The organism is Devosia sp. P3_B2 (assembly GCF_056402875.1).
This window is the reverse complement of the sequence record NZ_JBFUGO010000010.1, coordinates 328,098-375,708: the sequence shown is the minus strand read 5'-3', so window position 1 is coordinate 375,708 and position 47,611 is coordinate 328,098. Positions and strand designations below refer to the sequence as shown.

Sequence of the window (47,611 nt, the reverse complement as noted above, 5' to 3'; positions counted from 1 at the left end):
GACCGGGTGGGCTGCGGGTCGCTGCAGTTCAGGCGGAAACCATCACGGCAAGGACCGGTTCGCCGGTCAAGCCGCTATCACGCGAGGGTYGCTCGATGCGGAGTGGCCCAAGGGACGAAGCCTGGCACGCATGAGCCGGGCGGGAGCAACGAAGGCGGTGCTGGCACTCCGGCCGCCGACCGCGTTTCCCATCGTTCTCGCGATGCGGCAGGGGATGCGCCCCGGCACTGGTGGCATAGGCCCAAAACCCCGGCCGGCCGGCGAGGCGTGAGCCTCATTCACCTGCGGACTACCGCTACGGGGCAAACGCCTCGCCGGTCCCGCTTCGTTCTGTCCGAAACCGACGGCGCGAGCCGGTCGGAGGCCCCGCCATGCCTGCTTCCTGAACGCCGGATGAATCGCACGTGACGTTTTTGCAACAGCAACTTTGAATCCCGTTCACCGCGCATCGGGATCAACGTTTTGCTGAGGAACCCCGCCACAATGTGACCCTAAAAGAAGCAGAGGACAAAACTCGGACGGGCTGCACGAATGTGGAAGCCATTAGCTTTCACACCGAACCATTCGTGCGCTTCCCGCCCTTGTGCCTTGTCAGGCCGAACCCCATAAACGGCGCCTTCTGAGGGGCGCCGGACAACACCGGCCGGACAAGCAGGACGAAGAAATGACATCGAACTACGTCGACAAATCGCGTCTTCCCAGCAGGCATGTGACCGAAGGCCCGGAGCGCGCTCCGCACCGGTCCTATCTCTACGCCATGGGCTTGACCAGCGAGCAGATCCACCAGCCGCTCATCGGCGTGGCGACGGCGTGGAACGAGGCCGCTCCCTGCAATATTTCGCTCGGCCGCCAGGCGCAGGCCGTCAAGAAGGGCGTTGCCGCCAATCACGGCACCCCGCGCGAATTCACCACCATCACCGTCACCGACGGCATCGCCATGGGCCATGCCGGCATGAAGTCCTCGCTGGCCTCCCGCGACGTCATCGCCGACTCGGTCGAGCTCACCATGCGCGGCCATTCCTATGACGCGCTGGTTGCGATGGCCGGCTGCGACAAGTCGCTGCCCGGCATGATGATGGCGATGATCCGCCTCAACGTGCCGTCGATCTTCATCTATGGCGGCTCCATCCTCCCGGGCCGCTTCCGCGGCCGCGATGTCGTCGTCCAGGACCTGTTCGAGGCCGTCGGCCTCCACTCGGTCGGCAAGATGGACGACGAGACTCTCGACGAGCTCGAGCGCGTTGCCTGCCCGTCGGCCGGCTCCTGCGGCGGCCAGTACACGGCCAACACCATGGCCATGGTGGCCGAAGCCATCGGCCTCGCGCTGCCCTATAGCTGTGGCGCCCCGGCGCCTTACGAAATCCGTGACGCGCTCTGCGCCAAGGCCGGCGAGCAGGTGATGGAGCTGCTCAAAGTGCAGCTCCGCCCGCGCGACATCGTTACCCGCAAGGCGTTTGAGAACGCCGCGATGACCGTCGCCGCCACTGGTGGCTCGACCAATGCTGCGCTGCACCTGCCGGCGATGGCGCATGAGGCGGGCATCGACTTCGACCTGTTCGACGTCGGCGAGATCTTCAAGAAGACCCCGTATATCGGCGACTTGAAGCCGGGTGGGAAGTATGTCGCCAAGGACCTGTTCGAGGCCGGCGGCATCCCGCTGGTGATGAAGGCGCTGCTCGAGGGCGGTTTCCTCCACGGCGACTGCATGACCGTCACCGGCAAGACCGTCGCCGAGAACCTCGAGAAGGTGAAGTTCAACACCGAGCAGGACGTCATCCGCTCGACCTCGAACCCGATCTCGCCCACCGGCGGTGTCGTGGCGCTGCGTGGCAATCTGGCACCAGACGGCGCCATCGTTAAGGTTGCTGGCCTCAAGAACTTGCGTTTCGTCGGCCCGGCGCGCGTATTCGACAACGAAGAGGCGTGCTTCGAGGCGGTTGAGAAGCGGACCTACAAGGAAGGCGACGTGCTCGTCATCCGCTACGAAGGCCCCAAGGGCGGCCCCGGCATGCGCGAGATGCTGTCGACCACGGCGGCACTCTACGGCCAGGGAATGGGCGACAAGGTTGCGCTCATCACCGACGGCCGCTTCTCCGGCGCCACCCGCGGCTTCTGCATCGGCCATGTCGGCCCCGAAGCCGCAATCGGCGGCCCCATCGCCCATATTCAGGACGGCGACATCATCACGCTCGACGCCACGGCCGGCGAGATCTCGGTCAACGTGTCCGACGAAGAGTTTGCCCGGCGCTCGAAGAGCTGGGCCCCGCGCGAGACCGAGTACGGCTCGGGCGCAATCTGGAAGTATGCCCAGCTGGTGGGACCGGCGCGTTACGGCGCGCTGACCAACCCCGGCGCCAAGGGCGAGAAGGAGCAGTATGCGGACATTTAGGGCAGGAGCCCTTGTCTCCGTTGCGTTTTGGGCTGCGCTCGCGATTGCGGGCGTAGTCACCCCGGCCGCCGCTCAGGTGAGCGGCGTGCTGCCGTCCATGCCGGCTGCGCCGGAGACGGCTGCCGATGCGGCGCTCGCCATGGCCAACCAGCTCGATGGCGCCGGCGGCGGCATCTCCAGCGCCGACCTGGTCGCTGCGCTGGAGGATGCGGCGCTCGCGGGCCAGCCGATGGCCTTGTTCCAGCTCGGCCTGATGTACGAGAGCGGCGAGGGCGTCGCCAAGGACCCGGTCAAGGCCTTCGGCTATTTCAGCCAGATCGCCGACGAGCACGCCGATACCGCCCCCAAGGGCGTCGAGGCCGATATCGTCGCGCAGTCGTTCCTCAAGATCGGCGAGTACTATCGCACCGGCCTGCCGGAAGCCGGTATTCCCAAGAACGAAGCCTATTCCAACAAGCTGATCATGCACGCCGCGTCCTACTTCGGCGACGCCGATGCGCAGTACAAGGTGGGCGAACTCTATCTCGATGACGCCGAACTCGGCGACAGCCCGCTGCAGAGCGCCCGCTGGCTCAACCTCGCGGCCCGCAAGGGCCATGCCGGGGCCCAGGCCAAGCTTGGCAGCATGCTGTTCAACGGGCAGGGGATAGAAGCCGATCCGATCGAAGGCCTGATGTGGCTCACCGTCGCCTCGCGCCGTGCCGCCGGGACCGCCGACGACGGCTGGATCCACGACCTGCTCACCAACGCGATGTCCGTAGCTACCCCCGAGCAGCGCAAGCAAGCCGTCGAGCTCGCCGACTCGCTTGGCACCCGCTTCGGCGGACTCTGACAGCCGCGTTCAGGATCAATTCAGCCGCACTGGTGCAACCATCGGGCCATTCTCCCGTTGGATTTCCATCATGCGCCTGCCGATCATTCTCGCTCTCATCGTCGTCATCACGCTCCCCAAGGATGTCCGCGGGTTCGTCAACGACGTCTCGGACCAGGCCCGCATCGCAACGGCCTCGATCGCGCATTTCCTCGATCGCGACGACACCGTTCAGGTGGCCGACGCCAGCAATGTGCTGAAAGCCAAGAACACGGCCGGCAATATCCGCTAGAACGCGAAATCACTCTCGACCGGCACGTGGTCGCTCGGCTTGTCCATGCCGCGCACTTCCCGGTGCACGGTCACGTCGTTGAGCCGATCCGCCGCCTGTGGTGACAGCAGCAGGTGGTCGATCCGTATCCCGTCATCGCGATCCCACCCGAAGGTCTTGAAGTCCCAGAACGTGTAGGACGGCTCATCGGTCACCGCCCGCACCGCATCGGTGAGCCCCAGGTTCAGCAGCGCCCGCCACTTCTCGGCACTCTCCGGCCGGAATAGCGCGTCCCCCACCCACTGCTTCGGATTCTTCGCATCCACAGCCGCCGGGATGATGTTGTAATCGCCCAGCAATATGAACGGCTCTTCCAAAGCCAGCCTACCCTCGACGAACGTGTGCAGCCGGTCCATCCAGCTCAGCTTGTAGGTGAACTTGTCGGTGCCCACCGGATTTCCGTTCGGCAGGTAGATGCCGCACACCCGCACCACACCGCCTTCGACCGAGAATACTCCCTCGATCAGCCGCGATTGCTCGTCGCTATCGTCACCGGGTAATCCCCGCGTCACTTCGTCGAACTTATGCTTGGACAGGATCGCGACGCCGTTCCAGCTCTTCTGGCCGTGCGTCTCGACATTGTAGCCGAGGGCCTCGATCTCCATGCGCGGGAACGCATCATCGACCGACTTGATCTCCTGCAGGCACACGATGTCGGGCGAGACATCCTCCAGCCACTTGAGCAGCAGTCCCTGCCGGGCTTTGACGCCGTTGATGTTCCAGGTGGCGATGCGCATGCGGCCGACTCCAGTTGCGCGGAGCAGCCTACTGGCCGCCCGTCCTGCCGTAAACCGCGTCGCGGATGTCGAACCGGTACTGGCCGCTGCAGCCCTCATAGGGCGTATTGGTCATCGACAGGATGGTGATGCCGCTGGCCGGATCGACCGTCCACTCGTGGCCGTAGACCCCGCCCCAGCGCAGCGTACCCCGCGCCACCGGGCTGTTTGCCGCGACCGGATCGTCGACGATCGCCGAGAGGAAGCCGAAGCGCTGGCCCGCATCCTGCGGCCGGCGCGGCAGGTCGCCGATCTGGTTCTGCGCCGCCATCTCGACGGTTTCGGTCCGCAGCACATCGCCGCCGCCGGCGCGGATGGTCTCGAAGAAGGTCATCAGGTCATCGGCCGAGCCGACCATGCCGGCGCCGCCGGATTGAAATGCCTTCCTGTTGAAAATGCGCGAGGGCGAAAAGTCCGTCCGCTCGCCCAGCGGATTGATCAGCACATCCGGGTCGCCCATCCGTCGCAGCCCCGGGGGGCCATCCGCATAGGGCACTGCCAGCCGCCTTTGGTCGCTGACGGAGAACCCGGTGTCCTTCATCCCGAGTGGCCCGACGATGTAGTGCTCCACTGCCTCACCCAGTGTGCCGCCCTGGATCTTGGCGACGATGGCGCCCAGCACGTCGATATTGACGCCATACTCCCAGCCGGTGCCCGGCTCGAACAGCAGCGGCTCCTGCGCAATCAGCGTCAGGTTGGCCTCGTGGTCGAGTTCGGTCTGCTGCAGCCCCGTGGTAATTGCCGGGTTGCTGAAGCCATAGCCCAACCCCGAGGAATGGCTCAGCAGGTGCCGGATCAGGATGCGCGCCTCGCTGCCGTCCTTCAGCTTCGGCCGGAAGTAGGGCAGGTGATCGCTGACTGCGTTGTCGAGCCCGATCAGCCGGCGCTCGATCATTGCCAGTGCCGTCGCCGCGACGATCGGCTTGGTCACCGAGGCCAGCCGGAAGATCGCGTCGCGCCGCATCGGCACCCTGGCCTCCCGGTCAAACCAGCCCGCCGCCCGTGCGTAGACCAACTCGCCGTGCCGCTTTACCAGCGTCACCGATCCGACGATCTTCTCATTCGCGATTGCGCCGTCGACAACAGCGTCGATCCGCCCAGCCAAGTCCATTTGCCTACTCCGGTCTCACGCGGGCCTTCGCCCAATTCCAACGTCCGTTCGACGCTCAGGGATCGCTGCCTAAGCGTACACGGCCTGCAATATGTCGTCGCGGAACTTGCCGTCCGATCCCTCGAGCCCGGTATTGCTCATGGAAACGACCGACAGCCCCGCACTGGGGTCGATGAACCAGTTATGCCCGTAGATGCCGCCCCAGCGCACTGTGCCGCGCGGCGCCGGCGAGCCCGCCGCGACCGGATCGTCGAGCCAGGCGCCGAACAGGGAGAACTGCCAACCCGGCGATCCGGCCTGACTCAATTGTGGGGTCTGATTGGCAAGGCCGAGCGCCACCGTTTCGGGCCGCAGGATCGACCCACCGCCGGCACGCAGTGCTTCCAGCAACCGCATGAAATCAGGGCCGCTGCCGGCCGCTCCGCCACCGCCCGACTGAAAGGCCGCACTATCGAAGATCCGATCCGGATCGTAGGTTACGGCGCTGCCCCAGGGAGTAGGGATGGTGTGTACCGACACCATCCGGTCGGGGCCATCAGCCCCATCGGCATATGGGGTTGCGAGCCGGGAGAGCTCGGGGACGCTGAAGCCGGTGTCGTTCATGCCCAGCGGCCCGGTGACGTACCGGCCGATGGCGTCTTCGAGCCGTCCGCCGACAAGCCGCCCGGCCACGTGGCCGAGGACGTCGATGGAGGGCCCGTAAGTCCAGCCAGTCCCGGGCGCGAAAAGCAGCGGCAGTGCACCGATCCGCGCGATGATCGCGTCGTCGCCGAGGCGCCAGCGATTCACGGCCGCAGCCTGTTCCTCTGGCGTGAGGATCGAAGCGGTGGAGAGGCCGGACGTGTGCGTGAGCAACTGTCGGATGGTGATGGTCGGCGCGGCGCCATCGGGCAGGCGCGGGCGAAACTCTGGAAGATAGTCGGTGATCGCGGAGTCGAGCCCGAGCTTCCCCGTATCGACCAATGCGAGGATCGTTGCGGCGACGATCGGCTTGGTGAGCGAGGAAAGCCTGAAGATCGCGTCGGAGGCCATCGGCCGCCCGGTCTCTCGATCGGCCAGGCCATGCGCACCTTCGTATAGGAGCTCGCCATGCTTGCCGACGAGGACAACTGCGCCGACGATGCGTTTTCCATCGATCGCGCGACCGACCGCCGCGTCGACTCGTCCAGCTAAATCCACAGTCCGCCTCCCAAATCCGCGCGGACGCTAGCGAGCCGAAGCTATCGAGGCAAGGCCGACAATGGTTCAGGCGAGTGCGATCAGGCGACCGCGAAGCTCGTGCCGCAGCCGCAGCCGGCGACGGCATTCGGGTTCTTGATCTGGAAGCTCTGGCCGATCAGATCGTCGACGTAGTCGATCTCGGCGCCGCCCATGAATTCGAGGCTCAAGGAATCGATGAGCACCGTGGCGCTGTCCTTGGCCAGCACCAGGTCGTCGTTCGCTGGCGTTTCCTTCACCAGCTTGTACTCGTACTGGAAGCCGGAACAGCCACCACCCGCCACTGCGATGCGCAGCACCGTGCCCTCGCCTTGCTTGGCGAGGATGCGGCCGATCTTCTTGGCGGCGCGGTCTGTCAAAATGACATTGTTCGGTGCTAGAGCAGCTTCGGACATCAGGTACCTTTCGGCCGCCCATCGAGGGCAGCGCTGGAAGCCAAATCTAATATCGTTAGGCGACGATGAAAAGGGTCTTGGCCGCATAATGGGTGAACGCGCCGCCTATGCCTCCGATCCCTCGCAGAGCCGCGGCCGGCTTTTCGCGCCCAGCGCCAGCCCGACGCGCTCCGAATTCCAGCGCGATCGCGACCGTATCGTCCACTCCGCCGCCTTCCGCCGCCTGCAGCACAAGACCCAGGTGTTCCTGCACCACGAGGGCCTGCATTACCGCACCCGCCTGACCCACACGCTGGAGGTCAGCCAGATGGCCCGCTCCATCGCCCGGGCCCTGGCGCTGGACGAGGATCTCGCCGAGGCCGTGGCGCTGGCGCACGATCTCGGCCACACCCCGTTCGGCCACGCCGGCGAGCGCGTGCTCGACGACAAGATGGCTGAATGGGGCGGGTTCGATCACAACATGCAGGCGATCCGGGTCGTTACCCGGCTCGAGAACCGCTACGCCGAGCATGACGGGCTGAACCTCAGCTGGGAGGCGCTAGAGGGCATCCTCAAACACAACGGCCCGCTCACCGACCGCCATGGCCGCGCCCTGCACGCCGGCAAACCGCTGCCGCAGGGGCTCAATGACATCCCGGCCAGTGCCGACCTGATGACCTGGAGCCATGCGAGCCTCGAGGCCCAGGCCGCCGCCATCGCCGACGACATCGCCTACAACTCGCACGATATCGACGATGCGCTGCGCGCCGGCCTGATCCGGCTGCCGGACCTTGTGGACGTGCCACTGGTCGGCCCGCTGGTCCGCGAAGTGCTGGAGCGCTGGCCGGATATCGAGCGCAGCCGGCAGGCGCACGAGGTACAGCGTCGGCTCATCACCGTGCAGATCGAGGACGTCATCGCCGAGAGCGGCCGCGCCATTGCCGAGGTAGCGCCGCAGTCGGCCGACGACGTCCGCAACGCCGGGCGGACGCTGATCCGTTTCTCGCCGCCGGTAGCGGCGGCCGAGCAGGCGCTGAAGCGCTTCCTGTTCGAACGCGTCTATCGCAGCGACGAGGTGATGGGCCCGGTCCGCCACAGCCAGACCGTGGTCTCTATGCTGTTCGACCACTACCTCGTTACCGGCGACATGCCCGGCCGCTGGGGCGAGGCAGCCCGTCACGCGCCGGATCGCGCCGCTCGTGCTCGCATCGTTGCCGACTTCATCGCCGGCATGACTGACCCTTACGCGCTCGAGCAGCATGCCCGCCGGTTTGACGGTCAAAGCCACATAGGGTAGGGGCTCAGTCCCTTCCAAAGGTACTGCCATGAACGTATTCGCGTTGTTTGCCACCCGTGTCGCTGACGCCCTAACGGGGCTCTATCCCTCGATCACCGAGGAAGCCTTGTCGCGCATCGTGGTCGAGCCCCCGCGAGATGCCGCGCATGGCGACCTCTCGACCAACGCCGCAATGGTGGTGGCAAAGCCGCTCGGCAAGAACCCGCGCGACGTGGCGACGGCGCTCGCCGAGCACTTCAAGGCCGACAAGGATGTGACTTCGGTGGAGGTCGCCGGCCCCGGCTTCATCAACTTCCGGCTCGCGACCCCGGTCTGGCACGACGTGCTGAAGTCGATCGCCACGCAGGGCGGCGACTTCGGCCGCTCCAATGTCGGCGGCGGCGAGCGGGTCAACGTCGAATACGTCTCGGCCAACCCGACCGGCCCGATGCATGTCGGCCATACCCGCGGCGCCGTGTTCGGCGACGCGCTGGCGTCGCTCATGGCCTATTCCGGCTTCGACGTGACCCGCGAGTACTACATCAACGACGCCGGCAGCCAGATCGATACCCTGGCCAAGTCCACTATGCTCCGCTACCGCGAGGCGCTCGGCGAAACCATCGACATCCCATCCGGTTTCTATCCCGGCGATTACCTAATCCCGGTCGGGCAGGCGCTGAAGACCGAGTTCGGCGATGCGCTGCTGCAGAAGCCGGAACCCGAGGCGCTGGCCATCGCCAAGGATCGCGTCCTTGCCGCGATGATGGACCTCATCCGGGCCGACCTCGCCCAGCTCAACATCCACCACGACGTGTTCTTCTCGGAGCGCCAGCTGCACGGGCAGGGTGGCGACATCGACACCACCCTCGATTGGCTGCGGGCCGAGGACATGATCTACCAGGGCCGGCTCGAGCCGCCCAAGGGCAAGACCCCCGAGGACTGGGAAGATCGCGAGCAGACGCTGTTCCGCGCCACCAACTATGGCGACGACGTCGATCGCCCGCTGGTCAAGTCGAACGGCGCCTACACCTACTTCGCCGCTGATATCGCCTACCATCGGAACAAGTACCTGCGCGGCTTCAACCACATGGTCAATGTGCTGGGCGCCGATCACTCGGGCTACGTCTCGCGGCTAAAGGCGGCCGTGAAGGCCGTCTCGCATGGCGAAGCCGATATCGACGTGCGCATCTGCCAGCTGGTCCGGCTGATGAAGAACGGCGAGCCGTTCAAGATGTCGAAGCGTTCCGGCGACCTCGTCCTGCTCTCCGACGTGGTCGAGGAAGTCGGCTCCGACGCCACCCGCTTCATGCTGCTCTACCGGCGGAACGATGCGGCGATGGATTTCGATTTCGCCGTCGTCAAGGAACAGACCCGCGACAACCCGGTGTTCTACGTCCAGTACGCTCACGCCCGGACGTACTCGGTGTTCCGCAAGGTCGCCGATGAGATGCCGGCCCTCGACGCTTCTGCCCAGGCGCTGTCGAAAGCCGATATTTCGCTGCTTTCTTCCGAGGCTGATCTTGAGCTGATCAAGGCCCTGGCGCAGTGGCCGCGCATTGTTGCTTCGGCCGCAAGTGCACATGAGCCGCACCGTGTAGCGTTCTACCTCTATGAACTTGCGGCGGCGTTCCACGGCTTCTGGGCGAAGGGCAATCAAGATGTTGCCTTACGTTTTGTTAACGCCGATGATTCAATGCTGACTTCAGCCCGACTCGCCCTTGTCGGTGCTGTGCGTCAGGTGCTCGTTAACGGCTTGACCCTGCTTGGTGTTAGTGCCCCGGAGGAGCTTTCATAATTCCGGCGCATTGGTTGCTAGAGTGGCCGGCTTGCTCGGCGGGGGTCAGGGCGAGCACCGAGACCACTAGTTTAGGGGGCGCTGCTTTCAATGACAGCGAGACCGCAGCAGATGCCTGATGGCCAGGATAAATCCGACGACCTGATCGCCGAGCTCGCCAAACTTATGGCGAACAACGCCCAGGGCGCCGAGCCCGAGGCCAAGCCAGCGCCCAAGCTCGTCACCCTTAACGAGACGCCCAGGCCTGAAGGGCAGGGGCCGGCTCCGCTGGTGCGCATCCCGGGAATGGACGCACCCGCCGTCCCCTCGGTTCAGGCCACAAGTGCACCCGTGCCGCCTCCGTCCGATCGTCCCACTCCGATTGCGCCCGGTGTGCTGCGCATACCCGGCATGGATCAGCCGGTCGCCGCTGCCCCCGCTCCGGCGGCGACGGCCCCTGCGCCCCAGAGTGAGACCAAGCCTGCCGCATCGTTCGATTTCGGCACGCTGCCTGCTGCGTCCACCACCTTCAAGCCCGAGCCGATGTCCAACTGGCAGGATCGCGAGATTCCCAAGCCGCCGGTTTCGGTTCGTCCCGCCGCCATCGAGACCCCGGTGCCGGTGCGTCCGGCTGCCGTCGAAACGCCACCGGTCATGCGTCCCGCCGCGGAAGCTCGCCCTTTGGTCGAAGCGCCGCTCGCCGACCCCATGGCCGAACTCGAAGCCGACCTGAAGCCCGTCGCTGTCGAGCCTGAAGTGAAGGCGCCTGCGCCCCGCACGGAGCCCACCTTCTCCGCTCCGCGTCCGGCGCCCCAGCCTGTCGTCGCTCCGGTTCCGGCGCCTCCCATGGTCGCCGCCGCCAAGGCGTCTTCGCCGGACGACAGCTTCGATTTCGATTTCGGCTTTGGTTCCGCGCCTCCGGCGCCCATCGCTCCGCCCGATGCCCGGCCGCAGCCCAAGCCTGCGGCGCCCCCTGCCGTTCCCGCCGCCTCGTCGGTCGATCCGATCGCCGACCTGATCGCGATGGAACTTGATACCGCTGAGGCCGAAGGGTCTGCAGAGGCCGAGGTCGAGCATCGTCCCGCCCCGGCGCAGCCTGCGCCGCGCAGCTTTCCGCTCCCGGGTGCCGTTCCTGCGCCGCGTCCGGCCGGCAGTGCGCCTGCCAGCAGCGTCCAGTTCCGTGCCCCTGTTGCACCGCAGCCGGCCCCGCCGACACCCCGCGCGGAAGATCGCTTCGGCGTCGCGCCGGTCTTCGGGCCGACCAGCAAGGTGCAGGCCTCTCGGCCGCCCCAGCCGCCTGCTGAGCGCGACCCGATGGATGAGATCGAGAGCCTGATAGGCGAAGCGGTCCGCGTCGAGCTGACCAGCGATCGGCCGGCTATGCCGGCGCCCGCTCCGGCACCCCAGGCCGCTCCGGTCGTCCCGCCGCTCACCACCGGTTTTGCGCCGCGCCGGGCTGCGCTCAAGGATACCGAGCCGCAGGTTCCGTCGGCCGAAGCCGCCATTCTTGCCGCGGCGGCAGCCAGCGGTGCGGAAGTCGGTCGTATCGACGGCATGGCGGCCGAGCAGAGCCCCTACAAGCGCCCCAAGTCCAAGCCGGAGCGCCGTTCCAGCGGCATGCGCCAGTATGTCGGCATGGCCGTCGCCGGCACGCTCCTGCTTGCCGCGGGCTTCGGCCTCTACTGGGTGCTCGGCATGGGCCGCGGCACCGATGCCGATGCGCCGGTGCTGCAGGCCGACGCCACGCCAGTCAAGGAAACACCACCTCCCGCCGCAAGCTCCCCGACTCAGCAGGGCTCGGTGGTATTCAACGAGCTTGATGGCACCGAAAATCCCGCCGACGAGCAACTCGTCTCGCGTGACGACAGCGCCGAGACCAGCGTTGCGGACGTGGCCCGCACCGTTGGTGAAGGCGACGATGCCGCCAGTGAAAGCGAACTCGCCAACCGCAAGGTTCGCACCGTAACCGTCCGCCCGGATGGCACTATCGTCTCGGGTGACGAAGCCGTCGCCGGCAACGAGGAACTGCCGGTCGACCGGCCGGCCGTGCCCGATCTGCCGGGTGCCGACGTGCAGCCGTCCGAACTTCTCGCCGCCGTTCCCGATGCTGCCGCCGATCCGATCGGCGCGGCCATCACCACTGATCCCGAACCGGCGGCAGACGCTACCCAGCTTTCGGCCCTCGCCGAGACAGGGCCGGCGCCCACGATCGATCCGAGCATCGTTGCTCCGGTTCCGGTCGCTCGCCCGGCGGATCGTTCGGTTCTCGGCGGCGGTTCCAATCAAACCGTAGCGGCGGTCGAACCGACCCAGGCAGTGGATCTGGGCGTTGAGGCCCCCGCGGCGCAGGCCCCTGCACCCGCGGCAAGCGGCAGCGGCCCTTACGTGCAGCTCAGCTCGCAGCCCACCGAGGGCGACGCGCAATCGTCGCTCCGCACCACCCAGAGCCGCCTCGCGGGTCTCTTGGCAGGGCGCAGCCTGGCAGTGCGCCAGGTCAACCTTGGTGCCAAGGGCACGTGGTATCGCGTCGTGCTGCCGGTGGATTCGTTCCAGGAAGCCACCCAGACCTGCGCCAGCCTCAAGGCAAATGGCGTGGATTGCGTGCCGATCGGCGGTTGATCGGCACCCGCAATTCCTTGACGCCCGTCTCGGTTCGGGACCAAGCTCGCACGAGCTGAGCGGGCAGGCGACTTCATGAGCGACACATCCACGGACTGGTTCGCGACGCCGGACGCGCCGCGCGACGAAGTGATGTATGTCGACGTCGCCGGCTACGAAGGCCCGCTCGACCTGCTGCTCGACCTCGCCCGCCGGCAGAAGGTCGACCTTTCCCATATCTCGATCCTGGCGCTCGCCGAGCAGTATCTGAGCTTCATCGAGACGGTGCGCGAGAAGCGCATCGAAATCGCCGCCGACTACCTCGTGATGGCGGCCTGGCTCGCCTACCTCAAGAGCCGCCTGATGGTGCCGCAGGCGCCCAGCGATGACGAACCTTCCGGCGAGATGATGGCGGCGCTGCTGCAGTTCCGCCTGAAGCGGCTGGAGGCGATGCGGAAGTCCGCTATGCAGCTGATCAACCGCCCGCGCCTGGGCCGGCAAGTGCATGCGCGCGGCCAGCCTGAGCCGGTGCTGGTGGAGCGCCGCAACCTCTGGGAAGCCTCGCTCTACGAGCTGTTGAAGGCCTACGCCACCGGTCGCGAGCGCAACGTGCCGCAGGATTACCACCTGTTCGAGCGCAGCGTCTGGTCGCTACAGGAAGCGCGCGAGATATTGACGCGGCTGATCGGCGAAAGCATGGACTGGGTGCCGCTCGACGCCTATCTGGACCAGTACCTGAGCAATCCCGAGCAGAGGAAGACCGCCACAGCCTCGAGCTTTGCCTCAAGCCTTGAACTTGCCCGGCAGGGGCAAATAGAACTGCGCCAGACCCTGACCTTCGGCCCGCTGTTCATGCGCCGCAAGGTCGATGGAAAGAAGCCTGAATGACCGACGAAGCGCCGGACGACCAGTTCGACGAACATGGCGAGATCGCCGAGCGCAACCTCAGGGTGCTCGAAGCGATCCTGTTCGCCTCCGCCGAACCGCTGTCTCCGGCCGACATAGCGCCATATCTCGGTGACGGTGCCGATGTGCCGGTCCTGCTTGAGAGGCTGGCGCAGCGCTATATCGGCCATGGCGTGCAACTGGTCCGCCGCGGCGACAAATGGGCTTTCCGCACCGCAGACGACTTGTCATTCCTGCTCCGCCGCGAAGAGACCGAAAGCCGCCAGCTTTCCCGCGCGGCGCTCGAAACCCTCGCCATCATCGCCTACCACCAGCCGGCGACCCGTGCCGAGGTGGAGGAGGTGCGCGGTGTCGCCAGCGGTGGCGGCACCTTTGACGTGCTGATGCAAACCGGCTGGGTCCGCATGCGCGGCCGTCGTCGCACACCGGGCCGACCGGTCACCTACGGCACCACCGAGGCCTTCCTCGATCACTTCGGCCTCGAAAGCCTCGCCGATCTGCCCGGCGTTGAGGAACTCAAAGGCTCCGGCCTCCTCTCGAGCCGCCTGCCTCCCGCCTTCCAGGTCCCGTTGCCCTTCGATGGCCCGCTGCGCGACGATGAGGACCCGTTGGAGCCCGACGACCAGGGCGAGAGCGACGGCGTTCAATGACCGACAGCCCGGAACTAGAAGACTGGGGCCCGCGCGGCACTGCCGGCGTCGCCTTCGCCGCGGCACTTCGTTTCGACGCCGTGGATGTCACCCTCGGCGGCCGGCCGGTGCTGCAAAACTTCTCGCTGGCTCTGGTGCCAGGCGAGATCGTCTGCCTGCTCGGCGAGAGCGGCTCAGGCAAATCCACCATCCTCCGCGTCGCCGCCGGCATCCAGCGGATCGACGGCGGCACGGTGAAGATCAACGACCAGATCGTCTCCGGCCCCGGCGTCCATGCCAAGCCCGATCGGCGCGGCATCGGCCTGATGTTCCAGGACTTTGCGCTGTTCCCGCACCTGACGCTGCTGCAGAACGTCACCTTCGGGTTGCGCAAGCTCGGCCGCGTTGCAGCTCTGAACCAGGCCCGGCAGGCTCTGAAGCGCGTTGGCCTTGATGACCGCGAGGCGGACTATCCCCATCGCCTGTCTGGCGGCCAGCAGCAGCGCCTGGCGCTCGCTCGCTCGATTGCCCCGCGGCCGGGCATCCTGATGCTGGACGAGCCGTTCTCGAGCCTCGATGCGCGCCTACGCGAGACGGTACGCAGCGAGACCCTCGCCGTGCTGCGCGAGACTCACGCCACCACCATCATCGTCACGCACGATCCCGAGGAGGCGATGTTGCTGGGCGATCGCATCGCGCTGCTCCGCCATGGCAAGCTGGCGCAGATCGATACCGCCTCCGCAATCTACAATCGTCCGGTCGACTTGAACGCCGCCCGCTTCTTTTCGCCGCTGAGCGAGATCGAGGCACGGGTGCAGTCTGGCAGGGTGGAGACGCCGCTCGGTCCGGTCCCGGCCCCAAAGCATGCCGATGGCACTGCCGTGACGGTGGCCATCCGGCCCATCGGCTCCCTCGACGTGGCGACGGAAGGCCCCGGGATTCCGGGGCGTGTCCTGGCCAAGCGCGATGCCATCGGTATTGACCTCTGCGAGGTCAGCGTCACCGGTCTCGACCGCCCCATCCAGATCCGCCGTCGGGCCGATCGTAACCTTGTCGTGGGTTCGGACGTATTCCTGACCCTCAACCCGGAACACGTCCTTGTGTTCGCCAAGGATTGAACCTATTTCTCTGCGCTAGTGTAAGCGTAGAGCATTCTTTCGGAGACCATCCATGCACGCGCCAGGGATTTGGGGCATCATCGTCGTCGCCATCGTGGTGATCCTGCTGTTCGGACGCGGCAAGATCGCCGGGCTGATGGGCGAAGTCGCCTCCGGCATCAAGTCCTTCCAGAAGGGCATGCGCGACGAAGAGCAGAAGCCTGCTGCGCAGATCGACGCTTCGACCACGGTCGAACCTGCCCGCGAGACCGAGAAGGCCAAGGACGCCTGATCGTCTGACGGCCGCTCCCAGGAGCCAACCATATGCTCGGCGTCGGCTGGACCGAAATGCTTGTGATCGGGGTCGTGGCCCTGATTGTCATCGGTCCCAAAGAGCTTCCCGCTCTCATGCACAGGGTCGGCAAGTTCGCCGGCACTATCCGGCGCATGGGCGCCGATTTTCAGCGTGAGCTGAACAAGACCACTGGTCTCAACGAGATCGCCAATCTCCGCCAGTCGGTGACGCAGCCGCTGAAGGCCACGGCCGACGCGATCCGCAAGGAATTCAACGCGACGACGGCAACCGGTGAGGTAAAGCCCTCGGGCATCATCAAGCCGGCCGACCCCAAGGTCGAGAGCGTCGTCGACGAGATCAAGGCTGCAGCCGGCATCACGGCGCCCGCCGCCGCTACCCCAGTGATGACCCCGATCGCCCCTCCCGCCGTAGTCGCCAAGACCCCGGTCAAGGCCGCTCGCGCCCCGCGCGTCAAGGCGCCGACGGAGAGCAAGGTCGCCGCCGCCGACATCGCCCCGGCTAAGAAGGCTGCGCCCAAGGCCGCGAAGCCGATCGACTCGCCCGCACCCGTCGAGGCCATCGCTCCGGTGAAGTCAGCGCCTGCAAAGAAGGCCACCGTCAAAGCCGCTGCTCCGGTGACGAAGGCTCAAAGCGTCGCGGCCAAGCCTGCTGCCAAGACCGCTGCCAAACCTGCGGCTAAGGCGGTGGCCAAGCCTGCCGCTGCTGAGAAGCCTGCGACCAAGCCCGCCACCAAGAAGCCGGCTGTTGCCGCCAAGAAGCCGTGACCATGGCCGAACAGACCAAGCTAGCAGCGCCCAAAGACGCGCCCAAGACCGATGAGGACGAACTCGCCGGTAGCGAGGCGCCCCTGCTTGATCATCTCGTCGAACTGCGCAAGCGCCTGATCCGCTCGCTGCTGGTCATCTTCGGCCTGCTGATTGTCTTCTTCTTTTTCTCGCAGACCATCCTCGAGGTTCTGATCGAGCCGTATCGCGCGGCCTACCTCGCGGTGATTCCGCATGGCGCGCAGTCGGTGATTCCGGATGACTTCCGGCTGATCTACACCGCACCGCAGGAGCTGTTCTTCACCCAGCTCAACGTTGCGTTCTTCGCCGCCATTTTCGTGGGTTTCCCGTACCTCGCGATCGAGGTTTACGGCTTTGTCGCGCCAGGGCTCTACAAGAAGGAGCGGCGCGCCTTCCTGCCATACCTGGTCGCGACGCCGGTCTTCTTCTTCATGGGCGGGCTGCTGGTCTATTTCGCCGTGCTGCCTATGGCGATGCGCTTCTTCCTCTCGATGCAGACCCAGGACATCGAGATGCTCGTGCAGGTCAGCGAGTACCTCGGCCTCGCGATGACGCTGATCCTCGCGTTCGGTGTTTGTTTCCAGTTGCCGGTGATCCTGACGCTGCTCGCTCAGATCGATCTGATCTCGAGCGGTACGCTCAAGAAGGGTCGGAAGTACGCCATCGTCGGCATCCTGGTGTTCGCCGCCTTCATCACGCCGCCCGATCCGATCTCGCAGATCGGCCTCGCGCTGCCGATGTACCTGCTCTACGAAATCTCCATCCTTTCCGTCCGCTGGATCGAGAAACGCCGTGCCGCCGCTCTGGCCGCCGAGGGCGCCGAAGGTACCGACGTCGAGAAGTCCGAGTAGGGCGCTGCCGATGGGGGCGCGGTCCCGGCAGGGACTTGCGCTGGCACCCCAATCCGGTAAAGCAGAGCCCTTCTCCCGCCGCAGGTCTTCCCATGCTCGATATCAACTGGATCAAAGCCAATCCCGCCGCGTTCGATGCTGCGCTCGCCGAGCGCAAGAACGTGCCGTTCAAGGCCTCCGAGCTGATCGCCATCGACGAGTCCCGCCGCGCCGCGATCCTCGCCGTCGAGGAAGCGCAGGCGAAGCGCAACGCCATGTCGAAGCTGATCGGCCAGGCCAAGGCGCAGAAGGACGAGGCCAAGGCCAACGAGTTGATGGCCGAGGTCGCCTCGCTCAAGGACGCGATCCAGACCGGCGAAGCCGCCCGCAGGGACGCGGAAGAGGGGCTCCGCAACGCGCTGCTCGTCATCCCCAACATCCCGCTCGAAGAAGTGCCCCGCGGTGCCGACGAGGCTGACAACAAAGAGTACTTTGGCCTAAACGGCTCTCCCGCCACCGCCGCCAAGGCGCGTCCGGCAAAGCCCAGCTTTAGCTACAAGCCGAAGGAGCACTTCGAAACCGGCGAGGCCATGGGCCAGATGGACTTCGAAGTCGCCGCCAAGATCAGCGGCAGCCGCTTCGTGGTGCTGAAGAGCCACCTCGCACGGCTCGAGCGCTCGATTGGCCAGTTCATGCTCGATCTACACGTCGATCAGCACGGCTACACTGAAGTCCAGCCGCCGCTGCTGGTGAAGGACGACGCGCTCTACGGCACCAACCAGTTGCCGAAGTTCGCCGACGACTTGTTCTTCACCCCGCATGGCGACGGTCGGCTGGCCCTGATCCCGACCGCCGAGGTGCCGCTCACCAACTTCGTGCGCGACAGCATCCTGTCGGAGGACGAACTGCCGCTGCGCCTCACGGCACTCACCCCGTGCTTCAGGTCCGAGGCCGGTTCGGCGGGCCGTGACACCCGCGGCATGCTGCGGCAGCATCAGTTCAACAAGGTCGAGATGGTGGCGATCACCACGCCGGAGACCTCGGGCGAAGAGCACGAGAAGATGCTGTCGGACGCCGAGGATGTGCTGAAGCAGTTGGGCATCCACTACCGCGTGATGATGCTCTCGACCGGCGATATGGGCTTCGGCGCTCAAAAGACCTACGATCTCGAGGCCTGGCTGCCGGGGCAGGACACCTACCGCGAGATCTCGTCGGTGTCGGTGTGCGGGGACTTCCAGGCGCGTCGCATGGATGCACGCGTGAAGGGCAAGGACGGCAAGATTCGTCATGTTCATACGCTGAACGGCTCAGGTGTCGCCGTCGGCCGGGCCCTGATCGCCGTGATGGAAAACTACCAGCAGGAAGATGGCTCGATCGCCATCCCAGAGGTGCTCCAGCCTTACATGAAGGGCCTGACGTCGATCGGCGCGAAATCTTGAGTGAGAACCGTGTGAGAATCCTCATCACCAACGATGACGGCGTGGACGCCCCGGGCATCGCGGTGATGCGCGAGATTGCGCTGACGATCAGCGATGACGTCTGGGTGGTGGCGCCCGATGGCAACCAATCCGGTGCCTCGCATCGCTTCACCTTCGGGCGCGAACTTGGGGTCGATCGGCGTGAGGAGCGGGTGTACGCCATCGTCGGCGGCTCTCCGGCCGACTGCGTGGTTGCCGGCATGACCCATATCTGCAAGGACCTGAAGCCAGGGCTGGTGCTGTCCGGCATCAACAACGGCCAGAACCTCGGCGATATCCTCAACTGCTCCGGCACGGTCGCGGGCGCCCGCGAAGGGGCGCTGCACGGTGCGCTCGGCATCGGCATTAGCCAGGGCGTCGACTATGAGCGCGGGACCGACGTCGACTGGACCAACTCGCGCCAGTATGCGGCGCGCGTGGTCAGCCAGCTGATGGGCTCGGTGAAAAGCCGCGACGCCTATTTCAACGTCAACATCCCGTTCTGCGCGCCCGAAGACGTGGCCGGCATCCGCGTCGTGCCGTTCCAGCGCTTCGCCCGCTCACCCATGGCCTACTACCCCAGCGACAACGCCGGTAAGTTCTTCATCGCGATCCCCGAGACGCCCAAGCCGCTCGACGAAGAGCACGACTTCCGGCTCGCCATGCACGGCAACGCCATCACGGTGACCCCGCTGATGCTGCAGCACACGCATTACGAGATGGTCGGCCAGCTGGACGGCGCCTTGGCGCTCTGAAGTCCAGAATTGAACGAACTGAACTGGTTTCGTTCAATTCGTACCCTTGCAAGTCCTTGTGCATTTCTCCCTCCCCTCTGACGTCGATACGGCCATTGTCGCACCGTCAGCGCGCGCGGGGATAAGCGGCCGGCGGGCCCCGGAGCCTCGAAGGTCTCGCCAAGTTGTGGGGCGGATCGCGCACCGTCGACGCGGGAGATGGGGCAGGGGAGCTGCCATGTCGCCGCCGCTCGTTTGTCCGTACATGAAGGCGTTCTGAAGCGTTGTTCAGGTGCAGGGTCCCTTAACCCTACCGACTCCTGAATCTCGTGATCGGCGATTTGAGCAATTTGCGTCGCGTTTAAATCACTCTTTACCTTAACGCCCTAATCTCAAGTCCATTGAGTACCTGCGTAGAGTGGACTGATGAGTAACCGCGTGACCGGTAAGACGTTTAGAACCGCCGCGATTGTGGGCCTGTTCGCAGGTGCCACGGCGCTCTCGGGGTGTAGCTCGCTTGGTGGCCTCGGCTTTGACCGGACGACGACCGGCTCGGTCAACTCCGCCGCGCCGATGAACACGGCGCAGGCCATGCCCAAGACGCTCGTTCCTCCAGAAAACATTGGCGGCGGTTCCGGTCCTGCGCTGGTCGGCTCCAACAACATGGGCAGCCAGCCCCTGGGTAGCCAGCCGCTTGGCTCAGTATCGACCGAAGACTTGCCTGTGCTCACTTCATCAGCCAACGGAAGCAATCAGATGATGCCCGCTGCCCAGCCCCTGAGCCCGGTTCCGGCCACTACCACTCTGGCGTCCGCCCCGGCTTCGAACACCCTCGTCTCCGTCCCCTCGGACGCCTACGTCCACGTGATTGAAAGCGGTGAAAGCCTCTACACCGTCGCACGCCGCTACAACGTGACGGCCCAGGCGATCATCCAGGCCAACGGCTTCTCTTCGCCGGACAAGATTTATGTCGGCCAGAAGATCGTTATCCCGGGCAAGGCTTCGAACCTCGCGGCGCTCGGCCCCAAGGGCACCAAGCCGCAGACGCTCGGCGCGCCGCCGTCCGATCTGGCCGCGCCCAAGCCGGTCACCGTTGCGTCCATCGAGCCCGAGGCGAAAATGCCGCTGGCGGCGGTCAAGCCGCTGGCTCCCGCCGCAGCCGCCCCGTCGGTTGCCGAAGCGCAGCCGCTGCAGCAGCCCAAGACCGAGCCCGTGCTCTCCGGAGCGGACAAGTTCCGCTGGCCGATCTCGGGCCGCGTCATCACCGACTTCGCCAATTCCAAGGGCACCGGCATCAACATTGAGGCGCCGGAAGGCGCGGCCGTGCGGGCTGCCGAGAACGGCCAGGTGATCTACGCCGGCTCCGGTGTCGAGGGCTATGGCAACCTCGTGCTGATCCGCCACCCCAATGGCTATGTCTCGGCCTATGCCCACCTCAAGGATATGAACGTCGCCAAGGGTACCGTGGTGAACCGCGGCGACAATATCGGCACCGCCGGCAAGACCGGCTCGGTGTCGAAGTCCCAGCTGCACTTCGAACTGCGCAAGGGCGCCACACCGGTGGACCCGCTGCCGCTGCTCGCCAGCTGAGTTCGGACGCTAGAATTGAGAGGGCCCCGGAGCGATCCGGGGCCTTTGTCGTTTGGGCTTGGTGAGGCTGACTGCCTTCTCCCCTTGTGGGAGAAGGCAGGCCGGTGGGTGGCTAAACCGCAAACGCCCTTACCGAGTGCCGGATCTCCAGCGGCTTGGCCGGATCGATGTCCACCCAGGTCTTGATGCCGCGCGTGTTGATCGGGTTGGGGCCGGTGGAGACGTCGGTGTGAAGGTCGAAGGCCGAGGCGAGGGGCTCGAGGCCGACGGCGCGGAACTGGCCGTTCCACGGTTCGCCCTTGATGCCACCGTCTGTGTGCCAGATCATCAGGGTGGGCAGCAGATCGCGGTCCCAGTCGAGCTCGAAGCCGGCGCCTTCGTCGAGATAGATCCCGGTGAGGGGGCTGGTGGCGCCGCAGAGCTGCACGTTCTTGTCGGTCCGCGGCGACAGCGGGACGTGGGACATGTCCACACGAGCACCATCCTTCGGCACCGAGCTGAGGCTCTCGAACTCCTGCGGATCGCCTTCGGCGGTCTGACCGGGATGGGTGAGACCAAACTGGAAATCGAGCTTCAACTCCAGCCGGCCCGGATCGTCGGGCATGCGGAAGTTGGGGTGGAGGCCCGCCGAGATCGCGGCCTTGTGGCGGGCGAAGATCCGCATGGTGAAATCGAGCGCCGGCGATCCCTCGCGAGCGGTGATCACCCGCTCGACCTTGCGCACCACCGAGTCCGGATCGTAGTCGAGCGACAGCGTGACGCTGCGGTCGTCGCCCTGGACGATGGTCCACTCGCGATGGGCGCTCGGACCATGGATGGTGTCGTTGGCCTTCTGCGTCATCAGGCTACCCCATTCGGGCAGGTTCGGACCGGCGGTGCGGCCGCCGGTGCCGAAGGGCAGACCGACGAAATCGCCCGCCAGCACGCGCAGGTGCCCGGTGATCGAGGGATCGTCGACCGTGCCGAGCCATGGCGCCCGCGCGAACGGCTTGAACGGCTTGCCGTCGAGCAGGAAGGTGGTGTCGGCCAGCATGGCAGCCGTACTCAGGATGGTCGCTTCGCCGTGCGACCACCTCAACTTATGCGAAACGCTCATAATTCCCCTCGGCCCCTCGTCTGGAAATCGGAGGCATTCGTTGCAGTATCGGTCCTGCGCCGCAAGCTAAGGGAACTCGGCATAGGTCTGAGTTGGCCGCCGGCACTTGGGGCTAGATAGCCTTGCCCTGCTCCCCGGCGATGGCTCGCACGAATTGTATCGCGACGCGACCGGAGCGCGCGCCCCGTGTCATCGACCATTCCACCGCACGAGCCCGCAGCGTCTCGTCGTCGATCGTGAGCCCATACTCGTCGCAATAGCCGCGGATCATTGCGAGGTAGGTCGGCTGGTCGCAGTTGTGGAAGCCGAGCCACAGCCCGAAACGGTCCGATAGCGATACCTTCTCGTCCACCGCTTCGCCCGGCGTGATCGCGGTTGAGCGCTCGTTCTCCACCATGTCGCGCGGCATCAGGTGGCGCCGGTTCGAGGTGGCATAGAACAGCACGTTCTCCGGCCGCCCTTCGAGCCCGCCATCGAGGATGGTCTTCAGCGACTTGTAGCTGGTCTCGTCCTTGTCGAAGCTGAGGTCGTCGCAGAACACGATGAAGTGGGCGTCCTCGCGCGAGATCAGCCGCATGAGCCGGGGCAGGGCCTCGATATCCTCGCGGGCGATCTCGATGAGGATCAGCCGCTTCAGGCCGGCTTCACCCAGGGCGTCGATATGCGCGTGCACGGCCTTCACCAGCGAGCTCTTGCCCATGCCCCGCGCGCCCCATAGCAGCGCATTGTTCGCCGCATAGCCGTGCGCGAACTGCAGGGTGTTCTGCAGCAGGATCTCCTGCACGTCATCGATGCCCTTGAGCATGCTGAGCGGCACGCGCGACACCTTGGGCACCGGCAGCAGCGTGCCGGTGGCGGCATCCCAGTGATAGGCACTGGCTTCCGTCAGCGCCGGGGCAGGGACAGCGATGCTCGGCTTCATGGCTTCCAGCGTGTCGGCGATGCGCGCGAGGGCCGCCGCGATGGCGGCGGAATGGTCGTCGGTCATAAGGGCAGAACTCCCGGGTACGCCCCCGTTTTGACGCAGCCCGATTGGCTTTGCAATCCTTGTGCACCGCCTCTATATTCCGGCCGATTTTTGCCGGGTAGGACTGCCCTTCGCCGGAAACCAGCCCTATATGGGTCAACAACGGCCATCCGACGTGCCGACAGCCACTAAGCAAGGAGCTTCTTAATGTTCGTGACCCCCGCCTATGCGCAAGCCGCAGGCGCCGCCGCCCCCGGTGGCGGCATGGATCTGATTATCCAGTTTGCCCCGATCCTGCTGCTGGTCGTGATCTTCTGGCTGCTCATCTTCCGCCCGCAGCAGAAGCGCATGAAGGCGCATCAGGCGATGCTCGGCGCGATCACCCGTGGCGATACCATCGTTACCTCCGGCGGCATTGTCGGCAAAGTGACAAAGGCCGTTGATGGCGAGGATCTCGAGGTCGAGATCGCCCAGGGCACCCGCGTCAAGATCGCTCGCTCCGGCATCACCGACGTGCGCTCCAAGTCGACCCCGGTCAACGACAACAAGGCTTCCTGAGCCACTCCTTTCAGCCGGCACCGCGCAAGTGGGCCGGCTGACGCATTTCTGACATAGACGCGGAGCCACTGGGCTCCGCTTGCCCCTGGGCAGCTTGCCGCCGCCATTGGGCACCATACAGGATCCAAGTTCCGACCATGCAGTCATCGCCAATCCGGTCAGCCATCATCGTCATCGTTGCGATACTTGGCATCCTGTTCACCATTCCGAGCTTCCTGCCCAAGGACATGCTGGCCGCCTGGCCAGGCTTCCTGCCCAAGCAGACCGTGGTCCTCGGCCTCGACCTGCAGGGTGGCTCGCACCTGTTGTTGCAGGTCAACCGTGACTCGATCATTGCCGAGCGCATCAAGAGCCTGCGGCGCGATGTGCGCTCAGCCCTCGCCAACGACAACGGCATTGGCAACCTGATCACCACAAGTGCGGACTCGATCACCATCGAGCTGACGGACCCGACCCAGAAGGAGGCCGCCCTGGCGGCCATCCAGAAGCTCCAGACCAATATCTCGAGCAATTTCGGCGTTGGCGGCGTGCCCGAGCTGGCATTCTCCGAGACCGCGGACGGCAAGCTCGTCGTGTCGCTGACGCCCGACGGCGTCAAGGAGCGCATGTCTTCGCTGGTAGCGCAGTCGATGGAAGTCATCCGCAATCGCGTCGACGAAGTGGGCACCACCGAGCCGACCATTCAGCGCCAGGGCCAGGACCGCGTGCTGGTTCAGGTTCCGGGCTTCGAAGATTCCGCGCGCCTAAAGGAACTGATCTCGCGTACGGCGCGCCTGACCTTCCACCTGGTTCACCCGACGATGACCGCGGCGCAGGCCGAGGCCCAGGGCATCCCCGCCGGCTACTTCATCCTGCCGAGCGCCGATGGCGGCAAGGAACTGCTCAACGAGAACGTCGAACTCGGCGGTGAATCGCTGACCAACGCGCAGCCCGGCTTCGACCAGCAGACATCGCGCTCCGTCGTCAGCTTCCAGTTCGATACCCGCGGCGCCATCACCTTCGGCGAAATCACTTCCAAGAACGTCGGCAAGCGCTTTGCCATCGTCCTCGACAACCAGGTGATCACCGCTCCGGTCATCCAGCAGCCGATTACCGGCGGTTCGGGCCAGATCAGCGGCAACTTTACGCCGCAGACCTCCAACGACCTCGCCGTGCTGCTCCGCGCCGGCGCGCTGCCGGCCTCGCTCGACGTGGTCGAGGAACGCTCGGTCGGCCCGAGCCTCGGCGCTGACTCCATCCGTGCGGGTATCACTGCCGGCGCCGTGGCGTCTGTGCTGGTGCTGGCGTTCATGGTCATCGCCTACGGCATGTTTGGCGTGTTCGCCAACGTGGCGCTGCTGCTCAACGTCGTCCTGATCCTTGGCTCGCTGTCGGCCATCGGCGCGACCCTCACGCTGCCCGGCATCGCCGGTATCGTCTTGACCATCGGCGTCGCGGTGGACGCCAACGTCCTGATCTACGAGCGCATGCGCGAGGAGCAGCGGGCCGGCAAGTCGATCCTCGCCTCGCTCGATGCGGGCTTCCACCGCGCCTGGGGGACGATCATCGACTCCCACCTGACGCAGCTGATCGCGGCCATTGTGCTGTATTTCCTCGGCTCGGGCCCGATCCAGGGCTTCGCCGTGACGCTGGCCCTGGGCATCCTGACCTCGCTGTTCACCGCCTATACGGTGACCCGCTTCTTCATCGGCATCTGGTATCACTGGAAGCGCCCCAAGACGCTCCGGATCCAGCACTTCCGCTTCATCCCGGACGGCACCAAGATCGATTTCATGAAGATGTCGCGGACCGCGATCATCATCTCGGTCGTCCTCACGGTGCTCGCCATCGGCACGGCCTTCGTCAAGGGCTTCAACCTCGGCATCGACTTCGTCGGCGGCTCCGCCATCGAGGTGCAGCACACCGCCGAGGGCGACGCGGACCCGGCCAGAGTGCGCGAGTTGCTGGACCCGCTGGGCCTCGGCGAAGTGCAGGTGCAGAGCTTCGGCAACCCGCAGGACCTGCTGGTCCGCATCCAGCTGCAGGACGGTGGCGACGCCGCGCAGCAGGTGGCCGTGCAGGAGGTCACCAAGACCCTCGCAACCGAGAACTACGAGGTGCGCCGCACCGAAGCGGTGAGCGGCACCGTGTCGGGCGAACTGGCCTTCAACGGCACCATCGCGGTGCTCGTAACGCTGGTCGCCATCCTGATCTACGTATGGTTCCGCTTCGAGTGGCAGTTCGGCCTCGCGGCCGTGACGACGACGCTGCACGACGTGATCATGACGGTGGGGCTGTTCTCGATAACCGGGCTGGAGTTCAACCTCAGTTCGATCGCGGCGGTGCTGACGCTTGTCGGTCTGTCGCTCAACGAAACGGTGGTGATTTCCGACCGCGTCCGAGAGAACCTACGAAAATACAAGAAGATGTCGGTTGCCGAGATCATCAATCTCTCGATCAACCAGACGATCGTTCGCACCTCGCTGACGCAGTTCACCGTGCTCCTGGCGCTGTTCCCGCTGGTGTTCTTCGGCGGCGAGTCGATCCGCGGCTTCACCATCGCGATGACTTTCGGCTCGATCTTCGGCATGTACTCGTCGATCTTCATCGGCGGCCCGATCCTGATCCACTTCGGCCTAAAGCCGCGCAGCGAGATGGAAGAGGCCAAGGAGAAGAAGGCCAAGGCCGACAAGCGCGCCGACGGCGCAGCGGTTTAGTCCATGGTTGAACGGGGGGAGGGGTTTTACCCCCGGCAGACCCAGATCGACGCCTACGGCAACGGCGGCTTCCGCTTCGCCGGGCTGTCGCACCGCGGCTCTCTCCTCTGTCTCCCGGGCGGCATGTTCGCCTGGGAGCCGAGCCAGCCGGCGGATGTGACGCTGCAGAGCCTTGCTCCGGTGTTTGCCGTGGCCGATCAGCTCGACGTGCTGTTGATCGGGCTCGGCGGCGATATTGCCATCCTCGATCCCGCCATCCGCGCGGCCCTCAGGGAAAGCAGGATCATCGTCGAGGCGATCGCCACCGGCGGTGCCGTCCGCACCTACAACGTGCTGCTCGCCGAGGACCGCGCGGTTGGAGCGGCGCTGCTTGCTGTCGAGAACGCCCGATGAGCGACAACGCCGGCTACGTCGCGAGCTTCCTCCGCGACGCCGACCGCGACCGCTATTTCGCGACCCTGCTGCTCAAGGAGCCAGAGCGCACCGCCATCCAGTCGCTCTATGCCTTCAGCGCCGACGTGGCTTCGATCCGCGATCGGGCCCGAGAGCCGGCGGCCGGCGAAATTCGGCTGCAATGGTGGGTCGATGCCCTGAAGGGCGAGGGGCATGGCAATGTCCGCCAGAACCCGCTCGCGGCGGCGCTGCTCGACGCGATCTCCACCTATGGCCTACCGGCCGGACCGCTGTTGCGGCTGGTGGCCGCGCGTCGCTTCGATCTCTACCAGGATCCGATGCCCGATGTGGCGAGCTTCGAGGGCTACGCGGGCGAGACGGTGTCGGTGCTTTATCAGCTCGCCGCGATGATCCTCAACGGCGGTACGGAAGTGGAGACCGGCGATGCGGCCGGCCATCTCGGCGTCGCCCATGCGCTGACCGGGCATCTCCGCGCCTTTGGCTTCAACGCCTCACAGGGCCGCATTTTCCTGCCGATGAGTATCTTCGGCGCCAATGGCGTGACGGATGGGGAGATCCTGGCCGGGCAGAAAAGCGAGGGTCTGTTTGCGGCGCTTGGGCAGATCAACGATCTAGCGGTCGAACATCTGACAAAAGCCCGCGCAGCCATTGCAGTGTTGCCGAAGCCGCTGCGCCCCGCCTTCGCGCCGGTCGCACTGCTGGCCTTGCAGCTTCGGCGGATCGCGTTATCGCGAACGCCATTTGCACCGATTGCTGATCTGGCGGACTGGCGAAAAATCGCCATGATGAGCTGGTGGGCGTTACGCCACTGACAGGGGATCGCATGAATCTCAGGGCCTGGTTGGAGAAGCAGGCTCCGGATTTCCTAATGACCGGCCAACGCTTTCCGTTCGCCATCCTGCTCGCAGCCCTCACCACCATCATTGTCATCGGCGCCATCAATGGCCTCGAATGGATGCGCGACGAAGTGTGGGCGCGCGCCGCTCTCGGTCTTGCCACTGGCTCGGTGCTCGCCGTTGCGGGCGTTTACTTCGCCGAGAGCCGGCCAGAGGCGCGCCTTGCGGGTCTGCTCCTCAAGTATGCGTTGCCTATAGCGGTGGTCGCCGCCTTCCAGATACGGGACATCACCTGGTTCGTGCCGTTCGCGATCCCCGCCGTGGCCGTGCTCTGGCTTTCGGTGTCGCCGTTCACCCGGATAGAACGGGGCGTGCCGCGCGAAGAGCAGCAGAACCGCTTCTGGTGGATCAATTTCCAGGCCTTCGCGACTGCGGTCATTGCAGCTGCAGCGTTCCTCATCGTCGCCCTGGGCCTCGCCGCCATCGAGCGCTCGCTTGCCATCCTGTTCGGGCTCGAGACCGGGCAGGTATTCTACAACTGGGTGCTGCCGTTCACCGGCTTGTTCCTCACCCCGGTCTATTGGCTATCGACCCTGCCGCACGTCTCGGCCTACCGCGCTGAGGAACTGGAGCAGGCCGATTTCCTGCCGCGAACGTTCGGTTTCCTGGGGCAGTTCGTGCTGGTGCCGCTGCTGCTGATCTACGCCCTGATCCTCCTGGTCTATACCGCGCAGATCGTCGTCACCCAGAAGCTGCCCGAGGGCATGATCGGCTGGATGGTCCTCGGCTTCGTCGTCATCGGCGCCGCCACCTGGCTGGTGCTGCACCCGCCCTTCGTGCGGACTCGACCTCTCGTCCGGCTGTTCCGCACCTGGTGGTTCTGGCTGACGCTGATCCCGCTGGCGCTGTTCTTCGTGGCGGTCTGGATCCGCATCGATGCCTATGGGCTTACCGACGAGCGCATGCTGCTCGCGGCCGGAGGATTCTGGGCAACGGGGCTCGCCGTGGTCTACCTCCTCGGACGCGGCGATATCCGGCTGATCCCGGCGTTCGCCGGCATCATTCTGCTGGCGCTGTCGGTGGGACCGTGGAACTACGCCAATCTTCCGGTCAGCAGCCAGGCGCTGCGGCTCGACGCGGTGGTAATGAACGCCGGCGCCGACAAGAGCGCGTCGCCGCCGCGTGGCGATTGGAACGCCGCGGAGATCGCCGAGGCGCGCGGCATCATCGACTACCTGGCGGGCTCGCCCGGAGGGCGGCGGGCGGTCCGGGAGGTGATGGGGAAGTACGGCGTCAGCTGGGATCCCGCACAGGACGGCTCTTACGTCGTACTGGAGGCGCTGGGTGTGAGCGAGCCGACAGTCGACGGGCTGCCGCGCTATGCAACGCTCTGGCGCGATTTCACCACGGCACTGGACGTCTCGGCCACGCCCTACCTGATCCGGCCGGTCAGCATCTACGGAGACGCGGTGCTCGACGCCAGCCCGCTCCGGTTTGAAGCCAAGAGCGGTGAGCTGTGGGTCGGCGCCGAAGGCGCGGGGCCTGAGGCGCTCACCAAACTGGACCTGGTACCCTGGTTTACACAGCAGGACGGCAGTTACCTGGTCTCACCCTGGCTCGATTTTGTGGTGGACGGGCGGAGCTACCGGCTCGCCGTCGAGTCCATGACCTTCGACCGCGGCGAGAACAACGCGGGTCCTCGCACGCTTAGCACTGTCATAGGCCAGCTGTTCTCGGACCGGCCTAAGCCCACGCCATGATGTCGTCCAGCGCCCGCGAGGTGATCGCCTCGCGCTTCGCGATCGTCTTCTCGGTCGATTTCCAGCGGCCGACATGGCCCTCGGGCTTGCTGATCGATACGGGCGGGAACAGGCCGAAATTGACGTTCATCGGCTGGAAGCTGCGGGCACCGGAATAGGCTTCCGCCTCGAGGTGACCGCCGGTGATGTGGTTGATCAGCGCGCCCATCGCCGTCGTCTCCGGCGGCATCGCCAGTTGCTCGCCGCGCGCGTCGGCGGCGGCCATGCGGCCCGCCATCAGGCCCACAGCGGCGCTTTCGACATAACCCTCGACGCCGGTCACCTGGCCGGCAAATCGCAGGCGCGGCATGGCCTTCAGCTTCAGGTCCGGTCCCAGCACCTTGGGGGAGTTGAGGAAGGTGTTGCGATGGAGACCGCCGAGCCGCGCGAACTGGGCGTTCTCAAGCCCCGGGATCATGCGGAAAATCTCGGCCTGGATGCCGTAGCGCATCTTGGTCTGGAACCCGACCATGTTCCACAGCGTCCCCAGCGCGTTGTCCTGGCGGAGCTGTACGATGGCGTGCGCCTTGACCGTTGGGTTGCGCGGGTTGGTGAGGCCGACCGGCTTCATCGGGCCCCAGCGCAGCGTGTCGCGGCCGCGCTCGGCCATGACTTCGATCGGCAGGCAGCCGTCGAAGTACGGCACCTTCTCCCAGTCCTTGAACTCATGCAGCGGCGCGGTGACCAGTGCGTCGACGAAGGCGTTGTACTGCTTCTCGTCCATCGGGCAGTTGAGATAATCCTGCCCGTTCCCCATCGGACCGACCTTGTCGTAGCGCGACTGCGCCCAGACGATGTCGCGATCGATCGAGTCGCCATGGACGATGGGCGCGATGGCGTCGAAGAAGGCCAGAGAATCCTCGCCGGTCAGCGCCTGAATGGCGGAGGCAAGGGCAGGGGAGGTCAGCGGCCCGGTCGCCACCACCACGTTCTGCCACTCTTCCGGAGGTAGCCCGGCGATCTCTCCGCGCTCGATGCTGATGTTGGGGTGATTGTGGATCGCGACAGTCACCGCATCCGAGAATGCGTCGCGATCGACCGCAAGCGCTCCACCCGCAGGCAGCTTGTGCGCATCGGCGGCCCGCATGATGATCGAGCCGCACCGCCGCATCTCTTCATGCAGCAGGCCGACAGCGTTGTGCTGGTGATCGTCGGAGCGGAAGCTGTTGGAGCAGACCAACTCGGCAAAGCCTTCGGTCTGGTGTGCATCGGTCTTCTGGACCGGGCGCATCTCGTGCAGCACGACCTTGGCGCCGGCCTCGGCTGCTTGCCAGGCGGCTTCTGAGCCGGCGAGACCGCCGCCGATCACATGAATGGGTTCATCGTGTTTTGACATGGGCGCCAGATAGCAAGCGGGGCCGGCCTGCGCAACTTTCAGCACAGCCCTCGGACGACACGGGGACGTGTGTTACCGGCCGCGCGCCCGGGTGCTAAAAATTGGATTGGCCGGGTCGCCCCCTCGGCGACGCGTTTCCCACCTGTCACGGTCCGGTCCCGGGCAGTGTGCACCAAGCGTAGGGAGGCCCACATGAATAGAATGTTCGTTGGTTTTGTCGCCCTCGGGGCGATTGCCCTGACTGTCTGGCCGGTGTTTGCGGATGATGCTGCCAACGAGGCACTCGCCCGGCGGTTCTACACCGAGTTCAATGCCCGGAATTTCGCTGCCTTTCCGGAATTCATCGCCGCTGATGTCGTCGATCACACCGCCGGACCCGACATGGCGGCGGGCGTCGAGGGGCTGACGAAGGAGCTTCAGGGCTTTGCCACCGCCTTCTCCGACATGAAGATCGAGAACGAGCTGGTGCTGGTGAGCGGTGACTACGTGACCGTGGTCTCCACGGCCAAGGGCACCAATGACGGGGCGATGATGGAGATGCCCGCCACCAACAAGCCGGTGGACTTCAAGGCGATCGACGTCTGGCTTGTCCGTGACGGCAAGCTCGCCGAAGTCTGGCACGTCGAACAGTTGCTGCAGATGATGACTCAGATGGGTGCAATGAAGCCCCCGGCGGCGAACTGAGGCTGCGAGGCGCAGGCCTGCGAATGCCCATGAGCGGCTCGGTCGCGCTGCTCTTGTTTTGTGATTGGACGCCGGATAGCTAGCGAGGCAGGACCACGCAGCTTTCTGGAGACGCCATGACCATCACGCTTTGGGGACGCCTGAGTTCGGGCAACGTGCAGAAGGTGGTGTGGGCGTTGGAGGAGCTCGAACTGTCCTACACGCATGTCCCGCTCGGGGGCAGCTTCAAGGGCAACGACACGCCGGAATATCTGGCGATGAACCCCAACGGGCTGGTGCCGACGCTGCGTGATGGCGACCTGACGGTCTGGGAGAGCCACGCCATTGTCCGCTATCTGAGCGCTGAGTATGGCAGCGGGTTGCTGTTCCCGATGGAAGCGCGTGATCGGGCTGTGGTGGACCAGTGGGCGGACTGGACGGCCACTACATTCCAGCCGGCCTGGATCTCACTGTTCTGGCTAAAGGTCAGGACGCCTGTGGCACAGCAGGATGCAGCAGCGATCGACAAGGCGCTTGCGGCTTCGGTGAAGTGCTTTGCCATGCTGGAGGCGCGGCTGAGCCAGGTGCCGTATCTCGGGGGCGAGGATCTCACCTATGCCGATATCGTCGCCGGTGCGGCGATGTTCCGCTGGTCGACCATGGCGATCGAGCGGCCGTCGCTGCCGCATGTCGAAGCGTGGCACGCCCGGCTCAACGAGCGCGCGGCGTTCCGCAAGGCGATCAACGTGTCATATGAGGAACTGGTGGGGCGGCTGGCGTTCTAGCGCGAACGGAGCCCCAGAAAGGCTGAACGCCCGCTTCTATCAGGAAGCGAGCGTTCTAGGATGCCGGCGTCGAACACGAACCAGAAAGCGAACCGTTAGATGGTGCGCGCATGGTCGCGGGCGATACGCTGGATGTCGGTGCGAGTGATGCCGAGATCGCTCAGCTGACGGGTGTCGAGAGCGTTGAGCTCACGGACGGTCTGCTGATAAGCGGCCCACTTCTTCAGCGTGGTGCGAATACCCATTTGGAAGTCTCCTTTCGTTTACGAGGACATAGATAGTCCCGTTCACGGGGAACGAGCAGATGGAGATGTTCGAGTACAGCTATGCGAGCAGCGCATGGCATTAACCGCTCACGTTCATTTGCGATTCAGGTTCGCGGCCGCGCCAGGGCAAGAAAATGGCCGCCGGGCACACGGCGGCCATTCTCGAATGGTTAGCGACGAATGAAGCTCAGCGGTCGAACAGCCCGCGGGTCATTTTCTGGAAGTCGGCGCCCGAAAGCCCTAGGGCGTCACGGATCGTAGGGACATCCATCTCCCGCAGCGTCTGCTTGATGTCGACCAGCCGCTTCATGCGCCAGACGGCTCGAACAAACATGGCGTTCTCCTTTTCGGATCACCACGAAAGTAGCATGAGCCGATTTGCGCGAAGGCACATGCGGTGAGTTTTCAGTGCCGGCATGCGCAAGGCGCATGGCAAATTCATTCTACTGTCATGATCGCAGCCGCCAACGGCGGCAACAAACGACAGCGGCGCTGCCATAGCGCGCCGCTGGTTTGCCACTGAGATGAACGGCACACGACCGCTAGCTGAACGCTATTCCGCTGCAGTGCGCTGCGGGCGGCGCTCCATGACTTCCTTGAGGAAGCGGCCAGTGTGCGAGTGCTTGTTCGCGGCAATATCCTCGGGGGTGCCGACGCCGACCACCTGGCCGCCGCCGTCGCCGCCCTCGGGCCCCATGTCGATGACCCAGTCGGCGGTCTTGATGACCTCGAGATTGTGCTCGATCACTACCACGGTGTTGCCGGTGTCGACGAGTTCGTGCAGCACTTCGAGCAACTTGGCGATATCGTGGAAGTGGAGGCCGGTGGTCGGTTCGTCCAGCATGTAGAGCGTGCGCCCGGTGGCGCGTCGCGACAGTTCCTTCGAGAGCTTGACGCGCTGCGCCTCGCCGCCTGAGAGGGTCGTTGCCGGCTGGCCCACCTTGACGTAGCCCAGCCCAACGCGCTGCAGCGTCGCGAACTTCTCGCGGATCGACGGCACGGCGGCGAAGAAGTCCACCGCTTCATCGATGGTCATGTCGAGCACGTCGGCGATCGACTTGCCCTTGAACTGCACTTCGAGCGTCTCGCGGTTGTAGCGGTGGCCCTTGCAGACTTCGCAGGTGACGTAGACGTCGGGCAGGAAGTGCATCTCGATCTTGATGACGCCGTCGCCCTCGCACTTCTCGCAGCGGCCGCCTTTCACGTTGAACGAGAACCGGCCCGGGCCATAGCCGCGCGCCTTGCTCTCCGGCAGGCCGGCGAACCACTCGCGCATCGGAGTGAAGGCGCCGGTATAGGTCGCGGGATTGGAGCGCGGGGTACGACCGATCGGCGACTGGTCGATGTCGATGACCTTGTCGAGGTGCTCGAGCCCGGTGAGATGGTTGTGCGGCGCCGGGTTGACGCGCGCGCCGTTCAGCCGGCGGGCGATGGCCTGGTACATGGTGTCGATCATCAGCGTCGACTTGCCGCCGCCGGAGACGCCCGTGATGGCGACGAAGTTGCCCAGGGGCACGTCGACCGAGACGTTCTTCAAATTGTTGCCCGTGGCGCCGTCGATGTGGAGCTTCTTGGTCTTCGATTGCTTCCGGCGCTCGACCGGCATCGGGATCATCATCGCGCCCGAGAGGTACTGGCCGGTGATGCTCTTGGGGTTGCTGATCACCTGCTGCGGCGTGCCTTCGGCGACGATGTGCCCACCATGGACGCCGGCACCGGGGCCGATATCGACCACGTAGTCGGCGGTGAGGATGGCGTCCTCGTCATGCTCGACGACGATCACCGTGTTGCCGATGTCGCGCAGCCGCTGCAGCGTTTCGAGCAGGCGGGCATTGTCGCGCTGATGCAGGCCAATCGAGGGCTCGTCGAGCACGTAGAGCACGCCGGTGAGGCCGGAGCCGATCTGGCTGGCGAGGCGGATGCGCTGGCTTTCACCACCCGACAGCGAGCCGGAGTTGCGGGCCAGCGTCAGGTAGTCAAGGCCGACGGCGTTGAGGAAGCCCAGGCGCTCGCGGATCTCCTTGAAGATGCGCTCGCCGATCTGGTTCTGCTGCTCGGTGAGGCGGCTCGGCAGTTCAGTGAACCACTCGGCGGCCGCCTTGATCGACTTCTCGCTGACCTGTCCGATGTGGAGGCCGTCGATCTTCACGGCCAGCGCTTCGGGCTTCATGCGGTAGCCGTTGCAGGCGAGGCAAGGCGCCTGCGACATGTAGCGCTCAATCTCCTCGCGCATGCCAGCGCTCTCGGTCTCCTTGTAGCGCCGCTCCAGGTTGCCGATCACGCCCTCGAAGGGCTTCGTGCTCTTGTAGGTGCGGAGGCCGTCGTCATAGACGAAGTTGATCGGCGTCGAGCCGGTGCCGAAGAGGATCGCGTGCTGCACTTCGAAGGGCAGCTCTTCCCACGCGGTGCCGGTCGAGGCGCCATAGTGCTTGGCCACGGCCTGCAGCGTCTGCAGGTAATAGGGCGCTGATGTCTTAGACCATGGCAGGATGGCCCCGTCGCGCAGCGAAAGGCTGACATCGGGGACGATCATGTTCGGGTCGATCTTCTGCTCGGTGCCCAGACCGTCGCAGACCGGGCAGGCGCCGAACGGATTGTTGAACGAGAACAGCCGCGGCTCGATCTCGGGAATGGTGAAGCCCGAGATCGGATCGGCGAACTTTTCCGAGAAGATCAGCCGCTTCGGGGTGCCGTTCTCGTCAAGTTCGTCGGCGAACTCGGCGAAGGCGATACCGTCGGCGAGCTTCAGGGCGGTCTCGAAGCTTTCAGCGAGGCGGGTAGCGATGTCGGGGCCGACAACGAGTCTGTCTACAACGACTTCCACGTCATGCTTGATCTTCTTGTCGAGGTTGGGCGCGTCCTCGATGTCGTGGAACTCGCCGTCGATCTTCACGCGCTGAAAACCCTTGCGCATCAGATCGTTGAGCTCGCGCTTGTACTCGCCCTTGCGACCACGGGCGATCGGCGCCAGCAGGTAAAGCCGCGTTTCCGGCGGCTGCGCCATGACGATATCGACCATCTGGCTGACGGTCTGGCTCTGGATAGGGAGGCCGGTGACCGGCGAGTAGGGGATGCCAACGCGCGCAAAGAGCAGGCGCAGATAGTCGTAGATCTCCGTGACAGTTCCAACGGTAGACCGTGGATTTCTGCTGGTCGTCTTCTGCTCGATCGAGATGGCCGGCGACAGGCCGTCGATCTGCTCGACATCCGGCTTCTGCATCATCTCGAGGAACTGGCGGGCGTAAGCGGAGAGCGACTCCACGTAGCGGCGCTGGCCCTCGGCATAGATCGTGTCGAAGGCGAGCGACGACTTACCTGAGCCCGAGAGCCCAGTCATCACGATGAGGCTATCGCGGGGCAGCCTCAAGTCGATGTTCTTGAGGTTGTGCTCCTTGGCGCCCCTGATGACGAGATCGCGGTTCGGATTAGGTCTATCGGCCATCAAAGACTTCCACTTGACGAGGGCGAGCGAACATAGTGCCGCTTTGTGCCAAATCGTGTCAGGGTTTCAAAAAAGAGGGGCTAGGCCGCACATCTGGGTATCCGGCGCCCGACTTGCAACTTAACCACGCCGCAACGGTTCCTGTCACCACGACCGTTCGACATCCCGCTCAAACGTGATGTGAACATAAGCGGAACAAACCAGAGTCGGTCAAGACCGCTGCTAATGGAATCTGTTCGCCGCACGCTTGACAAACCGGCTGACGAGTAGAACATAAAGAGAACGGACGAAACTGTGGGCGAGCGGCGAATGTCGCGCGCGCCGTCCGGACGATAGCGGTAGGATACGCGCCGGAGTTTCTCCCGGGCGCGTATCCGGGAAAGTTGAAAGGAAAGTGCCATGGCTGGCAGCGTGAACAAGGTCATCCTCGTCGGTAACCTCGGCAACGACCCGGAAGTGCGGAACCTGCCGTCGGGCGGCAAGGTGGTGAACCTGAGCGTCGCGACCTCCGAACAGTGGCGCGACAAGAATTCCGGCGAGCGCAAGGAGCGCACCGAGTGGCACCGCGTGGTGATCTTCTCGGAAGGCCTGGTGCGTGTCGCCGAGCAGTACCTGAAGAAGGGCGCCAAGGTGTACATCGAGGGCCAGTTGCAGACCCGCAAGTGGCAGGACCAATCCGGCCAGGACAAGTACTCGACCGAAATCGTGCTGCAGGGCTTCAACTCGACCCTAACCATGCTCGATGGCCGCGGTGAAGGCGGTGGCGACAGCGCCGGCGGCTTCTCCAGCCCGCGCGAGTCCTCGTCGTTCGGTGGCCCGCCGGCCCGCCAGGAGCGCCGCCCGAGCTCGGCTCCGGCGTTTGAGTCCGGCGGCATGGACGACGATATTCCGTTCTGAGGCGGCGCCGGACTACAGGCGTAGCATCGGACGTGAGGTTGAAACGGGGCGCCCAGGCGGCCCGTTTCGTTTTGTGGGAAGCTCCAGGACTATCTCGGCACGATGCTGCCCCAGATCACCAGGGTCCTGACCGTGTAGGTCAGCTGGCCCGCTGCGGCGTAGGGAGCGAGAAGCTCAGCGAGTTCGGCGTCGAACGCTGCAGTCCGATCGCCGAGCTTCGAGTAGGCCCAGGTGTCGCGCGAGTGCTGGCACTTGATGAAATCCTCGACGCTCCAGGAGCCGCGTGCAGCAGGAGCCTGGGGAACAGCCGGTCGTGATCCATCCAGTGGATGCTGGCGGCGGCAACGGTGAGGTCGAAGCGCCGGCCGTCGAGCGGCGCTTCTTCGGCGAGGCCTCGCACCCAGTGAAGGTTCGGCACCCGGCCGCCGGGGAGGGTATGTCCGAGTGCGATCATGTGCCGCGAGGGGTGGACGGCAACCACATCGGCACCGGGTCAGTGGGCGGGACACCTTGCCCGGACTGCAGCCGATATCCAGCATCGCGTCATGCCGAGGCGCCAGCTGGTGCAGCTTCTCGAACACCGCTTCAGGGTAGGGCGGGCGATAGGGGTAGGTCGACGACCTCGCGTTCCTCGAATGATGCCCCGGGACGATCGTTCATCAGCTGCCTCCAACCAGTCGACAGCATAACAAGCGATGGTGCCGGATCGACGACGCTTAGCCGGCCAGCCGTGATCTCACCCGTCTCGGCGCGGCGACGCTCTGGTTGCGGCCCTGGGATTTGGCGTCGTAGAGGGCGAGGTCGGCGGTGCTGATCAGCCAGGAGCCGTCATGGACCGCGTCCTCGTCGCGCGAGTCGATCGTGGCGACGCCGATGCTGATGGTGGCGACGCGCCAGGGCAGGTTGCGCTCGTGCGGGATGGCCAGCGACTGCACCTGCCGGCAGAGCTCGGTGGCGATGGTGCGCGCGGCGTCGGCGTCGGTGTCGGGGAGAAGAAGCGCCAACTCCTCGCCACCATAGCGGGCCGCCAGATCGCTGGGGCGTCGGGCGGCCATGGCGACCACCGCGGCAATGGCCTTCAGGCAGGCGTCGCCCGCGAGGTGGCCGTGGTCGTCGTTGAAGCGCTTGAACCGGTCGGCATCGATCATCAGCAGAGACAGCGGTGAAGCGAGGCGGCTGGCGCGGGCCACTTCACGGGTAAGCGCCGTATCGAAGGCGCGCCGGTTGGCAATGCCGGTGAGACCGTCGCGCATAGCGAGGCTTTCGAGCTTCAGCTCGAGGCGCTTGCGTTCGCTGATATCGCGGGTGACACCGACCACCGATACGCGCTCGGAGCGTTCGGCTGCGATCCGCAACGAGGTCTCCAGCCAGATCTCGCGGCCATCCCGGTGCTGCACCCGGAAGGCCACGGTCTCCTGTTCGGAGAGCCCTTTGCGCAACCGTTCGGCAGCGGCCTCCACCGCGGGCCGGTCGAGAGGGTTCACCACCTCGAAGGCGTTCTTGCCCAGCATCTCCGCCGGCCGGTAGCCGGTCAGCCGCTCGAGGGCAGGGGAGATGTAGGTGCGCGTGCCATCGCTGTCGAAGCGCTCCACCAGGTCGCTGGCGCTTTCGGCGAGCAGGCGGAATTCCGCTTCCTTCTGCTCCAACACCGTCTCGCTGCTCTGCCGGCGGCGGATCTGGTCAGTGAGGCGGAGGCCTAGCAACGCGGCGACGAGCACCATACCGAGGGTGATGGCGCTGCGCTGCAGGGCGCCGGTCCACCAGCCGGCCAAAGCTTCGGCGTGCGAAACCGCGACCACCGCGACCACCGGATAGCGCGAGCCGCGATCGTAGCCGCCGATCCGGCGGTGGCCGTCGATGGCGGAGTCGTAGTGATAGGCGCCGGAGGCATTGGCGGGTCGGCGTGCATCGAACAGGTCGCCTTCGCCGAGGTCCGCGCCGATCAGTTCGGGGCGGTAGGGCTTGCGGCTGAGCAGCAGGCCGTCATTGTCATAGAGGCTGATGGTGCCCATGGCGCCGACATCGATGCCGTCATAGACGTCCGCGAAATAGCGGGAATCGATGGCGGCGACGACCACGCCGCCAAAGCTGCCATCCGGTTTGTCGAAGCGACGACTGACGGTGGTGATCAGCGCGTTGTCGCCAGTGTGGATCGGCGCGCCGAAGGACGGTGCGTCGCTCGGCGAGTTCATGTGGTCGCGGAAATAGCTGTAGGTGCTCTGGTTGTCGCCCGGCGGCATGTTGGCCGAGGTGGTGACGATCCAGTTGCCGTCGGCATCGTAGACATAGATGCCGCGCAGCCTCTGCGCGCTCTCCATGGTGCGCAGCATGAAGGCCTCGGTCTCCTTCACCCCCTCTGGGTCGGTGCCGGCGGTCTCGATCTCGAAGGTCACCAGGGACACCGCCTGGTCGGCGATCTCGTAGGTGTCCTCGGCATGCTGGCGCATCGAGCGGGCGAGATTGCGCGTCTCGAGCTCGGCCTTCTGCAGCGCTGCATTATAGGCAACCCACTCGCGCCAGCCCTCGAGCGCGACGATCGCCGCGCAGATGGCGAGCACGTAGAGCGCCGCGCGCAGAGTCAGCGATTTCGGGGCCGGACGGACCATGAGGCGAGGCTTCCGGAACGGATTCTGTCCCGGACTGTGTCGCATGCTCTCGTTAACATCGGCAGAAGCGGGAACTTAGCATCGTCCCTCATCCGTTCACCAAAACGCAAACGGACGGCCAATGGCCGTCCGTCAAAACGCGTAGCAATCGGGCCCTGGCGAGGCCTACTTGGTGAACGGCACCGAGGCTTTCAGCATATCGCCGGTGGCGTTGAACACCACCTGGAACTCGACCAGGATGCTCTTGCCGCTGCCCTTCAGCGCGATCGCCGCGGTGACGGTGAGGTCGTTGCCTTCCTCGTCCTTGTTCCGCTCCTTGAGGTTGAAGAGGACGCCATCGCCCTGCTTCTTGCCGACCGCGAGGCCGGAGAAGGTGACGTTGGAGGTCATCGCGGCCTCATAGCGGCGGGCCTGGTCGTTGAAGGCCAGCGTGCCGTTGACCGACAGCGCGGTTCCAGCCAGCGAGCAGCGGCCCGAGTAGTTCACCTTGTCGGAATTGCCCTCGCTGAGCGACAGGCGGCAGACCACCGACTCGCTCTCGGCGCCGATCAGGGTGCCGCGACCCTTCCAGCTGCCGACGAAGGACTTCAGCAGCGACACGTCGGCCGGCGCGGCCAGAGCCGGCGCCACAGCCATCGGGGTTGCGACCAGCAGACCGGCGAGCGCGATGATTCGCAGCAGGGGTCCGAACAACTTCATTTCCTAACGCCTCCAAGCGGATGAAAGAATCGCCCCCCGGCGACCAGCAGTGCAGGCAGGATGAACACATCTCCAATGACTGCAAAGCCGAGAGTTATCACAAAAAGAGTACCGAACAATGCGACCTGCGGCAGTTCGGAGAACATGACGATTGCCGTGCCGGAGCAGAGGATCAGTGTAGCGGCGATGATGGCGCCGCCAATACGCTCCATCGTGTGATGGATGGCGTCCATGTGCGAGCGGCCTTCTTCTCGTCGCGCATGCAAATAGTGCGAGAGGAAATGCGTGGTGTCGTCGACCGCGATACCGAAGGCGATGGTGAGCGACAGCACGGTGGTGAGCTGCAGGCCGGCGCCCGACCACCAGAGGTAGGCCTCGGTGCCCAGAATCGGGAACAGGTTGGGGATGGCGGTCGCCACCGCCACGCGGAGCGAACGGAAGGCCCAGCCGATCAGGAACAGGTTGACGATCACCGAGATGGTGAGGTCGAGCTGCAGGCCACGCACGATGTTGTCGGTGGCGTAAGTGGTCATCACCCGGAAGCCGCCGACTTCGGCCCCCTCGATGCCCGCCGCCTTGACGTCGGCCTGGATGCCCTCCTTGAGCTTCACCAGTTCTTCGGAGTCGATGATCGTCGGCATGAAGCCGGTGACCAGCGCGTGCATACCGTCGTCACTGACGAACCGACGCTTCAGGTCGCCCACGGCGTTGAAGATCTGCTCGCGGGTGAAGCCGGAGTCGGCATAGTGCGTGAACGCCGCGGCCGAGATCACCTTGTTGGCGCCCAGGTGCTTCTCGACGATGTCGTGGACGAGCTTGATGGTCTTGAAGTCTTCGTCGCCGACGTCCGAGACGCCCTCCTTGAGCGGGACGCTGACATAGAGCGGCGCCACGCCGCCGACGCCCTGGTCGATCTGCTCGGCGGCGGTCAGCGCCGTAGAGCCCTTGGCCATGAAGTCTTCGAACGAGAAGTGCGGCTGGATCAGGAAGTAGGGGATCAGCAGCAGGCCGGTTCCGACGATGGCGAGCGCCGCGATCGGGCGGCCGAACTTGGTGGCGAGGAACCAGGCCAGCGGGATCGGCGCGGTGATGGCGAAGCTCGGCTTCGGTGCCTTGAACTTCAGCCGGATGGCGAGCTTCAGGAGCAGCGGCAGGAACGTCATCAGGCAGATGAAGTTGGTCAGCGAAGCGATCGTGCCGGCCAGCGAGAACTCCTGGATGCCCTGGCCCGCGGTCAGCGACAGCGAGGCGAACGACACGAGAGTCGTCAGCATGGTGAGCGCGCTGGCCGGGCCCACGACGCGCACCGTTTCGTCGACGGCCTTGTAGGGATCCATGCCTTCTCGCCAATAGGCGAGCCAGTTGAAGATGAAGAATAAGCTCTCCGCGAAGGCGATCACCAATACGATGGTCGTGACGATGATGGTGAGGAAGGAGAACGAGCCGAACAGGAAGATGATGATGCCCATCACCCACATGATGGCGATGAACGGCGTGGCAGCGACCAGCACGGCGCCCCAGAATGAGCGCAGCGCGATAAGCGCGATCAGCGAGCCCAGCGCGAAGCCGTAGACGGTGAACTTGATCTGGTCGCCGACCGCGGCGCTCAGCATTTCCGAGGTCCAGATCGGCGGGCCGGTCAGTTCGACCTGCACGTCGGTGCTCTCGTAGTCCTTCACCACGTCGCGAAGGCTCGCGATCATGTCCTTGGTGCCGCCACCCTTGGTCATCTCGGGGTTCGGGAACACGATGATCACCACCCCGGACAGGTCCGGGTTGATGAGATTGCGCATCATCGGGTCGGTTTCGTAGAGCTCGGTGAGAGCTGCCTTGACCTGCGCGGGGTCCGTCATCCCTTCGGGCACAGCCGGCAGCGTCGTGCCGTCCGCGGCGGGCTTGCGCAGGGTGAACGCCGACATGGTGCCGGTGACGTATTCGCTGGTGGAGATGTCGAGCGCCAGCGCGCGGATGTTCTCGAGGGTCTCAGGATTGGTGAGATTGGGCGAACTGACGAGCAGGTAGATGTCGTTCTCGAACGTGCCGAAAGTCGTCGCAAGATGCTCGTAGTTGTCGTACTCGACGCCCGAATGGGCGAACACGCGGAGCATGTCGCCATCGACGCTGGCCCGCGGCACATTCACCGCACAGAAGATGGTCACCAGCAGCACGAAGACGGCGACGATCCGGGGCTGCTTGAGCGTAAGATGGCCAAGCGCTTCGAGTCCGAAGCCGATGGAACGGTCATGCCCGAAGGCCCAGTTCCAGAGCCGGCCCAGCAGAGTATTCTTCGACAATAGAATCTTCCCTTAGACGGTGCGCCCCGCGTCAGGCGCGGATTACTAAGGGCTTGGTGGCGGCGCGTCCAGCCGTTTGAGCCGCGCGTGCAAGCTCGATTGCGGCGTGATCCGGCGATTTCGGCCCAAAGTTGCCGCAAACCCACGTCATTGTGATTTCTTCGAAGCGTCGGCTCTTTTCCAATATCGTGGACATCCAGGCCGGCCGGCCAGCGCCGGTTGGTCTTCGCCACGGGAATCGCCTACAGCTTCGCCCAGGTTTCATAGTTCGAAAACGGCCCCGTGGCAGACAAGACCGACGACCAGAACGGCGCACCGCCGCCGCCCTCCGACATCGCTCCGATTTCGATCAGCGACGAGATGCGGGAGTCCTACCTCAGTTACGCGATGAGCGTGATCGTGAGCCGGGCGCTTCCCGACGTGCGCGACGGCCTGAAGCCCGTGCACCGGCGCATCCTGCATTCGATGAACGAGCAGGGCTATGACTGGAACAGGCCCTATCGCAAATCGGCCCGCGTGGTCGGCGACGTGATCGGTAAGTACCACCCGCACTCCAACGACGCGGTGTACTTCTCGTTGGTGCGCATGGCGCAGGAGTTCTCGCTCCGGGTCACGCTGATCGACGGCCAGGGCAATTTCGGCTCAGTCGACGGCGATATGCCGGCGGCCATGCGCTACACCGAAGTGCGCATGGAGAAGGTGACCAATTCCCTGCTCGAGGACATCGACAAGGACACGGTCGACTTCAAAGACAACTACGACAGCTCCGAGCGCGAGCCGACGGTGCTGCCGGCGCGCTTCCCGAACCTTCTCGTCAACGGCGGCAGCGGTATCGCCGTCGGCATGGCGACCAACATCCCGACCCACAACCTGGGTGAGGTGATCGACGCCGTCCTGATGCTTATGGACAACCCCGGTGCGATCACCGAGGAGCTGATGACGGTGCTGCCCGGCCCGGATTTTCCGACCGGCGCCATCATTCTCGGCCGCTCCGGCATCCGCCAGGCCTATGAGACGGGCAGGGGCTCGATCCTCATCCGCGGCAAGGTCCACACCGAGGAAATGCGCAAGGAGCGCGAGGCGCTCATCATCACCGAGATCCCGTATCAGGTGAACAAGGCGACGATGATCGAGAAGATGGCCGAACTGGTGCGCGACAAGCGCATCGAGGGCATCTCGGACATCCGCGACGAATCCGACCGCAACGGCATGCGCGTGGTCATCGAGCTGAAGCGCGATGCCGTGCCCGACGTGGTGCTGAACCAGCTCTACCGGTTCACCCCGCTGCAGGGCTCGTTCGGCTGCAATTTCGTGGCGCTGAACGGCGGCAAGCCGGAACTGATGAACCTCAAGCAGATGCTGCAGGCGTTCATCGAATTCCGCGAAGTGGTGGTCACCCGCCGCACCCGGTTCCTGCTGAACAAGGCGCGCGACCGCGCCCACATCCTTGTCGGCCTTGCGGTGGCGGTCGCCAATATCGACGAAGTCATCGCCCTGATCCGCACCTCGCCCGATGCCACTGTCGCGCGTGAGCGGCTGATGGAGCGTGACTGGCCGGCGATGGACGTCGCCCCGCTGATCGCGCTGATCGACGACCCGCGCCACAAGATCAGCGATGACGGCACCTTCCGGCTGTCGGACGAGCAGGCCCGGGCCATCCTGGCGCTGACCCTCTCCCGCCTCACCGCGCTCGGTCGCGACGAGATCGGCGAGGAACTCAACGGGCACGGCAAGGACATCGCCGAGTACCTGAGCATCCTGCGTTCGCGCGAGCGGGTGATGGAAATTGTCCGCACCGAGCTGACCGAGATCAAGGAGCAGTTCAACACCCCGCGCATCACCGTCATCGATGACGCCGCCGGCGACTTCGAGGACGAGGACCTGATCGCCCGCGAGGATATGGTGGTCACCGTCACCCATGGCGGTTACATCAAGCGCGTGCCGCTGACGGCCTACCGGGCGCAGCGTCGTGGCGGCAAGGGTCGCTCCGGCATGGCAACGCGCGACGAGGATTTCGTCTCGCGGTTGTTCATCGCCAATACGCATACTCCGGTGCTGTTCTTTTCGTCGGCCGGCCAGGTCTACAAGATGAAGGTGTGGCGCCTGCCGATCGGCGAGCCGCAGGCGCGCGGCCGAGCGCTGATCAACATGCTGCCGCTCGACGAGAACGAGCGCATCACTTCGATCATGCCGCTGCCCGAGGACGAGAGCAGCTGGCAGCAGCTCGATGTGATGTTCTCGACGATCCGCGGCACGGTGCGGCGCAACTCGCTCGCCGACTTCGTCGAGATCAACAAGAACGGCAAGATCGCCATGAAGCTCGATGAAGGGGATGGCATCGTCGATGTCGCCACCTGCACGGCAAATGACGACGTGCTGCTGACCACCGCGCTGGGGCAGGCGATCCGCTTCCAGGTCGACGAGGTCCGCGTGTTCAAGGGCCGCGATTCGACCGGCGTGCGCGGCATCAGCCTCGCCGAGGGCGACCGCATCATCTCGATGGCGATCGTCCACCACTTCGACGCGGAGTCGGCGGAGCGGGCTGCCTACCTGAAGATGAGCCGAGCCGTTCGCGGCGAAAGCGAAGCCGAAGAGACGTCCGACGACGCCGAGGATGCGGTGCCGGCGGGCGAACTGAGCCAGGAGCGCTATGCGGCAATGTCTGCCGCCGAGCAGTTCATCCTGACCATCTCGGAAAACGGTTACGGCAAGCGCACCTCGAGCCACGAGTACCGGATCACCGGACGCGGCGGCAAAGGCATCGTCGCCATGGCGGTGAACAAGCGCAACGGCCCGCTGGTCGGCTCCTTCCCGGTGGAAGACGGCGACCAGATCATGCTGGTGACCAATGGCGGCCAGGTGATCCGCGTGCCGGTCGATGCCGGCCCGGACAACCGCATCCGCATCGTCGGCCGCTCGTCGCAGGGCGTGACGGTGTTCAACACCGCTGACGGCGAGAAGGTGGTGTCGGTCGAACGCATCAGCGAGCCTGAAAGCGAGGACGACACCGAGGGCGGCGAGCCCGGCGATGACGCCGCCGCCTGACGGCGCGGTTCCCACAGTCAAGCAACGGGCGGCCTTGGCCGCCCGTTTGCGTTCCGCCATCGAGGGAAGCTTCGCGCATTGGGAGGCGGTGCCGGACCTCGATTTCGATGCGGCCTTCGAAACCTATCTCGACAAGGCGCTGGCGGCCGAGCTCATCGACATCATACGCCGTAATCCGTCACAACAACGGGTATTCCTTGATATATCCGTATTAATGACGGACCATGTAGTCGCATCGCCGGAGCGTCCGATCCGACTTGCGGCGCGGCAAATGTTGTGGCTGGCTCGCTGCAGGCAGCCTGTCTCGTGATCCGGAGTTTCAGATGATCGATCCCGCCATCCTTTTTCCCTATGTAGCCGCTTGCCTGCTGTTCGCGATCGTGCCCGGCCCGTCGGTGACGGTCGTGGTGGCCAATTCGCTGGCGAGGGGGACCAAGGCGGGGCTCCTCACTATCCTGGGCACCGAGATCGCCATGCTGACTATGGTTTTCATCGTGGCGGTCGGGCTGGACGCCGTGATGACGCTGGTGTCGGAGGCGTTCACCATCATCAAGTTCGCCGGCGCGGCTTACCTCGTCTGGATCGGGTTCAGGATGTTCACTTCGTCGGGCAAGCTCGAGATGGGCACGCCGGGGGAGAAGCTGCCGCTTGGCCGCTACGTCTGGCAGGGTGCGCTGATCAACTGGTCGAACCCCAAGACACTGCTGTTCCTCGGGGCGTTCCTGCCGCAGTTCATCGACATGAGCCGCCCGGCCTTCGAGCAGATCATGGTGCTGGGGCTGATCGTGATGGCGGTCGCCACTGCCTCTGACTGCGTCTACGCAGTGATTGCCGGTAGCGCCCGGCAGCTGCTGACCACGGCGCGCGTGCGAATGATGAACCGCGTCTCCGGCGTGATCCTGATGCTCGGCGGCGTATGGCTGGCGTTCCAGAAGCGCAGCTGATCCCGCCTGGGGCTGTCTGAATCGGCGCGGCGGTGCTAGGGCACCGCCGTCATGCCAGATCTACCGATCCTCCTTTCCTTCATCGTCGCGGCGTTCGTCGTCGTCATTGTCCCCGGCGTCACGGTTTCGGCGCTGGTGAGCACCTCGCTGGCCCGCGGCATGGCGGCAGGGCTGTGGATGGAAGCGGGGGTGCAGGTCGGGCGCTTCACCATGGTGCTGGTGGTGGCGCTGGCGCTGCAGGCAGTCACCGGCATCGTCGGGGCGGCGTTTGACATCATCAAGTATGCGGGCGCGGCGTACCTGATCTGGATCGGCTGGGGCTACATCACCAGCCGGCATGGCATCGCCACCGACACGCCAATAGCGGCGCGCTCGCCGCTGCAGCAGGCGGCGTCCGGCTTCTTCGTCTTGTGGAGCAATCCCAAGGCGCTGATCTTCTTCGGGGCGTTCCTGCCGCAGTTCGTCAACCCGGCGCACCCGGCCTGGCCGCAGGTGATTGTGCTCGGGCTGATCGAAATGGGCGCGGGTCTGGTCACCGACTGTGCCTACATCTACCTCGCCGCCAGGGCACGCGGCGCGCTTGGCGATGACCGCGTGCTGCTGGTCAACCGCGTCGCCGGCATCGTGTTGATCGGCGCCGCCATCTGGCTGGTGCTGCAGCACCAGGCGTAGACCCGGTGCATCTTGGAAAATGTGAACGAATAACCTCCGTTTGGTAGTGCACGACGGCACAGCTTCTGAATACTGACGCGACAGATCGGAGGGCGAGCGGAATGATCGTCGCTGAATCGTGCGTGCTGCTGGCTACCGAGACGGCCTACGCGAGAGCCATGGAGGCGCTGGCGGCCGATCTGGCGATCTACTTCGCGGCCGGCGTGCATCAGCCGCTCGACAACGCACGGCAAGCCATTGTCCGGATGCTCGAGCGGACCATGGAACTGCCGCTTGCCACTTACCTAGAAGGCCTCTCCCTCAACGCGTCGGAGGCCGACGAGGCGATGTCGCGGGCGCTCACTCGCATCGGCCAGTCGCTGGAGTTGATTCGTGCCGCGGCGCTGCCGCCTGAGAGGGCGCAGGCCGACTAGCCGGCCAGGCGGAACTTCAGGAAACGCTGCCCCGCATACTCGATTTCGCCGGCTGGCTGGAAGCCCAGCCGCGCTAGCCCCTTCATGCGCGCCCGGCTCGGCGGCAGGAGGATGGTGACGGTGCCCAGTGGCATCTCGGCACCGCGCCGGAGCATTTCGCGGAAGATCGTCGCTCCGTGGC

Annotated in this window: 43 protein-coding genes (1 of these 43 running past the window's edge); 28 read left to right on the top strand and 15 right to left on the bottom strand. The window is 65.2% G+C overall.

What is annotated here, in order from left to right; translation table 11 throughout:
* The first annotated feature begins 664 nt into the window (after nucleotides 1-664).
* From ilvD to AC1DV8_RS16875, 3 genes are all read left to right on the top strand, one after another.
* Complete coding sequence (ilvD, locus tag AC1DV8_RS16885; RefSeq protein WP_477158238.1) at nucleotides 665-2,389, top strand: dihydroxy-acid dehydratase; 1,725 nt, start codon at nucleotides 665-667, stop codon at nucleotides 2,387-2,389.
* 85 nt (nucleotides 2,390-2,474) lie between these two features.
* On the top strand, nucleotides 2,475-3,221 hold the full coding sequence (locus AC1DV8_RS16880) for a tetratricopeptide repeat protein (RefSeq protein ID WP_477152045.1): 747 nt from the start codon (nucleotides 2,475-2,477) through the stop codon (nucleotides 3,219-3,221).
* Between the two features lie 70 nt (nucleotides 3,222-3,291).
* Complete coding sequence (locus AC1DV8_RS16875) at nucleotides 3,292-3,492, top strand: hypothetical protein (RefSeq protein ID WP_477152044.1); 201 nt, start codon at nucleotides 3,292-3,294, stop codon at nucleotides 3,490-3,492.
* Here AC1DV8_RS16875 and xth read toward each other — a convergent pair.
* From xth to AC1DV8_RS16855, 4 genes are all read right to left on the bottom strand, one after another.
* Nucleotides 3,489-4,268: an exodeoxyribonuclease III gene (gene xth / locus AC1DV8_RS16870; RefSeq protein WP_477158237.1), complete on the bottom strand. Its 780-nt coding sequence runs from the start codon at nucleotides 4,266-4,268 to the stop codon at nucleotides 3,489-3,491. The two genes, AC1DV8_RS16875 and xth, sit on opposite strands and share 4 nt — an antisense overlap.
* Before the next feature lie 28 nt (nucleotides 4,269-4,296).
* Nucleotides 4,297-5,418: a serine hydrolase domain-containing protein gene (locus AC1DV8_RS16865; protein ID WP_477158236.1), complete on the bottom strand. Its 1,122-nt coding sequence runs from the start codon at nucleotides 5,416-5,418 to the stop codon at nucleotides 4,297-4,299.
* 69 nt (nucleotides 5,419-5,487) lie between these two features.
* Nucleotides 5,488-6,597, bottom strand: coding sequence for a serine hydrolase domain-containing protein (locus AC1DV8_RS16860; protein WP_477158235.1), 1,110 nt, complete (start codon nucleotides 6,595-6,597; stop codon nucleotides 5,488-5,490).
* An 80-nt stretch (nucleotides 6,598-6,677) separates the two neighbouring features.
* On the bottom strand, nucleotides 6,678-7,031 hold the full coding sequence (locus tag AC1DV8_RS16855) for a HesB/IscA family protein (protein WP_477152040.1): 354 nt from the start codon (nucleotides 7,029-7,031) through the stop codon (nucleotides 6,678-6,680).
* Between the two features lie 49 nt (nucleotides 7,032-7,080).
* Here AC1DV8_RS16855 and AC1DV8_RS16850 point away from each other — a divergent pair, with 49 nt between their 5' ends.
* From AC1DV8_RS16850 to AC1DV8_RS16795, 12 genes are all read left to right on the top strand, one after another.
* On the top strand, nucleotides 7,081-8,307 hold the full coding sequence (locus tag AC1DV8_RS16850; RefSeq protein WP_477158245.1) for a deoxyguanosinetriphosphate triphosphohydrolase: 1,227 nt from the start codon (nucleotides 7,081-7,083) through the stop codon (nucleotides 8,305-8,307).
* Between the two features lie 28 nt (nucleotides 8,308-8,335).
* On the top strand, nucleotides 8,336-10,081 hold the full coding sequence (gene argS / locus AC1DV8_RS16845) for an arginine--tRNA ligase (RefSeq protein WP_477152039.1): 1,746 nt from the start codon (nucleotides 8,336-8,338) through the stop codon (nucleotides 10,079-10,081).
* 90 nt (nucleotides 10,082-10,171) lie between these two features.
* Nucleotides 10,172-12,679, top strand: a complete 2,508-nt coding sequence (locus AC1DV8_RS16840; protein ID WP_477158234.1) for an SPOR domain-containing protein — start codon at nucleotides 10,172-10,174, stop codon at nucleotides 12,677-12,679.
* A gap of 75 nt (nucleotides 12,680-12,754) precedes the next feature.
* The gene (locus AC1DV8_RS16835) at nucleotides 12,755-13,546 is read left to right on the top strand and encodes a segregation and condensation protein A (RefSeq protein ID WP_477158233.1); all 792 of its coding nucleotides are present in this window, start codon (nucleotides 12,755-12,757) and stop codon (nucleotides 13,544-13,546) included.
* Complete coding sequence (scpB, locus tag AC1DV8_RS16830; protein ID WP_477158232.1) at nucleotides 13,543-14,214, top strand: SMC-Scp complex subunit ScpB; 672 nt, start codon at nucleotides 13,543-13,545, stop codon at nucleotides 14,212-14,214. Before AC1DV8_RS16835 ends, scpB begins: the two co-directional genes overlap by 4 nt.
* Entirely contained in the window at nucleotides 14,211-15,311 is a 1,101-nt protein-coding gene (locus tag AC1DV8_RS16825; RefSeq protein WP_477152035.1) for an ABC transporter ATP-binding protein, read from the top strand. The genes scpB and AC1DV8_RS16825 overlap by 4 nt, the downstream gene beginning before the upstream one ends.
* A 52-nt stretch (nucleotides 15,312-15,363) precedes the next feature.
* Nucleotides 15,364-15,582, top strand: coding sequence for a twin-arginine translocase TatA/TatE family subunit (gene tatA, locus AC1DV8_RS16820; RefSeq protein ID WP_055048811.1), 219 nt, complete (start codon nucleotides 15,364-15,366; stop codon nucleotides 15,580-15,582).
* 32 nt (nucleotides 15,583-15,614) lie between these two features.
* Entirely contained in the window at nucleotides 15,615-16,370 is a 756-nt protein-coding gene (gene tatB, locus AC1DV8_RS16815; RefSeq protein ID WP_477158231.1) for a Sec-independent protein translocase protein TatB, read from the top strand.
* Between the two features lie 2 nt (nucleotides 16,371-16,372).
* Complete coding sequence (gene tatC / locus AC1DV8_RS16810) at nucleotides 16,373-17,242, top strand: twin-arginine translocase subunit TatC (protein ID WP_477152033.1); 870 nt, start codon at nucleotides 16,373-16,375, stop codon at nucleotides 17,240-17,242.
* 92 nt (nucleotides 17,243-17,334) lie between these two features.
* Nucleotides 17,335-18,660 carry a serine--tRNA ligase gene (gene serS / locus AC1DV8_RS16805; protein WP_477158230.1) on the top strand — a complete coding sequence of 442 codons (1,326 nt, stop codon included), beginning with the start codon at nucleotides 17,335-17,337 and terminating at the stop codon, nucleotides 18,658-18,660.
* Between the two features lie 11 nt (nucleotides 18,661-18,671).
* Nucleotides 18,672-19,433, top strand: a complete 762-nt coding sequence (surE, locus tag AC1DV8_RS16800; RefSeq protein WP_477152031.1) for a 5'/3'-nucleotidase SurE — start codon at nucleotides 18,672-18,674, stop codon at nucleotides 19,431-19,433.
* A gap of 405 nt (nucleotides 19,434-19,838) precedes the next feature.
* Nucleotides 19,839-21,002: a peptidoglycan DD-metalloendopeptidase family protein gene (locus tag AC1DV8_RS16795; RefSeq protein ID WP_477158229.1), complete on the top strand. Its 1,164-nt coding sequence runs from the start codon at nucleotides 19,839-19,841 to the stop codon at nucleotides 21,000-21,002.
* Nucleotides 21,003-21,114: 112 nt separating this feature from the next.
* On the opposite strand, the gene AC1DV8_RS16790 is transcribed toward AC1DV8_RS16795, so the two are convergent.
* A complete protein-coding gene (locus AC1DV8_RS16790; RefSeq protein WP_477158228.1) occupies nucleotides 21,115-22,098 on the bottom strand; it encodes a hypothetical protein in 984 nt (327 codons plus the stop codon).
* A 112-nt stretch (nucleotides 22,099-22,210) separates the two neighbouring features.
* Entirely contained in the window at nucleotides 22,211-23,086 is an 876-nt protein-coding gene (locus AC1DV8_RS16785; RefSeq protein WP_477158227.1) for an ATP-binding protein, read from the bottom strand.
* Between the two features lie 186 nt (nucleotides 23,087-23,272).
* Between AC1DV8_RS16785 and yajC the strand changes: the two genes are divergently transcribed.
* The 5 genes from yajC to AC1DV8_RS16760 all read left to right on the top strand — a co-directional run bounded on the left by yajC (nucleotide 23,273) and on the right by AC1DV8_RS16760 (nucleotide 29,329).
* The gene (gene yajC, locus AC1DV8_RS16780; RefSeq protein WP_477152027.1) at nucleotides 23,273-23,623 is read left to right on the top strand and encodes a preprotein translocase subunit YajC; all 351 of its coding nucleotides are present in this window, start codon (nucleotides 23,273-23,275) and stop codon (nucleotides 23,621-23,623) included.
* Nucleotides 23,624-23,760: 137 nt separating this feature from the next.
* Nucleotides 23,761-26,319 carry a protein translocase subunit SecD gene (gene secD / locus AC1DV8_RS16775; protein ID WP_477152026.1) on the top strand — a complete coding sequence of 853 codons (2,559 nt, stop codon included), beginning with the start codon at nucleotides 23,761-23,763 and terminating at the stop codon, nucleotides 26,317-26,319.
* A 3-nt stretch (nucleotides 26,320-26,322) separates the two neighbouring features.
* Nucleotides 26,323-26,712: an Mth938-like domain-containing protein gene (locus AC1DV8_RS16770; RefSeq protein ID WP_477158226.1), complete on the top strand. Its 390-nt coding sequence runs from the start codon at nucleotides 26,323-26,325 to the stop codon at nucleotides 26,710-26,712.
* Nucleotides 26,709-27,545 (top strand): phytoene/squalene synthase family protein, encoded by an 837-nt coding sequence (locus AC1DV8_RS16765; RefSeq protein ID WP_477158225.1) that lies wholly within the window; start codon nucleotides 26,709-26,711, stop codon nucleotides 27,543-27,545. Before AC1DV8_RS16770 ends, AC1DV8_RS16765 begins: the two co-directional genes overlap by 4 nt.
* A 56-nt stretch (nucleotides 27,546-27,601) precedes the next feature.
* Entirely contained in the window at nucleotides 27,602-29,329 is a 1,728-nt protein-coding gene (locus AC1DV8_RS16760; protein ID WP_477158224.1) for a DUF4153 domain-containing protein, read from the top strand.
* Here the strand turns inward: AC1DV8_RS16760 and trmFO are convergent.
* A complete protein-coding gene (gene trmFO, locus AC1DV8_RS16755) occupies nucleotides 29,313-30,704 on the bottom strand; it encodes a methylenetetrahydrofolate--tRNA-(uracil(54)-C(5))-methyltransferase (FADH(2)-oxidizing) TrmFO (protein ID WP_477158223.1) in 1,392 nt (463 codons plus the stop codon). The two genes, AC1DV8_RS16760 and trmFO, sit on opposite strands and share 17 nt — an antisense overlap.
* Nucleotides 30,705-30,896: 192 nt before the next feature.
* Between trmFO and AC1DV8_RS16750 the strand changes: the two genes are divergently transcribed.
* Complete coding sequence (locus AC1DV8_RS16750) at nucleotides 30,897-31,388, top strand: ester cyclase (RefSeq protein ID WP_477158222.1); 492 nt, start codon at nucleotides 30,897-30,899, stop codon at nucleotides 31,386-31,388.
* Nucleotides 31,389-31,504: 116 nt separating this feature from the next.
* Nucleotides 31,505-32,152: a glutathione S-transferase family protein gene (locus AC1DV8_RS16745; RefSeq protein ID WP_477158221.1), complete on the top strand. Its 648-nt coding sequence runs from the start codon at nucleotides 31,505-31,507 to the stop codon at nucleotides 32,150-32,152.
* 95 nt (nucleotides 32,153-32,247) lie between these two features.
* On the opposite strand, the gene AC1DV8_RS16740 is transcribed toward AC1DV8_RS16745, so the two are convergent.
* The 3 genes from AC1DV8_RS16740 to uvrA all read right to left on the bottom strand — a co-directional run bounded on the left by AC1DV8_RS16740 (nucleotide 32,248) and on the right by uvrA (nucleotide 35,860).
* The gene (locus tag AC1DV8_RS16740; protein WP_082434573.1) at nucleotides 32,248-32,397 is read right to left on the bottom strand and encodes a DUF1127 domain-containing protein; all 150 of its coding nucleotides are present in this window, start codon (nucleotides 32,395-32,397) and stop codon (nucleotides 32,248-32,250) included.
* Nucleotides 32,398-32,605: 208 nt separating this feature from the next.
* Nucleotides 32,606-32,752: a hypothetical protein gene (locus AC1DV8_RS16735; RefSeq protein ID WP_477152019.1), complete on the bottom strand. Its 147-nt coding sequence runs from the start codon at nucleotides 32,750-32,752 to the stop codon at nucleotides 32,606-32,608.
* A 219-nt stretch (nucleotides 32,753-32,971) separates the two neighbouring features.
* Nucleotides 32,972-35,860, bottom strand: coding sequence for an excinuclease ABC subunit UvrA (gene uvrA, locus AC1DV8_RS16730; protein ID WP_477158220.1), 2,889 nt, complete (start codon nucleotides 35,858-35,860; stop codon nucleotides 32,972-32,974).
* 399 nt (nucleotides 35,861-36,259) lie between these two features.
* On the opposite strand from uvrA, the gene AC1DV8_RS16725 reads away from it, so the two are divergent.
* Nucleotides 36,260-36,757 carry a single-stranded DNA-binding protein gene (locus tag AC1DV8_RS16725; RefSeq protein ID WP_477152017.1) on the top strand — a complete coding sequence of 166 codons (498 nt, stop codon included), beginning with the start codon at nucleotides 36,260-36,262 and terminating at the stop codon, nucleotides 36,755-36,757.
* Nucleotides 36,758-36,896: 139 nt separating this feature from the next.
* Here the strand turns inward: AC1DV8_RS16725 and AC1DV8_RS16720 are convergent, their stop codons facing one another.
* From AC1DV8_RS16720 to AC1DV8_RS16705, 4 genes are all read right to left on the bottom strand, one after another.
* Entirely contained in the window at nucleotides 36,897-37,211 is a 315-nt protein-coding gene (locus AC1DV8_RS16720; protein ID WP_477158219.1) for a class I SAM-dependent methyltransferase, read from the bottom strand.
* Between the two features lie 262 nt (nucleotides 37,212-37,473).
* The gene (locus tag AC1DV8_RS16715; protein ID WP_477158218.1) at nucleotides 37,474-39,363 is read right to left on the bottom strand and encodes a sensor domain-containing diguanylate cyclase; all 1,890 of its coding nucleotides are present in this window, start codon (nucleotides 39,361-39,363) and stop codon (nucleotides 37,474-37,476) included.
* Nucleotides 39,364-39,528: 165 nt separating this feature from the next.
* A complete protein-coding gene (locus tag AC1DV8_RS16710; RefSeq protein WP_477158217.1) occupies nucleotides 39,529-40,062 on the bottom strand; it encodes a hypothetical protein in 534 nt (177 codons plus the stop codon).
* The gene (locus tag AC1DV8_RS16705; protein WP_477152013.1) at nucleotides 40,059-42,356 is read right to left on the bottom strand and encodes an efflux RND transporter permease subunit; all 2,298 of its coding nucleotides are present in this window, start codon (nucleotides 42,354-42,356) and stop codon (nucleotides 40,059-40,061) included. Before AC1DV8_RS16705 ends, AC1DV8_RS16710 begins: the two co-directional genes overlap by 4 nt.
* Before the next feature lie 282 nt (nucleotides 42,357-42,638).
* Between AC1DV8_RS16705 and gyrA the strand changes: the two genes are divergently transcribed.
* The 5 genes from gyrA to AC1DV8_RS16680 all read left to right on the top strand — a co-directional run bounded on the left by gyrA (nucleotide 42,639) and on the right by AC1DV8_RS16680 (nucleotide 47,430).
* A complete protein-coding gene (gyrA, locus tag AC1DV8_RS16700; protein WP_477158216.1) occupies nucleotides 42,639-45,401 on the top strand; it encodes a DNA gyrase subunit A in 2,763 nt (920 codons plus the stop codon).
* A complete protein-coding gene (locus tag AC1DV8_RS16695) occupies nucleotides 45,385-45,711 on the top strand; it encodes a hypothetical protein (protein WP_477158215.1) in 327 nt (108 codons plus the stop codon). The genes gyrA and AC1DV8_RS16695 overlap by 17 nt, the downstream gene beginning before the upstream one ends.
* Nucleotides 45,712-45,724: 13 nt before the next feature.
* Nucleotides 45,725-46,345, top strand: coding sequence for a LysE family translocator (locus AC1DV8_RS16690; protein WP_477152010.1), 621 nt, complete (start codon nucleotides 45,725-45,727; stop codon nucleotides 46,343-46,345).
* A gap of 51 nt (nucleotides 46,346-46,396) precedes the next feature.
* Complete coding sequence (locus tag AC1DV8_RS16685; RefSeq protein ID WP_477158214.1) at nucleotides 46,397-47,017, top strand: LysE family translocator; 621 nt, start codon at nucleotides 46,397-46,399, stop codon at nucleotides 47,015-47,017.
* 101 nt (nucleotides 47,018-47,118) lie between these two features.
* Complete coding sequence (locus AC1DV8_RS16680; RefSeq protein WP_477158213.1) at nucleotides 47,119-47,430, top strand: hypothetical protein; 312 nt, start codon at nucleotides 47,119-47,121, stop codon at nucleotides 47,428-47,430.
* Here the strand turns inward: AC1DV8_RS16680 and AC1DV8_RS16675 are convergent.
* On the bottom strand, nucleotides 47,427-47,611 hold the 3' end of the coding sequence (locus tag AC1DV8_RS16675) for a GNAT family N-acetyltransferase (RefSeq protein WP_477158212.1). The gene runs 280 nt beyond the window's last position; the window shows 185 of its 465 coding nt (coding positions 281-465); its start codon lies off the right edge, out of view — the gene reads right to left on this strand; it ends in the stop codon at nucleotides 47,427-47,429. The genes AC1DV8_RS16680 and AC1DV8_RS16675 overlap by 4 nt on opposite strands.

Coding starts and splice junctions, on each gene's coding strand:
- ilvD (WP_477158238.1), top strand. CDS start 665: ATGACATCGAACTACGTCGACAAATCGCGTCTTCCCAGCAGGCATGTG.
- AC1DV8_RS16875 (WP_477152044.1), top strand. CDS start 3,292: ATGCGCCTGCCGATCATTCTCGCTCTCATCGTCGTCATCACGCTCCCC.
- xth (WP_477158237.1), bottom strand. CDS start 4,268: ATGCGCATCGCCACCTGGAACATCAACGGCGTCAAAGCCCGGCAGGGA.
- AC1DV8_RS16865 (WP_477158236.1), bottom strand. CDS start 5,418: ATGGACTTGGCTGGGCGGATCGACGCTGTTGTCGACGGCGCAATCGCG.
- AC1DV8_RS16855 (WP_477152040.1), bottom strand. CDS start 7,031: ATGTCCGAAGCTGCTCTAGCACCGAACAATGTCATTTTGACAGACCGC.
- argS (WP_477152039.1), top strand. CDS start 8,336: ATGAACGTATTCGCGTTGTTTGCCACCCGTGTCGCTGACGCCCTAACG.
- AC1DV8_RS16840 (WP_477158234.1), top strand. CDS start 10,172: ATGACAGCGAGACCGCAGCAGATGCCTGATGGCCAGGATAAATCCGAC.
- AC1DV8_RS16835 (WP_477158233.1), top strand. CDS start 12,755: ATGAGCGACACATCCACGGACTGGTTCGCGACGCCGGACGCGCCGCGC.
- scpB (WP_477158232.1), top strand. CDS start 13,543: ATGACCGACGAAGCGCCGGACGACCAGTTCGACGAACATGGCGAGATC.
- AC1DV8_RS16825 (WP_477152035.1), top strand. CDS start 14,211: ATGACCGACAGCCCGGAACTAGAAGACTGGGGCCCGCGCGGCACTGCC.
- tatA (WP_055048811.1), top strand. CDS start 15,364: ATGCACGCGCCAGGGATTTGGGGCATCATCGTCGTCGCCATCGTGGTG.
- tatB (WP_477158231.1), top strand. CDS start 15,615: ATGCTCGGCGTCGGCTGGACCGAAATGCTTGTGATCGGGGTCGTGGCC.
- tatC (WP_477152033.1), top strand. CDS start 16,373: ATGGCCGAACAGACCAAGCTAGCAGCGCCCAAAGACGCGCCCAAGACC.
- serS (WP_477158230.1), top strand. CDS start 17,335: ATGCTCGATATCAACTGGATCAAAGCCAATCCCGCCGCGTTCGATGCT.
- AC1DV8_RS16795 (WP_477158229.1), top strand. CDS start 19,839: ATGAGTAACCGCGTGACCGGTAAGACGTTTAGAACCGCCGCGATTGTG.
- AC1DV8_RS16790 (WP_477158228.1), bottom strand. CDS start 22,098: ATGAGCGTTTCGCATAAGTTGAGGTGGTCGCACGGCGAAGCGACCATC.
- AC1DV8_RS16785 (WP_477158227.1), bottom strand. CDS start 23,086: ATGACCGACGACCATTCCGCCGCCATCGCGGCGGCCCTCGCGCGCATC.
- yajC (WP_477152027.1), top strand. CDS start 23,273: ATGTTCGTGACCCCCGCCTATGCGCAAGCCGCAGGCGCCGCCGCCCCC.
- secD (WP_477152026.1), top strand. CDS start 23,761: ATGCAGTCATCGCCAATCCGGTCAGCCATCATCGTCATCGTTGCGATA.
- AC1DV8_RS16770 (WP_477158226.1), top strand. CDS start 26,323: ATGGTTGAACGGGGGGAGGGGTTTTACCCCCGGCAGACCCAGATCGAC.
- AC1DV8_RS16765 (WP_477158225.1), top strand. CDS start 26,709: ATGAGCGACAACGCCGGCTACGTCGCGAGCTTCCTCCGCGACGCCGAC.
- AC1DV8_RS16760 (WP_477158224.1), top strand. CDS start 27,602: ATGACCGGCCAACGCTTTCCGTTCGCCATCCTGCTCGCAGCCCTCACC.
- trmFO (WP_477158223.1), bottom strand. CDS start 30,704: ATGTCAAAACACGATGAACCCATTCATGTGATCGGCGGCGGTCTCGCC.
- AC1DV8_RS16750 (WP_477158222.1), top strand. CDS start 30,897: ATGAATAGAATGTTCGTTGGTTTTGTCGCCCTCGGGGCGATTGCCCTG.
- AC1DV8_RS16745 (WP_477158221.1), top strand. CDS start 31,505: ATGACCATCACGCTTTGGGGACGCCTGAGTTCGGGCAACGTGCAGAAG.
- AC1DV8_RS16740 (WP_082434573.1), bottom strand. CDS start 32,397: ATGGGTATTCGCACCACGCTGAAGAAGTGGGCCGCTTATCAGCAGACC.
- AC1DV8_RS16735 (WP_477152019.1), bottom strand. CDS start 32,752: ATGTTTGTTCGAGCCGTCTGGCGCATGAAGCGGCTGGTCGACATCAAG.
- uvrA (WP_477158220.1), bottom strand. CDS start 35,860: ATGGCCGATAGACCTAATCCGAACCGCGATCTCGTCATCAGGGGCGCC.
- AC1DV8_RS16725 (WP_477152017.1), top strand. CDS start 36,260: ATGGCTGGCAGCGTGAACAAGGTCATCCTCGTCGGTAACCTCGGCAAC.
- AC1DV8_RS16720 (WP_477158219.1), bottom strand. CDS start 37,211: ATGATCGCACTCGGACATACCCTCCCCGGCGGCCGGGTGCCGAACCTT.
- AC1DV8_RS16715 (WP_477158218.1), bottom strand. CDS start 39,363: ATGGTCCGTCCGGCCCCGAAATCGCTGACTCTGCGCGCGGCGCTCTAC.
- AC1DV8_RS16710 (WP_477158217.1), bottom strand. CDS start 40,062: ATGAAGTTGTTCGGACCCCTGCTGCGAATCATCGCGCTCGCCGGTCTG.
- AC1DV8_RS16695 (WP_477158215.1), top strand. CDS start 45,385: ATGACGCCGCCGCCTGACGGCGCGGTTCCCACAGTCAAGCAACGGGCG.
- AC1DV8_RS16690 (WP_477152010.1), top strand. CDS start 45,725: ATGATCGATCCCGCCATCCTTTTTCCCTATGTAGCCGCTTGCCTGCTG.
- AC1DV8_RS16685 (WP_477158214.1), top strand. CDS start 46,397: ATGCCAGATCTACCGATCCTCCTTTCCTTCATCGTCGCGGCGTTCGTC.
- AC1DV8_RS16680 (WP_477158213.1), top strand. CDS start 47,119: ATGATCGTCGCTGAATCGTGCGTGCTGCTGGCTACCGAGACGGCCTAC.